The 57,671-nt window shown below is 60.1% G+C and carries 49 protein-coding genes, 2 tRNA genes, 5 pseudogenes and 2 CRISPR repeat arrays (1 of these 58 only partly in view); of the genes and pseudogenes, 21 read left to right on the top strand and 35 right to left on the bottom strand.

The genetic code is table 11. The annotated features are described in order from the left end of the window. The 5 genes and pseudogenes from Q4B98_RS10560 to Q4B98_RS05020 form a co-directional block, all read left to right on the top strand. Positions 1-134, top strand: a pseudogene (locus tag Q4B98_RS10560) (CopG family transcriptional regulator); its annotated part reaches 91 nt to the left of the window's first position; the annotation flags it as partial. Positions 135-352: 218 nt separating this feature from the next. Continuing rightward, positions 353-508: a CRISPR direct-repeat array (repeat unit 30 nt; unit sequence TGGGTTCACCCCCGCGTAGGCGGGGAAGAC). 102 nt (positions 509-610) lie between these two features. Continuing rightward, the gene (gene relB, locus Q4B98_RS05035) at positions 611-832 is read left to right on the top strand and encodes a type II toxin-antitoxin system RelB family antitoxin (protein WP_303196007.1); all 222 of its coding nucleotides are present in this window, start codon (positions 611-613) and stop codon (positions 830-832) included. After that, positions 829-1,095 carry a type II toxin-antitoxin system RelE/ParE family toxin gene (locus tag Q4B98_RS05030; RefSeq protein WP_303196006.1) on the top strand — a complete coding sequence of 89 codons (267 nt, stop codon included), beginning with the start codon at positions 829-831 and terminating at the stop codon, positions 1,093-1,095. The genes relB and Q4B98_RS05030 overlap by 4 nt, the downstream gene beginning before the upstream one ends. A 209-nt stretch (positions 1,096-1,304) precedes the next feature. After that, positions 1,305-1,514 (top strand): type II toxin-antitoxin system HicA family toxin, encoded by a 210-nt coding sequence (locus Q4B98_RS05025; RefSeq protein WP_303196005.1) that lies wholly within the window; start codon positions 1,305-1,307, stop codon positions 1,512-1,514. Continuing rightward, the gene (locus tag Q4B98_RS05020) at positions 1,514-1,927 is read left to right on the top strand and encodes an XRE family transcriptional regulator (RefSeq protein WP_303196004.1); all 414 of its coding nucleotides are present in this window, start codon (positions 1,514-1,516) and stop codon (positions 1,925-1,927) included. The genes Q4B98_RS05025 and Q4B98_RS05020 overlap by 1 nt, the downstream gene beginning before the upstream one ends. Positions 1,928-2,085: 158 nt before the next feature. After that, a CRISPR array of direct repeats spans positions 2,086-3,577; the repeat unit is 25 nt; unit sequence TCACCCCCGCGTAGGCGGGGAAGAC. 54 nt (positions 3,578-3,631) lie between these two features. Here the strand turns inward: Q4B98_RS05020 and cas2e are convergent. The 18 genes from cas2e to rpmB form a co-directional block, all read right to left on the bottom strand. Beyond that, positions 3,632-3,976: a type I-E CRISPR-associated endoribonuclease Cas2e gene (gene cas2e / locus Q4B98_RS05015; RefSeq protein ID WP_303196003.1), complete on the bottom strand. Its 345-nt coding sequence runs from the start codon at positions 3,974-3,976 to the stop codon at positions 3,632-3,634. 2 nt (positions 3,977-3,978) lie between these two features. Then, a complete protein-coding gene (gene cas1e, locus Q4B98_RS05010) occupies positions 3,979-4,836 on the bottom strand; it encodes a type I-E CRISPR-associated endonuclease Cas1e (RefSeq protein WP_303196130.1) in 858 nt (285 codons plus the stop codon). A gap of 84 nt (positions 4,837-4,920) precedes the next feature. Beyond that, positions 4,921-5,586, bottom strand: a complete 666-nt coding sequence (gene cas6e / locus Q4B98_RS05005; protein ID WP_303196002.1) for a type I-E CRISPR-associated protein Cas6/Cse3/CasE — start codon at positions 5,584-5,586, stop codon at positions 4,921-4,923. Then, complete coding sequence (cas5e, locus tag Q4B98_RS05000) at positions 5,586-6,293, bottom strand: type I-E CRISPR-associated protein Cas5/CasD (protein WP_303196001.1); 708 nt, start codon at positions 6,291-6,293, stop codon at positions 5,586-5,588. Before cas5e ends, cas6e begins: the two co-directional genes overlap by 1 nt. Continuing rightward, complete coding sequence (cas7e, locus tag Q4B98_RS04995; RefSeq protein ID WP_303196000.1) at positions 6,290-7,393, bottom strand: type I-E CRISPR-associated protein Cas7/Cse4/CasC; 1,104 nt, start codon at positions 7,391-7,393, stop codon at positions 6,290-6,292. The genes cas5e and cas7e overlap by 4 nt, the downstream gene beginning before the upstream one ends. Then, the gene (gene casB / locus Q4B98_RS04990; protein WP_303195999.1) at positions 7,390-8,016 is read right to left on the bottom strand and encodes a type I-E CRISPR-associated protein Cse2/CasB; all 627 of its coding nucleotides are present in this window, start codon (positions 8,014-8,016) and stop codon (positions 7,390-7,392) included. The genes cas7e and casB overlap by 4 nt, the downstream gene beginning before the upstream one ends. Next, on the bottom strand, positions 8,016-9,665 hold the full coding sequence (gene casA, locus Q4B98_RS04985; RefSeq protein WP_303195998.1) for a type I-E CRISPR-associated protein Cse1/CasA: 1,650 nt from the start codon (positions 9,663-9,665) through the stop codon (positions 8,016-8,018). Before casA ends, casB begins: the two co-directional genes overlap by 1 nt. Next, complete coding sequence (locus tag Q4B98_RS04980) at positions 9,662-10,114, bottom strand: hypothetical protein (RefSeq protein ID WP_303195997.1); 453 nt, start codon at positions 10,112-10,114, stop codon at positions 9,662-9,664. Before Q4B98_RS04980 ends, casA begins: the two co-directional genes overlap by 4 nt. A gap of 120 nt (positions 10,115-10,234) precedes the next feature. Continuing rightward, a complete protein-coding gene (cas3, locus tag Q4B98_RS04975; RefSeq protein WP_303195996.1) occupies positions 10,235-12,472 on the bottom strand; it encodes a CRISPR-associated helicase Cas3' in 2,238 nt (745 codons plus the stop codon). A 190-nt stretch (positions 12,473-12,662) separates the two neighbouring features. Beyond that, complete coding sequence (gene hutH / locus Q4B98_RS04970; RefSeq protein ID WP_303195995.1) at positions 12,663-14,198, bottom strand: histidine ammonia-lyase; 1,536 nt, start codon at positions 14,196-14,198, stop codon at positions 12,663-12,665. Between the two features lie 57 nt (positions 14,199-14,255). Continuing rightward, positions 14,256-15,446: an imidazolonepropionase gene (gene hutI, locus Q4B98_RS04965; RefSeq protein ID WP_303195994.1), complete on the bottom strand. Its 1,191-nt coding sequence runs from the start codon at positions 15,444-15,446 to the stop codon at positions 14,256-14,258. Further along, entirely contained in the window at positions 15,443-16,783 is a 1,341-nt protein-coding gene (locus Q4B98_RS04960; protein WP_303195993.1) for a formimidoylglutamate deiminase, read from the bottom strand. Before Q4B98_RS04960 ends, hutI begins: the two co-directional genes overlap by 4 nt. Beyond that, on the bottom strand, positions 16,780-17,982 hold the full coding sequence (locus tag Q4B98_RS04955) for an allantoate amidohydrolase (RefSeq protein WP_303195992.1): 1,203 nt from the start codon (positions 17,980-17,982) through the stop codon (positions 16,780-16,782). Before Q4B98_RS04955 ends, Q4B98_RS04960 begins: the two co-directional genes overlap by 4 nt. Further along, positions 17,982-19,988, bottom strand: coding sequence for a urocanate hydratase (locus tag Q4B98_RS04950; protein ID WP_303195991.1), 2,007 nt, complete (start codon positions 19,986-19,988; stop codon positions 17,982-17,984). The genes Q4B98_RS04955 and Q4B98_RS04950 overlap by 1 nt, the downstream gene beginning before the upstream one ends. Positions 19,989-20,380: 392 nt before the next feature. Beyond that, positions 20,381-20,746 carry an FKBP-type peptidyl-prolyl cis-trans isomerase gene (locus Q4B98_RS04945; protein WP_303195990.1) on the bottom strand — a complete coding sequence of 122 codons (366 nt, stop codon included), beginning with the start codon at positions 20,744-20,746 and terminating at the stop codon, positions 20,381-20,383. A gap of 143 nt (positions 20,747-20,889) precedes the next feature. After that, positions 20,890-21,060, bottom strand: a complete 171-nt coding sequence (gene rpmF / locus Q4B98_RS04940) for a 50S ribosomal protein L32 (protein ID WP_303195989.1) — start codon at positions 21,058-21,060, stop codon at positions 20,890-20,892. A gap of 4 nt (positions 21,061-21,064) precedes the next feature. Beyond that, positions 21,065-21,325, bottom strand: a complete 261-nt coding sequence (gene rpsN, locus Q4B98_RS04935) for a 30S ribosomal protein S14 (protein WP_303195988.1) — start codon at positions 21,323-21,325, stop codon at positions 21,065-21,067. 44 nt (positions 21,326-21,369) lie between these two features. After that, a complete protein-coding gene (gene rpmB, locus Q4B98_RS04930) occupies positions 21,370-21,606 on the bottom strand; it encodes a 50S ribosomal protein L28 (RefSeq protein ID WP_303195987.1) in 237 nt (78 codons plus the stop codon). A gap of 120 nt (positions 21,607-21,726) precedes the next feature. On the opposite strand from rpmB, the gene Q4B98_RS04925 reads away from it, so the two are divergent. From Q4B98_RS04925 to gshAB, 3 genes are all read left to right on the top strand, one after another. Next, the gene (locus Q4B98_RS04925; protein WP_303195986.1) at positions 21,727-21,972 is read left to right on the top strand and encodes a type B 50S ribosomal protein L31; all 246 of its coding nucleotides are present in this window, start codon (positions 21,727-21,729) and stop codon (positions 21,970-21,972) included. Positions 21,973-22,871: 899 nt separating this feature from the next. Continuing rightward, complete coding sequence (locus Q4B98_RS04920) at positions 22,872-23,537, top strand: gamma-glutamyl-gamma-aminobutyrate hydrolase family protein (protein ID WP_303195985.1); 666 nt, start codon at positions 22,872-22,874, stop codon at positions 23,535-23,537. 188 nt (positions 23,538-23,725) lie between these two features. Continuing rightward, entirely contained in the window at positions 23,726-25,981 is a 2,256-nt protein-coding gene (gene gshAB / locus Q4B98_RS04915) for a bifunctional glutamate--cysteine ligase GshA/glutathione synthetase GshB (RefSeq protein ID WP_303195984.1), read from the top strand. 15 nt (positions 25,982-25,996) lie between these two features. On the opposite strand, the pseudogene Q4B98_RS04910 reads toward gshAB, so the two are convergent. The 5 genes and pseudogenes from Q4B98_RS04910 to Q4B98_RS04890 all read right to left on the bottom strand — a co-directional run. Further along, a pseudogene (locus Q4B98_RS04910) lies at positions 25,997-26,675 on the bottom strand (oligopeptide/dipeptide ABC transporter ATP-binding protein); the annotation flags it as partial. Between the two features lie 206 nt (positions 26,676-26,881). Next, positions 26,882-27,421 (bottom strand): type 1 glutamine amidotransferase domain-containing protein, encoded by a 540-nt coding sequence (locus tag Q4B98_RS04905; RefSeq protein WP_303195983.1) that lies wholly within the window; start codon positions 27,419-27,421, stop codon positions 26,882-26,884. Between the two features lie 127 nt (positions 27,422-27,548). Further along, positions 27,549-27,625: transfer RNA gene (locus Q4B98_RS04900), tRNA-Pro, on the bottom strand. 80 nt (positions 27,626-27,705) lie between these two features. Then, complete coding sequence (locus tag Q4B98_RS04895; protein WP_303195982.1) at positions 27,706-28,608, bottom strand: metallophosphoesterase; 903 nt, start codon at positions 28,606-28,608, stop codon at positions 27,706-27,708. 1 nt (position 28,609) lies between these two features. After that, positions 28,610-31,090, bottom strand: a complete 2,481-nt coding sequence (locus Q4B98_RS04890; RefSeq protein WP_303195981.1) for a transglycosylase domain-containing protein — start codon at positions 31,088-31,090, stop codon at positions 28,610-28,612. A 177-nt stretch (positions 31,091-31,267) separates the two neighbouring features. On the opposite strand from Q4B98_RS04890, the gene Q4B98_RS04885 reads away from it, so the two are divergent. Together Q4B98_RS04885 and murJ are read left to right on the top strand one after the other, a co-directional pair. Beyond that, positions 31,268-32,542 (top strand): aspartate kinase, encoded by a 1,275-nt coding sequence (locus tag Q4B98_RS04885; RefSeq protein WP_303195980.1) that lies wholly within the window; start codon positions 31,268-31,270, stop codon positions 32,540-32,542. Positions 32,543-32,549: 7 nt separating this feature from the next. Next, positions 32,550-34,373, top strand: coding sequence for a murein biosynthesis integral membrane protein MurJ (gene murJ / locus Q4B98_RS04880; protein WP_303195979.1), 1,824 nt, complete (start codon positions 32,550-32,552; stop codon positions 34,371-34,373). Positions 34,374-34,436: 63 nt separating this feature from the next. Here murJ and Q4B98_RS04875 read toward each other — a convergent pair whose 3' ends face one another. The 4 genes and pseudogenes from Q4B98_RS04875 to Q4B98_RS04860 form a co-directional block, all read right to left on the bottom strand. Beyond that, on the bottom strand, positions 34,437-35,780 hold the full coding sequence (locus tag Q4B98_RS04875; RefSeq protein WP_368492309.1) for a polysaccharide deacetylase family protein: 1,344 nt from the start codon (positions 35,778-35,780) through the stop codon (positions 34,437-34,439). 327 nt (positions 35,781-36,107) lie between these two features. Continuing rightward, positions 36,108-36,329, bottom strand: a pseudogene (locus tag Q4B98_RS04870) (alpha/beta hydrolase); the annotation flags it as partial. Positions 36,330-36,505: 176 nt separating this feature from the next. Beyond that, positions 36,506-37,060, bottom strand: coding sequence for a hypothetical protein (locus Q4B98_RS04865; RefSeq protein WP_303195978.1), 555 nt, complete (start codon positions 37,058-37,060; stop codon positions 36,506-36,508). Between the two features lie 213 nt (positions 37,061-37,273). After that, positions 37,274-37,635: pseudogene (locus Q4B98_RS04860) on the bottom strand (hypothetical protein); the annotation flags it as partial. A 248-nt stretch (positions 37,636-37,883) separates the two neighbouring features. Here Q4B98_RS04860 and Q4B98_RS04855 point away from each other — a divergent pair. The 3 genes from Q4B98_RS04855 (at position 37,884) to Q4B98_RS04845 (ending at position 41,212) form a co-directional block, all read left to right on the top strand. Continuing rightward, entirely contained in the window at positions 37,884-38,105 is a 222-nt protein-coding gene (locus Q4B98_RS04855) for a hypothetical protein (protein ID WP_303196128.1), read from the top strand. Between the two features lie 129 nt (positions 38,106-38,234). Next, the gene (locus tag Q4B98_RS04850; RefSeq protein WP_303196127.1) at positions 38,235-38,792 is read left to right on the top strand and encodes an ABC transporter ATP-binding protein; all 558 of its coding nucleotides are present in this window, start codon (positions 38,235-38,237) and stop codon (positions 38,790-38,792) included. Between the two features lie 23 nt (positions 38,793-38,815). Then, positions 38,816-41,212, top strand: a complete 2,397-nt coding sequence (locus tag Q4B98_RS04845; protein ID WP_303195977.1) for a hypothetical protein — start codon at positions 38,816-38,818, stop codon at positions 41,210-41,212. A gap of 185 nt (positions 41,213-41,397) precedes the next feature. Here Q4B98_RS04845 and Q4B98_RS04840 read toward each other — a convergent pair. The 5 genes from Q4B98_RS04840 to Q4B98_RS04820 all read right to left on the bottom strand — a co-directional run bounded on the left by Q4B98_RS04840 (position 41,398) and on the right by Q4B98_RS04820 (position 46,863). Next, a tRNA-Leu gene (locus Q4B98_RS04840) sits at positions 41,398-41,480 on the bottom strand. 191 nt (positions 41,481-41,671) lie between these two features. Then, entirely contained in the window at positions 41,672-42,730 is a 1,059-nt protein-coding gene (locus Q4B98_RS04835; RefSeq protein ID WP_303196126.1) for a cutinase family protein, read from the bottom strand. 240 nt (positions 42,731-42,970) lie between these two features. Beyond that, a complete protein-coding gene (locus Q4B98_RS04830) occupies positions 42,971-43,432 on the bottom strand; it encodes a YbhB/YbcL family Raf kinase inhibitor-like protein (RefSeq protein ID WP_303195976.1) in 462 nt (153 codons plus the stop codon). A gap of 108 nt (positions 43,433-43,540) precedes the next feature. Further along, entirely contained in the window at positions 43,541-46,132 is a 2,592-nt protein-coding gene (locus Q4B98_RS04825) for an RNA helicase (RefSeq protein ID WP_303195975.1), read from the bottom strand. Between the two features lie 200 nt (positions 46,133-46,332). Further along, positions 46,333-46,863 (bottom strand): Dps family protein, encoded by a 531-nt coding sequence (locus Q4B98_RS04820; RefSeq protein WP_303195974.1) that lies wholly within the window; start codon positions 46,861-46,863, stop codon positions 46,333-46,335. Positions 46,864-47,031: 168 nt separating this feature from the next. Between Q4B98_RS04820 and Q4B98_RS04815 the strand changes: the two genes are divergently transcribed. After that, positions 47,032-47,709 carry a bifunctional 4-hydroxy-2-oxoglutarate aldolase/2-dehydro-3-deoxy-phosphogluconate aldolase gene (locus Q4B98_RS04815; RefSeq protein ID WP_303195973.1) on the top strand — a complete coding sequence of 226 codons (678 nt, stop codon included), beginning with the start codon at positions 47,032-47,034 and terminating at the stop codon, positions 47,707-47,709. A gap of 32 nt (positions 47,710-47,741) precedes the next feature. On the opposite strand, the gene Q4B98_RS04810 is transcribed toward Q4B98_RS04815, so the two are convergent. Next, on the bottom strand, positions 47,742-48,683 hold the full coding sequence (locus Q4B98_RS04810) for a hypothetical protein (RefSeq protein WP_303196125.1): 942 nt from the start codon (positions 48,681-48,683) through the stop codon (positions 47,742-47,744). Between the two features lie 255 nt (positions 48,684-48,938). Between Q4B98_RS04810 and pgi the strand changes: the two genes are divergently transcribed. The 3 genes from pgi (at position 48,939) to Q4B98_RS04795 (ending at position 51,630) form a co-directional block, all read left to right on the top strand. Continuing rightward, the gene (gene pgi / locus Q4B98_RS04805; RefSeq protein ID WP_303195972.1) at positions 48,939-50,621 is read left to right on the top strand and encodes a glucose-6-phosphate isomerase; all 1,683 of its coding nucleotides are present in this window, start codon (positions 48,939-48,941) and stop codon (positions 50,619-50,621) included. Between the two features lie 113 nt (positions 50,622-50,734). Beyond that, a complete protein-coding gene (locus Q4B98_RS04800) occupies positions 50,735-50,863 on the top strand; it encodes a hypothetical protein (RefSeq protein ID WP_303195971.1) in 129 nt (42 codons plus the stop codon). Between the two features lie 137 nt (positions 50,864-51,000). Beyond that, on the top strand, positions 51,001-51,630 hold the full coding sequence (locus Q4B98_RS04795) for a vancomycin high temperature exclusion protein (RefSeq protein WP_303196124.1): 630 nt from the start codon (positions 51,001-51,003) through the stop codon (positions 51,628-51,630). Between the two features lie 104 nt (positions 51,631-51,734). Here Q4B98_RS04795 and Q4B98_RS04790 read toward each other — a convergent pair whose 3' ends face one another. Next, positions 51,735-52,556, bottom strand: coding sequence for an aldo/keto reductase (locus Q4B98_RS04790; protein ID WP_303195970.1), 822 nt, complete (start codon positions 52,554-52,556; stop codon positions 51,735-51,737). Positions 52,557-52,826: 270 nt separating this feature from the next. Between Q4B98_RS04790 and argS the strand changes: the two genes are divergently transcribed. The 4 genes from argS to ykgO all read left to right on the top strand — a co-directional run bounded on the left by argS (position 52,827) and on the right by ykgO (position 56,702). After that, complete coding sequence (gene argS, locus Q4B98_RS04785) at positions 52,827-54,497, top strand: arginine--tRNA ligase (RefSeq protein ID WP_303195969.1); 1,671 nt, start codon at positions 52,827-52,829, stop codon at positions 54,495-54,497. 44 nt (positions 54,498-54,541) lie between these two features. Then, positions 54,542-55,546 carry an ornithine carbamoyltransferase gene (locus Q4B98_RS04780; protein WP_303195968.1) on the top strand — a complete coding sequence of 335 codons (1,005 nt, stop codon included), beginning with the start codon at positions 54,542-54,544 and terminating at the stop codon, positions 55,544-55,546. A gap of 18 nt (positions 55,547-55,564) precedes the next feature. Beyond that, positions 55,565-56,497, top strand: a complete 933-nt coding sequence (gene arcC, locus Q4B98_RS04775) for a carbamate kinase (protein WP_303195967.1) — start codon at positions 55,565-55,567, stop codon at positions 56,495-56,497. 82 nt (positions 56,498-56,579) lie between these two features. Further along, positions 56,580-56,702, top strand: coding sequence for a type B 50S ribosomal protein L36 (ykgO, locus tag Q4B98_RS04770; RefSeq protein ID WP_303196123.1), 123 nt, complete (start codon positions 56,580-56,582; stop codon positions 56,700-56,702). 80 nt (positions 56,703-56,782) lie between these two features. On the opposite strand, the pseudogene ppgK reads toward ykgO, so the two are convergent. Continuing rightward, positions 56,783-57,643, bottom strand: a pseudogene (gene ppgK / locus Q4B98_RS04765) (polyphosphate--glucose phosphotransferase); the annotation flags it as partial. Between the last annotated feature and the right edge of the window lie 28 nt (positions 57,644-57,671).

Here is a 57,671-nt window from a genome sequence, read left to right as displayed (position 1 = left end):
GACGCCCTCCAATGGGGAAGGGACCTTCTCGTACAGTCGCAGTACGACTGGATCCAGAACTAGACGCTGCGCTGACGGCTCGACAGCACGAGAGTGGGCAAACCACCTCGGAAATTATCCGGTCGGCTATCAGCGCGTATCTCGCTGCCCCCTGCCCTACCACCCGCCCCCTGAGCCCCCATCACCCGGCACCTGGGAAAAAGCACGCAGGAGCCCCCGGCAAGGCGCTGAGAGGGGTACACAGAGACGCAAGCAAGCCCGAGGGGCACACAGAGAGCCGGGGAGAGGCATTCGGGGGTAAGCCCCCTGGGGACGCGGCAGTGGGGGACGGATTTTCACCAGGGGTGGCCGGTGGGTTCACCCCCGCGTAGGCGGGGAAGACTCGATCCTGCCGCCCTCTCCCGCCGCGGTCATGGGTTCACCCCCGCGTAGGCGGGGAAGACACCCCGGTCACGATCAAGGCCCCATCATGAGCTGGGTTCACCCCCGCGTAGGCGGGGAAGACTCCATACCCCTGATACGTACTACGCGGGGTCGAGGAGCGGACTCCCCCACCCTCGTGTAGTACACTGTATTACAGACGTCTTAAGAATAATCCCGAGGTGACATCATGAGTTTTTCCATCCGTTTAACCGACCATGAGCGCCGCTTAGCTGATTCTTACGCCCACCTACACTCGCAGTCCCTGAGCGATGCGTTTAAACAAGCCCTCTTCGACCGCATCGCCGACGAGTTCGATCTGCAAGTAGCCCGTGAGGCACTCACCGACTACGCCAACGACAACTACCAGTCTCGTCCCATCAGTGAGCTATGGGACGAGTGTGACCTATGACTTGGCAGATCGAAACCACTAGCCGGTTCGATAAAGAATTCAAAAAGCTGGACCGCTACACCCAAAAACTCATCCACGGCTGGATCACGAAAAACATCGACAACACCGACGATCCCCGCCGCCACGGCAAGCCCCTCACCGGTGATCTTTCTGGACTGTGGCGCTACCGGATCGGTGATTATCGCCTCATATGCACACTCAACGATGACCGCCTCATCATCCTTACCCTGTCCATCGGTCACCGCCGCGACATCTACCGATAAGCCCCGATAGAAAGATACATAGATACTCATACATCTATCATCATGTACACCTATCTACATTGCTGGGTGTCGGTGCCCTTGTGGGCGACGTCCTCAAGCATCTAGCTCTCGTGCAAGGCACCACGGCATAAGTGGAGGACTCACAGAAGCCAACTAAAATTGTAAATAGGGGGTTGTCTTATATGTAAAGTGGGACTCTACTATAATAGATGAAGCCGCAGAAAACCAAGGACGTCTTCAAGCTGCTGCGTTCCCAGGGATGGGGCTATCTGCGTGACGCGAAAGGAATTCATGAAATCTGGGGGAGGTCTAACGAGGCCGGGCGCGTATCGATACCAACAGGTCACCGGCTCATGTCCGCTGGCGTCCTGGCGCAGCTGGAGCGAGCAGGCGTGACGATTCCGAAGGAGTGGAAGTAATGAGCATGACAGCAGAAGCTGAGACGGTCTATGACGTGATCGCCCATCGTGAGGTCTCACCTGAGGCGAATTTCTGGGTATTCGAGATTCCGGCCCTCGGGGCGGTTGGGCAAGCAGTGAAGTTGGGTCAGGTCGCAGACGAGGCCCGCGGAATCATTACCGCCTGGGATGAGGATGGACCCGATGAGAAGGCGTTTAAGGTCCACGTTCGCTTGGATGGTGAGGCCGACGCCCGCCGCATGTGGGAAGAAGGTGAGGAGGAAGAGCGCCAAGCCCGGAAGGTGCTTGATCACGCGGCCAAACGCAAGCGTGAGGCCGTTACCCTGCTGAGGGTCGAGAAGAAATACAGCGCCAACGACACCGCCCGCGTGCTTGGGGTGACCCGCCAAAGGGTTTACCAACTCACCCGCTGATACCTCTCTGCCTACTTACCAGCTGCTCGAAAACCACCGGAACTGAATCGCATGTGGACCCCCATCTGGCACCAGGCCCACACCTACCGATCGGCAACCAGCACGACTAACGCCGCTCCCAGCACAGGGGAAGGCGGCGCACCAGGTGCGCCGCCGGTTCACCCCCGCGTAGGCGGGGAAGACACAGCGTTCACTAACGATCCGGTGTTCGGTGACGGTTCACCCCCGCGTAGGCGGGGAAGACTCCGGGGGACGCGGGGGTGGGGGCCATCAGTTGGGTTCACCCCCGCGTAGGCGGGGAAGACATACAAGTTCCTCATGTCCCTAGACCATAGTAGGGCTCACCCCCGCGTAGGCGGGGAAGACGGAACGCTCTCGATGGCCTTCCTTTCCTTGGCGGGCTCACCCCCGCGTAGGCGGGGAAGACAACCCGGCTATGGGTATTCGTATTTCTGGCGATGGCTCACCCCCGCGTAGGCGGGGAAGACGGAGATGAGGTCATAGAGATCTTCTCTCTCATCGGCTCACCCCCGCGTAGGCGGGGAAGACTTGGTGACCACGAGATTGGATCAGTGAGCCGCAGGCTCACCCCCGCGTAGGCGGGGAAGACAGGGGGCGTCTCCCCGGGCGCAACGTAAATGACGGCTCACCCCCGCGTAGGCGGGGAAGACTGTCTTCGCGAGTTTTTGCGCCCTGCACGAGTGGGCTCACCCCCGCGTAGGCGGGGAAGACACGCGCGGTGTCGGGGTTCTTAATGGTGGGTAATGGCTCACCCCCGCGTAGGCGGGGAAGACGCCGCAGCAGTGACGTTTCCACATCGGCGGCTGGGCTCACCCCCGCGTAGGCGGGGAAGACATCCGCAATCACGGCAGATAGGGAGGTGGGTTCGGCTCACCCCCGCGTAGGCGGGGAAGACAGCCCGTACTTCGTCGATGGTGAGGAACCCGGCTGGCTCACCCCCGCGTAGGCGGGGAAGACGTAGGCCGTGAGTAGGTCGCGGGCGGCGTCGTCCGGCTCACCCCCGCGTAGGCGGGGAAGACCGCCGACTCAGCTGGCGGGATCCATTCCCCGAGGGCTCACCCCCGCGTAGGCGGGGAAGACCAGGGTGGTCCAGGCTCTCGCGGCAGGGGCTAGGGTTCACCCCCGCGTAGGCGGGGAAGACGGTCCGTAACTGTCCGGCCGTAATACCGAGTCGGGTTCACCCCCGCGTAGGCGGGGAAGACAGGCTTGAACGCCTAGAAGACCTTGTTCGGCAGGGTTCACCCCCGCGTAGGCGGGGAAGACCATTCCATGCACCGGTAACAATTTCCCGGAATGGGTTCACCCCCGCGTAGGCGGGGAAGACACCCCTGCTGTGACGTGTCAACTATCTAGGGGGGGTTCACCCCCGCGTAGGCGGGGAAGACTTTGGGCCGATGGCGGCAGCCGGGCTCACCCAGGGTTCACCCCCGCGTAGGCGGGGAAGACTTCCAGGTAAGATCACCGCTGCGCTGGGTAATCGGTTCACCCCCGCGTAGGCGGGGAAGACAAAAGCCGGCACACATCACCTTGTCTTGACACGGGTTCACCCCCGCGTAGGCGGGGAAGACGACCGACCCCCGATCGGACCGTCTCGAAGACCGGGTTCACCCCCGCGTAGGCGGGGAAGACACCAGCCGACTACGACTGATGCAGGAACCTCAACCAGATATAACTGTACTCGATTTAACGTCTTGCCGCTCTACGACGTCGCGCAGCTGAACTCCACCCTGGCCGCAGCGTTGAAGTATGCGTCTTATTGTTCGGTCTTCTAATGAGCTTCAGCCCATCGAAATCAACGACGTTCCAGTCATGACGGTGAACGCGGAAATCGAAGTGCTGTTCCCCATGAACTGTGTACACCAATATTGCTCGCCCGTCTCGGCACATTTCGACGGTGCGTTCCCACAGCGCATCCCTGACACGAGCCGGAACGTGCCCGACGAAGACACCTGGACTGATCTCCAATAACCATCGAGTGAGGTGGCCTCGTAGACCTGCTGGACATGCGGTGAGGACGAGCACGATCATGACTACCCCCAGGACTTTCCTCCGGCCACAGCGCCTTCCCGGTCGTCCCACAGCTCCACGATGTCCCAGCCGTACCCCTCATCAGGTTCGCCCGGGGCACCAAGAAACGCGTGGATGTCCTGCACACACCTGGTTAACAGTTTCGACTCGTGAAAAGCGTCACGCATGGCCCGGCGCGTAATACCGGCAAGATCTTCGATATCTCCGGTCGCTGCACATTCGAAGGCAACGGGTACCGCCAACGACGTCTTGTACAAGTCAGCCACGTCGTAGACGAAGGATCGGTCATGTCCGGTGTGGACGAAGCCGAGTCCGGCCGATAACCCAAGCGCCGCGATCACCGAATGAACAACTCCGTAAAGGCACGTCGTGGCTGCTGTGAGGGCCTGGTTCGCTGGGTCTGACGAGGCGAAGTCGTCCACCTTGTAGCTACGTTTATCCCAGTTGACGCCGAACTTGGTCGCAGCGTCCCGATACGCCTGCCGGACCCGAGCCCCCTCATGGCCTCGCAATTCCTGCAATGTTTGTCCCGTGGCCACATCATCGGGAAACCTCATCTCGTACATGCGCCGCGCAACTGCCAACCGCTTCTTGCGATCAGTGACGGCCTCGGCCTGGAGTTGGAGTAGCCGAGTGGTTCGCGCGAGGGGACGCCCGTGGGCGTAATAACGAACGCCTTGCTCACCGACCCACAGTGTCGTCGCGCCAGACTCGGCCAGCAGCATCATCGCCTGGTGCGTGACGTTCGTCCCCGGCCCCAGCAACAACGCGCCTATCATCGACGCCGGGATGTGCACCGTTCCCTGCTGATTTGACGCAGTAATCGCATTGGAATCTCGGTTGACGACGCAATGCTCCATATAAATAAAGCTCAACCGGTCTTGGACGCGCGCCAATTCTTGGACCTCGGCCGGCCGCGGCCCCGGAATTGGCTTGGCCATCGGTCACCTCGTCAGTGGTGCCAGAGTCATGAGTCCGCAGCCGTAGCTTTTCGCGGGCCCGATTCCTTGCACGAGTGCCAGTTGTGCGGCCTCAGCGTCCTCAATCTGGATAACGCCGTCAATCTGGGCCGTCGCCAGCGTCACCTTTGCCCCTTGTCGCCGGAACCGCAGCACGTCACGGCGGGTCACTTGGGCCGAAGGCGTGCTCTGGTCATCGACTGGCAGGGTGAAACCATGACGCTGAACCCGGTCGATGAACCAGGCCAGTTGCTGCTCACAGGTGACTTCGGCGACGCGCTTTCCCCGTGCGCCTGCCGATCTGCGGACAGCAGTTGTGGGATTGATCGTGCATCTGAAACGCCACGTCGAACCCGACCGCAGCCCCTGTAGGAAGGGGTCGTAATCGGCGGATCGGCCTGAAATACCGGTGGACCAGCCCGCCTGTTCGTTGAGCGCTGTCAGATCCGGTCGTAGCGGGCTGACGATCATGAGCCGCACATCGTGGCGAGCCGGCCCATGATCCAGACGCCACAAAGTGCGTGCATTGTCAGAGGTGGACTGGCCGGGAGGGAATGCGGTGAGCACGGCGGCATGGAGTCGTTCCGGAGACGCCAGTAGGCGCATGGCGTCGCGACGAGCGACGTTGATGTCAAACTGGGTGAGAAACATCAGGCTCCTTCCAGACCTGCGAACCAGTCGGGTTCGTCGGTGCCGTTGGGATTATCGACGACCTTTATGATCGTCGCGACGTCGCGCCAACCGTATTCGCGTCGTTCCGGGTTGAAGCTCAGCGGGATGTCACGGACAGTATCGATGTCACGGACAGTATTGCCGGGCTGTCCTGGAGCGGCGTCGTAGGCGATGGGAAGCCGGACAGATCGTCCCTGACGGCGACGGTGCCACGTCTTGGCGTGCCAAGGTTCATCCTTCAAAGCCTCGACCAGATCGCCGTCCCGAACTCCCAAGGACACCTGTCCTTCCGTGGGGCAGGACCTGCGGCCGAGGTACAACGGGAACTGCGGATCTTTGATCGCGTCATCCAAGCCATGAACCAAGGTTGGGTCGCCCTCGACCCCCGCCACAAAAACTGCGTCGGATAGGTAATAGCGGTTCGATAACGGCATGGGTTTGACCTTTGCCCAGTCTATTGCGCTATGGAAGTCTCGGATGACCGAGCCCGGCTGGTCGGTTCGCACGCCGAATCGAAGGGTGAGTAAGTCCTCGATACTGTCGGTGCGACGCCGTCCCTGCGCCGCCGCCAACAGACCGAGCACACCTGACTTCGTCGGTTCCCGTCGAGTGGCTCGGATCGTGAATCGGCTGGAATCCCCCCAGGACTGTAGGGGTCCAGCGAGACGCAGGAGCAGGACGGTCACGACTCGTCCTGGAGAAGTGAGGTGACCTGGTCGCGAACCGAAGCGATGAGGTCGTCTATGGACATTTCGGTGCCCATCGACCCGACCGCCTTGGTGCGGGTTCCGACACGGGTAACGAAGGACGCCACCGGCTCACCGAGAAACGCCTGCTCGCACTCGTGGGCGTAGTCGGCCAAGGCTCGGCAGGATGGCTCGACGTAACCTCCACCGTCGGGCTGGACGGCATCCTCGAATGCCCCGACGAAACTCGTCGATCGCCCTTTCCGGATCTGGACGACGACGGCGTCGGGGATCGTGTTGTTGCCGAAGGTGTTTTGCTTACCGGTTGGCATCGACAGGACGAACCCACGGACGAATGCAGACGCAGCTTGGGCGGTCAAGTCGACGTCGCCGAGATTGCGGTTCAGGGTAGAGATCGCAACGGTCGCGAACCGATACAGCGTCTCGGACGTGAATTCGATGGTACCTATCATCCCGGCACCGGCGTCGTCTTCATCGAGTTTGTAGTCATCGACCGCAGTGAAATAGTCGGACTCGATGTCGACGGCGTGGGTGCTCAGGGCGTGGGCAACCTGCACGGCTGAGTCGACGTTGAGATCCTTCGAATCGGCTAGCATGCGTCCGAACAGCGCCACTTCGATCCCATGATCAGAATCAGCCGCTTTCTTCACGTCGGCTGCTTTGATCTCGTCCTTAGCAGCGATCTGCGCCAGCCGGTCGAGCTGCTGGTTTGAGAAGAAGACGAGGTATTCCGTGTACTCGATTCCCTCGCCACCGGACTTGCGAGGTGCCTTGACCTTGAGCTTGAGTGCCTTGACGACCTTGAGAGCACGCTTGCGAGCGTCGTCCTCATCGAACTCATACGGAGCCGCCGTGAGCCGGTTCATGAGCAGCTCGACGACGCGCTGGGTTCGGGAAGCCAGCTGATCGGTGGGCAGATAGTCTTTGAAGGACGTCCGCACGGCTTTCTTCCACGCCTGAGAACTCACCCGTGCCCGTCGCACGCCGCCGTACAGCGCTGTTTTCGGAGCGCCGGTGTCGTCGCGGTTGACATTGGAAGGTGGGACGCTCTGGATGACGTGGATGTCGACGTAGTTCATCGGGTTTCTCCTTGGTCTGTCGGGGTGTCAAGATTCTGGTCGTCGGATGGAAGGTGGTGAAGTTGGCGTCCCCAGTCGAGCAAGACTCTGTCAGACGCCGAAGTTTGGATACGCCACAGATCTGCGGCGAGTCGTCCGTGGTCGAGGGGCACGTTCTCCGATCGCATAAGGGTGATAAGTCCACGGAGGCTTTCGACGCGGACACCCCATTGCTGGGCACGGCACAGGTGTTGGAATCGAGACAGCGTGCCCGGGTCCCACTCGGTCCCGCCGGAGCGTCGGGAGGACAGGCTGCGTACGGCCTGACCCAGCCCGACTCCAGGCACGTGCATGGGTTCGGAGCGTGACTGCTGGTGTATGGCATATAGGACGATTGAGGCATGGACAGCCCGCTCGGCAGCCGTGGCCGGGGCGGCTCCGTGCCCTAAGAGGTCGTCGGGAAGGCGTCCCAAAGTGACCTCCCACAGCTGGGGGTCGGTTCCTGGTGTCGCGGCGTCGGCACGGCGCAGCGCAGCCATGGTGCGCACTGACCATGCGTCACGGGGACTTGTTAGGTACCCCCGTTGCAGGCGACTGACAACGTTCAGCGTCGCACTTTTGACCTCATTCCACGGTTCTGGCATCACTGCCCCTTTCGGCTGGTATGACGTTGTGGGTCTTCTGGAAGCGGGGCCGAAGTGCGCACACGGGTCACGAAACGCTGCCAGGCGCGGGCGAGATCCATGAGATCTTCCCGGTTGGTCTTGGGATCGGTCACCATACGACCCGTGAGGGCCGCCGGCCCGGCGTCCCGGCATATCTGCTCGCCGACCGTGCGTATGACTTGGCGGGCACGTCGCCGCCAGGACAGTGTCGCAGCGTCGACGTCTGTGGAGCTGGACAGGCGGCTGAACCAGTCTCGGTATGCCAGGTCGAGGGCTGCGTAACCCATCTCTGCGGCGCGAGGACGTACACCTTCCGATTCACTTCCGGCCGCGACGTTCACATCAGTGGCAAGGTTCTGGAGTGCAAAGACGAGGGAATCCGCTGTCCGGGCACAGTCGACCGCCAGTCGCCCAAGCCGCTCATTAGCGATGACGGCAACTGAGGTCGGCATGGCGTCGTCGATCGTTGTAGCCACAACTGAGCTGTTCGTGCCGTACTCCATGCCGATCGTCCGTAACCGAGCCACATGGTCCTGCGATAGCACTCCTTCGCTGGAGCAGGCTGCGAGCTGCTCGAATATCTCGGGTCGTAACCATGGGTTGGGTTCTCCGGCTTTCTTTCTGCGGCGGTCCTCGGCGGTCGGCTCGTGGACGAGCAACGGCTCCAAACCGCGCCACATGGTCTTCGCGGAGTCGTGGCCTCGGGGCATATACACAGTTTCACCGGCGGTTTTCGTCTGCGGAGCGCTGAAGCGCCAGGCGGTGGCCGAGTCGTTATGGAGGAGGTACTTCCACTCGACCTTGTCGCCGTTGCACAGCAGGACGTCGACGACTCGATGGCCGTCGGTGATGAGGCGCACTCGTCGGCTCTGCCAGGTGAACAAGTCAGCGCATCCGGTGGGCACCGGGTGTTCTTCATCCGGTGCGGCAGTTTGCGGGGTTCGCTCCCAGACCGGGACGTCCTTGCGTGGGTCGGTTTCGAGAAAAAGATTGAGCAGGATGGTTTCAGCCAAGGATGTGCCCTCAATGATGACGATTCCCATCGCACCACTCATACCGGTACCAATTGGGAAGCCTTTACCGCTCTTGACTCGGGGATCTCCGATAGCGCCAGATTTGATGCCCGAAACGTCGAAAGCGTGGGCGTGGACCAGCCAGCGTGCTGCCTCGGCAAAGCTCAGCGACTCGATCCCAGCGCCGTCCCGCGTCGTGAAAAACTTGTCGCCGGCGGGGACTTCACTGATGATCTTTTCCAGTCCGGAGTATTCCCCCTTAGCGGTGCGAAGGTCGGCGACTTGCATGAATGGGACTTTGTCGTCAAAGAGGTTGAAACGGTCATGCCAGCGGTCCAAGTAAGGGTCGATGTCCTCGAGCGGCAGCCCGGAGTTCCACCATTCGCCCCAGTCGTCGATCTTGTCGTCATCATTACGGAATCGTGCCGTTGCCCGAATGACAATGGCCAAGAGCAGCCGCAAAACCGCAGCCTCCTGGGTAGGAATCTCGCCAGCGAGTCCACGGAACTCGGTTGCCCGATGAAAGGCGTCCCGGATCGAGACTTCTGTGACGTTGTTGTCTATGGTCCTGGCGGATATCCACGGCTCATCCACGAGGTTGAATGCGCTTGTCATGCGGGTACTCCATTCTGGAGGGGGGACTCAACCGTGAGTCCGTAATAAGAATCGTAGTGGATCTGACGGTTGCGAAGGGTCGTGTTGCCATCGGGGTCAAGGACAAGGACGAGTTGTCCACGCAGCCACGGTGACGACTGCCAGGGGCTTAGATCGATTGGTGGGTTTTCGAGCTCGGCGATCGTCTGGTCGATATCCCATGGGGTCGATAGGGATCTGGGCAGCGTGACTGTGCAAGAGGCGACCGCTCGGGCGAGATCGCCATCGGGGGCACCGTTGAGTGGCAGGTCAGCTCTGGAGAATTCCCCGATGTTGTTCAGGAGGCGATACTCGTCCGAATCAGTCTGCTGCACGACGATGACCTCGATGGAATCTTCCGAATCCCGCACGGAAGCGTGACCACGGGCATTCTCAGGGTCGACGGTTCCCATGTCGGTGATCCCCTTCATGAGACTCGAAGCGCTGAAAGGATCGGACAGTCGGTACGTCTCAGCCCGTTGTTTTGCTTTTTCGTGACGCGTTCGGGATTCGCGGGCAGCTTCATTGCCGCGTTGCGCCCATGCGCTCGGTCACGCGAAGTGCTCTTCGTAGGCTTTGCGGACCAGTCGCGGAATGTCCTGGGGAAGGGTGACGAGTCCACCAGGCAGGTCGTCGAGAATGGCGGCGGTGCGCAGCAGGCATTCCGGTTCGTACACCAGCTCAATACCTCGGCTGAATTGGGGGCCGTCCTCCTGCCAGGTATCGACGCCGGTGACTAAACAGGTGGCCTCGCGCATGGGTTCTGGGCGGTCCCGATCATGCCGATGGAGTCGACCGACGCGTTGCAGCAGAAGATCCATCGGAGCGATGTCGCTGACAAGCAAATCGAAGTCGACGTCGAGGGACTGCTCTAGAACCTGCGTTCCGACGACCACTATCCGGCTGGGACGGTCTTTTCCGGAGCGCCCCAGACGCCGGACTAAAGCGGCTTCACGACGTGCCCGCTGCGGGGCCACGAAACGGGAATGGACGAGCACAACCTCGCAGTCGAGGCGGGTATTGAGGACATCGAAAGTCTCCTGAGCCCGGGCAACAGTGTCGCGAATGAAGCCGACGCAGCCGCCATGGGACATTCGGTCGGTGATGAGGTCGATGAGCTCGTCAAGAGAGTCCCCGATGGGATCAATGACGATTTGTCGAGCCGGTGCCGAGGAGGTTCGCTGGGTAACGTCGCCAGACACCGAGGTAACGAGCGGATATCCGTCGGTCGACGGGAGAGTCACCTTTGAGTCTGGTGATCCGTGACGTCCCTTGTCATAGGCAGACGTGAGTTCCCTGCGTTGGGACGGTGGCAACGTTGCGGACATGAGAATGACGGGTGTGCGGTAGGCACCGAGCCATTCCAGGACAACCTTGAGGTACTCGCGCATGTAGACGTCGGCGGCGTGTACCTCGTCGATAATGACGACCTTGCTCGCCAGGCCAAGATGGCGCAGCACGACGTGTTTAGCCTTGAGGCCGGTGAAGAGTGCCTGGTCGATAGTCCCGACCACATGATCGGCGAGGATTGTGCGCTTACGGCCAAGGAACCACTCGTGGACGATTGCCGACGCTTGCTGTCGGTCGACGCCCTCGTCATAAACAGCCATGGTGTCGTTCCATGGCATGAGCGCTGCGTAGTCCTTGTTGAGCGCTGCTTTCGAGTGCGCCAAGGTGATACTTGACGGGTTGGCAGCCGGCACTGCGTCCAGCCACTCACGTACCCGATCGAACATGGGATTGGAGGTCGCCATCGTCGGCAGTCCGAAAAAGACCCCGCCAAGTCCGAATCTGTCGGCGAGCACATGGGCGCACATGAGTGCCGCTTCGGTTTTGCCTTGCCCCATGGGGGCCTCGAGGATGAGCAAGCCGGGTTCGATCATGGTGGACGCAGCCTCAACCGCAGCGCGTTGCATGGCATTGGGGGAGCCATGAGCCAAGGAAGGGAAACTGGTACAGAACAACTCGTCCACGCAGTCCGGGTGGGCGGCGGGCTGCCACGGGGGCGGTAGCCGGAGGGTGGCGACGGCCCTTCTCACTCGTTCGGCTGTCGGCGTGCTGAAATCGTAGCGGAATAAGGATTCTGAGCTGGCAATCCAGTCGGCGATGATGACCAGAGCCTCGGAGAGGACCTGTACCTGGATTGGAATCTCGGTGCCCATCCAGACGGGCAGGAACTTGTCGGCACCGGTATGCGCGGCCATGGTGTCCAAGACCTCATCACGGGTGGCTGCCCAGAGATGGTGTTCGCAATCCAGTGACCGCTCGTAGTCCTTTATGTCACCGTTCGTCGGATTCGTGCCGTGGTGACCGCCGATGATGGAAGCGATATTCCGGGCACATCGCAAAGCAATCTTACGAGCACATCGGGACTCGGCGTGGAGGTAGCGGTCGAGCAGCCAGTTCTTGACGTGAATCTGGCCCAGTGCGCCGTGCGGGACGGGATCCTCAGGGTTCTTGATGACAAACCCCCGCCGTTCCATCTGATCGCACAGGTAGCTTGTTGATGTACCGTTGGGGCGGGGAAACCGCGCCTTGTAAGCGAAGTCGGCGCTGATCTTGCCAACGTCATGGATTCCTGCCAGAAAGCATTCGAACGTGCGGGCGGCGTGTTCTCCGCCGAGGCTGTCGGCTAGGAGTGAGCGGATGGATTGCGGCTGGAGGTCCCACACCACCGCGTCCATGACGCCGGCAGCGTCTTCAAGGTGCTGAACGACCGGCAACCAGTCCCCTGACTCATTTGTCTTACCCCAGCAGGACCGTGCTGCGGCAGACCACGTGTTGAGCACCCGCGCCTCCTTGCGGTTGATGTTGACACCGACATACTACTGTGGTTTCCCCACAATAAGTTCAATGGCGTTTGGGGGTACATCCAGTGGCGCCGATGACAGCCCCGCAGAGGACGACCCCGGCAGGGTCAACCGAACAACGGCTGGTAGGACACCTCCGACGCTACCGGCACCAACGAGCGTGGAAGGGTCAGCGCACCCGCGCTTTCTGACGCGCCACTTCAAGGAGTTCACCAGAAGCGACCAAGCGGTGAGCTTCGTCGATTTCCGGGGCCAGGAAGCGGTCTGGTCCGGGGCCGGGGATCGTCTGACGCATTCGTTCGATGACGGCAGCCACTGGCGACGATGGCCTCAAACCGCGCATCTGAATGGCCTTCGCGGCGGTGAGAATCTCGATACCAATGACCGCTCCCATTCCATCAATCCCACGGCGCAGTTTGCGGGCAGCCGACCATCCCATCGAGACGTGGTCTTCCTGCATGGCCGACGTCGGAATGGAATCCACCGACGCAGGGACGGCGAGCCGTTTCATTTCCGACACAATGCCGGCCTGGGTGTATTGAGCAATCATGTGCCCCGAGTCGACGCCAGGATCGTCGGCGAGGAAGGGGTGTAAGTCGCGGTTGCGTGCCGGGTCGAGCATACGGTCGGTGCGACGCTCACTCATCGACGCCAGGTCCGCCGCTGCGATCGCCAGGAAGTCCAGCACATATGCCACGGGAGCACCGTGGAAGTTGCCGTTGGACTCAACCCGCATGTCGTCAGTAATGACGGGGTTGTCGACGGCTGAATCCAACTCGACCTTGGCCACCTGCAAGGCGTGGGCCATCGTGTCGCGGACCGCACCATGGACCTGCGGGGCACACCGCAGCGAATAGGCGTCCTGAACCCGCTTGGCAGCACCCTCGCGACCGGCCTGGATGAGGTCGGAACCCTCCAGCAGGGCGAAAATGTTGGCAGCCGAGACGGCTTGGCCAGGGTGAGGTCGCAGAGCCTGCAGATCGGGGGCGAAAACGCGGTCAATACCACAGAGAGCCTGCACCGTCATCGCAGCGGCCAGGTCGGCCGTAGGGACGAGCACGTCAAGGTCAGCCAGCGCCATTATGAGCTGGCCGAGCATACCGTCGGTGCCGTTGATGAGGGCCAAACCCTCCTTCTCGCGCAGGGAGATCGGCTTCAGCCCGGCCTGGTCCAAGCCGGTGGCAGCGTCAACTTCGTCTCCGTCGGGTGTTAGCACCGTCCCCTCGCCGGTGAGGGCCAGAGCGCAGTGGGCCAAAGGCGCGAGATCACCCGAGCAGCCCAGTGACCCGTACTCGCCGACGACCGGAACCAGACCCGAATTAAGCAGGTCGGCATAGGCGGTGACCACCTCCGGACGCACCCCGGTGTGCCCAGACGCCATGGTCTTGAGGCGCAGTGCCATCATGGCGCGGATGACCTCGGTCTCCACGTGAGGCCCGGTGGAGGCGGCGTGGGAACGAATGAGAGAGTGCTGCAGGGCGACGCGGTGGTCACGCGGCACTCGGGTGGAAGCCAAGGCACCGAATCCGGTGGAGATTCCGTAATGGGGATTGGGGTCATCCGCCAGGCTTGCCACCAAGTCAGAGGCCCGTTTGACCCGCCTCATTGCCTCCTCACCGACCGTCACCCGAGCACCAAGCCGGGCAATGGCGACGATGTCGCGGGGAGTGAGTGGTGCGCCGACGTCAACGGTGGTTGGATTCATAGTCGTCCTTCCTGATGGTTGTCGCGTTCTGATCGTTTGCGGCAGCGCTCGTGCTTGTCAGCCGTCGAGTCGCAGCCTCGGCTGGTCCCGCCTCAGCAATCGTCCGCCTCGGCAGACCTTGTCGATGAGGGGAACTCCTGGGCGATACATGAGATGTAGCCACGACGGGGCCGCCAAACTCACCAAATCTGCCCGGGCCCCCGGCTTGATGACCCCCACGTCGTCCCGGTGAAGGGCTGCTGCGCTTCCTGCCGTGGCCGACCATAGAGCCTGCTCCGGCGTCATACCCATCTCCCGTACTGCGATAGCAAGGCAGAACGGCATGGACGAGGTGAAAGCAGTTCCCGGATTGCAGTCAGTGGCGAGGGCCACCCTTACACCGGCGTCAATGAGACGCCTGGCGTCAGGATAGGGCTGCTTGGTGCTGAACTCGGCACCCGGCAACAGGGTGGCCACCGTGTTCGTGGCCTTCATGGCGTCAATGTCTTCGTCGGACAGGAAAGTGCAGTGGTCGATCGACGTCACACCCAGTTCGCACGCCTGCGGGATGACCTCGGAAGGCCCCAATTGGGCAGCATGGAGACGAAGCCCCAGCCCAGCCTCCTTACCTGCGTGCAGGATTTGCATGGTTTGGTCGGGGTCGAAGGCCCCGGTCTCGCAGAAGACGTCAATCCAGCGCACATAGGGGCGTACGGCCTGCAGCATGTCCCCACATACCAGCTCGACGTACTCGTCAGGTTGGTATTCGGGTCCGACGACGTGGGCACCCAGGAAGGTCACTTCGTCGGTGTGAGAGCTGGCGATCCGGGCCAACTTGACCTCGGTTTCGACGTCCAGACCATAACCCGTCTTGGCCTCCACCGTCGTGGTTCCACTGCGAGCCATCTCGTCGAGAATCCCGGTCATGACGGCGTCGAGTACCCCGACAGACGCCTCCCGGGTGCATCGAACTGTGCGCAGGATTCCGCCGGCCTGATATTTCTGCCCGTTCATCCGCGCGTCGAACTCATCGCTGCGGTCACCGGCGAAGACCGGGTGACTGTGGGAATCGACAAAGCCGGGAATGACGCAGGCTCCCGCCATGTCGGCCTGGTAATCAGCGGCAGGAGCCTCAACGCCGTGGCCGACCCAGGCAATTCGGTCTTTGTCAATGATGACGGCCGCGTCACGAATCTGCCCGAGATCGTCGTTGCCGAATGATGGATCATTGGTGACCAACAGGCCGATGTTGTTGATGATGACGCTCACGAGTCACGACCTCTCAGCTCGTCAAGTACATGGCGTAGATCCTCGGCGGTGGTGTCGCCGCGTCGGATCCACTCGCCGGCGATGATGGTGGCGGTGACGTCCTCGGCTGCTGCCACCAACGGCCAGCGAGTCGGGTCCACCCCGGCCAGACGCGGTGACGAGGGATCGACAACAACGATGTCAGCCGGGTCGCCCACAGCCAGCCCGGCACCGCCGCAAGCAGGTGTGGAAGTTTGGTACGAACGCGGCCCCGCTGCCGGATACAAGCTCTCCACCCCATTCCGAGAGCCGATTTTCCACAACACGTCGCAGTCGATGACTCCTCGCGTTCCGGATACCAGCCGCGCAGTGGACTCCACCATCCGCAACTCGGCGAAGGGGTCGGTGACAACATCCTCATCAGTGCCGATCGTCAGACGCACCCCGGCGTCGAGTAGGTCCTTGACCCGCGCGATACCGTCACCCAGATCAGCCTCAGTGGTCGGGCAGAGCGAGACGATGGTGTTGGACCGCGCGATCATGGCAATGTCGTCGTCACTCAGGTGGGTGGCATGGACGACCGTAGTTCGGTCGGACAGCACCCCGGCACGCTCCAGAACGGCGGTGGGCGTCAATCCGTAGGCGACCTGACACTCCTCGTTCTCGCGTGGTTGTTCGGAGACGTGGATGTGAATAGGCGCCCGCTCCGGTAATCCAGACACGGCCGTGGCCATCTCGTCAGGACTCACGGCCCGCACCGAATGCAAGGCCGCTCCCAGCCTCACCAAGGGGGACTCGGGCATGGCCTCCCTCAGGGCGTGCCAGCGCTCCAACCAGCCCGCGACGTCGCCGTCACTGAATCGTGCCTGCTCCTCGCCCAGCGGGACTCCCGGACCGGCGTGTAGGTAGCAGGTGTCGAGCAGGGTAATCCGGATACCTGCGTCCAAAGCAGCGTTGACAAGGGCCAGCTCCATGTCGTGATGTGGGTAAAGGGTGCCGTCGGGCTGGTGATGAACGTAGTGGAACTCGCCCACGCTGGTGTATCCAGCGGCCACCATTTCGGCGAAGGCTGCTCGTGCCAGCCGATAGTAGGAATCTGGGACGAGACGGTTGGCGAGCCGGTACATCTCCCTGCGCCACGACCAGAAATCCTCGCCCTCTCCTGCTCCCCGCAGCCCGCGGTGAAAGACGTGAGAGTGTGTGTTGGCGAATCCGGGAACCGCGACGCCGTTGAAGGTGTGGCGATCGGGTTGAGTATCGACTGTGATGTCGGTGATGACGTCGCCATCGCTGCGAACACGCACATTGTGCGCAATCCTCCCCGCGACGAGCACCCTGGGGAAGAACCATTCACTCATCTGACCAGCTCCTCCAACACTGCTCGCAACGCTTCCGCACCCGCCTCGCAATCCTCGTCGCTGGCTGATTCGTCCCGGCAGTGGGAGGCCCCGGTGGGATTGCGGACGAAGAGCATTGCGGTGGGTATCGCCGTGGCCAAGGTGGCGGCGTCGTGGCCAGCCCCCGTCGACAGCTGCGGGGTGTCCTCGCCGAGAACCTGGAGTATCCGGTTGCGCAGGCCATCGTCGAAGACGGTGCGATTTGTCCACGACTCACGGGTCCAGACGACTCGACATCCCTGCTTGTCAGCGGCCTCTTGCGAGGTTTTCTGGATGTCCTCGACGACTCTCGTGACGGTCTCAGGGTCCTCGGCTCGACAGTCCAGCCACATCGTCGCGGCGGAAGCAATGACGTTGGTGCCGCCCGGTTCGACACTGATCCGCCCGACGGTCGTCACGCAGCCCTCCCGCTCTGCGGCCCCGCGGGCTGCCAGGATGGTTTCGGCCACCGGGACGACGGGGTCGTGGCGATCGGGGATGAGGGTGGTTCCGGCGTGGTTTCCCTGCCCGGTGAATTCGGCGCGCCAGCGTCCGTGTGGCCGCACAGCCGTGGCAATCGCGACCGGATAGCCCAGATCAGCCAGCCCACGGCCCTGTTCGACGTGCAGCTCGACGAAGCAGAAGGCGTGGAGCAAAACGTCGTCGGGTGCGATGAGATCGGGGTCCAGGCCGGCCTCCCTCCAGGCGTCGGGAAGAGGTTGTCCGTCCCGGGCGATGAGCTTGTGGGCGTCAGCCTTGGTGAGTTTGCCCGAGGCCAGCCGCGATCCCAGGCAGGGCATTGCGAATCGGGCACCCTCCTCATCAGCCATTGCGACGACGGCAAAGGGTTTCGACGGCGTGACCCCGGCTTGTTTCATCTTTGCCACAGCCACCAGGGAGGAGACGACACCGAGGGGTCCGTCGTACGCCCCGCCGCCAGGAACCGAGTCCAGGTGGGAGCCGGTCAGGACAGCCATCGGGCCGGGGATTCCCCACCACGCCCAGATGTTGGCATTCATGTCCGTAACGATCGTTAACCCCAGCTCGGTGGCTTTTGCGACGAACCATTCCCGCAATGCCACTTCGTCAGGAAGAAGACAGAACCGTGAGTAGGACCCATCCGGGTTACGTCCGATCTCGGAGATGTCGTTCAGAAGGGTTGCCGCAGTCCAGGTCGTCATCACCGCACCAGTCCGTCGACGAGGGAGTCATCGACCAGATAAGGCACGGTGATTTGAGCGTCGTCGTGGTCGCGGTTGAACTCGATGGCTGTCTCAATGGAGTGGTCATTGCGGGCCCAGCCGCGTCGGGCCACACCGCACATGACGTCCCACAGCAGGGAGCTGCGGATAACCCCGTCGACACGTTCGGAACCGTCGAGAACCAGACCGAATCCGCCGTTGATGGCATTGCCGATACCCGTTCCGCCGCCATTGTGCAGGGTCACCAAGCTCATGCCACGAGCGGCGTTGCCGGCGAAGCACTGGGTAGCCATATCTGCCATGACGTTCGAGCCGTCCTTGATGTTGGCGGTCTCACGGAAGGGGGAGTCGGTGCCCGAAACGTCGTGGTGATCGCGTCCCAACATCACCGGTCCGATCTCGCCGTTGCGTACCATCTGGTTAAACCGTAACGCGATGTCCATACGACCCTTGGCGTCCTGGTAGAGAATGCGAGCCTGGGTGCCGACAACGAGGTTGTTCGACTCGGCGTCACGGATCCAGATGTAGTTGTCGCGATCCTGGCCGCGGCGATTCGGGTCGATACAGTCCATCGCGGCACGGTCAGTGGCAATGAGGTCTTCGTGCTTGCCGGATAGACACACCCAGCGGAAAGGTCCGTAACCGTAGTCGAAGAGCTCGGGTCCCATGATGTCCTCGACATAGGACGGCCAGATGAACCCGTTGCGGGAATCCCCGTCCTTGGCGATTTCGGTCACCCCAGATTCAAAGACGGTGGCCATGAAGGCGTTGCCGTAGTCGAAGAAGTAGGTGCCGCGTTCGGTAAGAGTGCGGATGAGCTCGAAGTGCTTGCGCAGGGTCTCGTTGACGCGACGGGCGTATTCGTCGCGGTCGCGGGCCAGCAGCTCGGTGCGCTCCTCGAAGGTCAACCCCTGTGGACAGTAACCGCCGTCGTAGGCGGCATGGCAGGAGGTCTGGTCGGACAACAGCGGGATGTCAATGTGGTTGTCGACGGCGTATTGCAACAGATCGACGATATTGCCGTGGTAGGCGATCGAGATCGGGGTGCGCTCGTCGATGTGCTTGTTGGCCAGGGTGAAAACCTCGTCGAGGTCGTCGGACACGTGGCCGACCCAGCCCTGGTCGAGCCGGGTTTGGATACGCGACATATCCACCTCGGCAATGACACCGACGGCGTGGGCGATCTCGGCCGCCTTGGGCTGGGCACCGGACATACCGCCCAAACCCGAGGACACGAAGAGCACACCGGACAGATCGCCGTCAGCGGGGATTCCGAGACGGATACGTCCGGCATTGAGAATGGTGTTGAAAGTGCCATGGACGATGCCCTGCGGGCCAATGTACATCCAGCCACCGGCGGTCATCTGACCGTAATTAGCGACTCCCATTTCCTCGCAGATTTCCCAGTCCTTCTGGTTGTCGAAATGGCCGACCATGAGGGAATTGGTGATGATGACGCGCGGGGACTCCGGGCGGGAGGGAAAGAGTCCCAGCGGGTGGCCGCTCATAACGACCAAAGTGGTGTCTTCGGTGAGCTGAGTGAGGTACTTCTTGATGAGTCGGTATTGCAGCCAGTTCTGGCAAACACTGCCAGTTTCGCCATAGGTGACGAGCTCGTAGGGATATAGGGCGACATCAAAGTCGAGATTGTTGTCAATCTGTACCTGGAAGGCTTTTCCTTCGATACAGCGGCCTTGGTATTGGTCGATCGGGCGGCCTGTGATGTGTCCAGCGGGACGCCACCGGTAGGCGTAAATACGACCGTAGGTGCGCAGTTCTTCGAGGAATTCCGGGGCGGCCTTCTCATGTAGTTCCGGGGGAAGGTAACGCAGGGCATTGCGCAGCGCGATCTTGGTCTGATCGGGGGTGAGGTGGAATCCGCGCGACGGGGCTCGCCGGATTCCGGGTTCGAAAACCGGGTCGGGTGGGAACTCGGCGTCGAGCTTGATCGTCATGGCTGCGGCAGTGCTGCTGTTGTCGTACATCGATGGCCCCCAGATGTGTACTCATGTGGTGTCGTCATGACGCGATGACAACGGTGAAACGGCACGCGCAACTGCCCTGTGTGAGGCGAATCGCGTCGGTGTGATCGCCGTGGGTCGTCTCGTCAATGAGACATATCTCGACGGTATCACCACAGGTGGTGCACAAGGGGAGATGTCGTTGTTAGTTCATTGTGACCACATCGTTGGCACGGGTCTTGGTCGGGCGGACACGGGTCTTGGCTGGGCGGATGAGTGCGGCCTTGCGTTCATCGTGGCGCGCGTCGATCGCAATTCCTCGTAGAGAGCGTGAGTGCCTGCTCCTGGTTGGCCTCACAGCCCGATTATGCGACGACGCCCGGACCCTGTGAGGGTCCGGGCGCGAGCGAGTGATCTCAGATGACGTTGACAAGGTCGCAAACGAAAACCAGCGTCTCGCCGCCAGCGATCACGCCGGGAATACCTTGCGGGCCATAGGCGAGATGAGCAGGGATGACAAGTTTGCGTCGTCCGCCGACCTTCATGCCCTGAACACCGTCATCCCATCCGGGGATCACCTGGCCAGCACCCAGCTGGAAAGTCAGTGGTTCGCCACGGTTCCACGAGGAATCAAACTCGCGGCCATTGCTGAGGGCTACTCCGACGTAATGGACCTCGACAAGGTTACCGGCGGAGGCTTCGGGGCCATCTCCGAGTGTGATGTCCTCGATGACGAGGTCGTCAGGGGCGGAATCGGGCAGGGTCACTTCTGGCTTGCTCATGACAACAACCCTACGGGGTCAGCGCCTTTGTGAGCATGAAGAAGGCGGCTGTGCGGGGGTGTGGTCGTGCGGACGTCGCCCGAGCGGACGCGCAGGACCGCCCGGGTTGCGAGGGATGCAAGGGATGCGAGGGGTGCGAGGACTCAGTCCTCGGGCTGGATCAGCCCAGAGTGGTAGGCCTTGACCAGATGTCGCGGGACCCGCAGGACCCTGCCCTCAGCGCGGATCTCAACCAGTTGTGTTGGCGTGGCCTTCCACTGGGCCCGCCTATGACGCGTGGTCGAACGGGACTTCTTGCGCTTCGGTACTGCCATGGTCTCACCAGCTTGATTTCGTGATTCCGGGGAGTTCGCCACGGTGGGCCATCTCACGGAAACGGATACGGGACACACCGGCCTTGCCGACATAGCCACGCGGACGTCCGTCGACCTGGTCACGGTTACGCAGCCGCACGGGGGAGGAATCGCGCGGCAGGGTCGACAGTTTACGCGATGCCTCCATGCGTTCGTCCAACGAGGACGCTGGAGACTTCACGATGGCCTTGAGCTCAGCGCGCCGCTCGGCGTACTGGGCGACCAACTATTCGCGTTTCTTCTGGGCGGCGATCTTGGATTTCTTGGCCATCAGATCTTCTCTCCTTGAGCGAGCATTTCAGCGACGACGACATCGATACCGCGATGGTCGATTTCTTTGATTGCTTTGGGCGTCACGGTGAGGGTGAGGCGTCTACCCAATGAAGGCGCCCAGTAGCGCTTCTTCTGGATGTTCGGGTTCCAGCGTCGCTTGGTGTGGCGTTGGGAGTGCGAGACGTTGTTTCCGAATCCCGGCTTGGTGCCGCGGACCTGACAGCGTCGTGGCATGGGTCTCTCCAATCATGTTTTGCAGGTGAGAATCATTATCATATACTGCAAAAGACGAGATACGAACTCGCTAGCAGGCACGCCCCCGAACGGGCACACCCCAAGGCCGGAAGGAGATCGATGAAACAAGGCATCCATCCCGACTATCACCCCGTGGTCTTCCGGGACATCTCGGCAGACGTGACCTTCTTAACGAGGTCCACTGCCACCAGCTCGAAAGAGATCGAGTGGGAGGACGGGAATACCTACCCGGTCATTGACGTCGATGTCACTTCGGCGAGTCACCCCTTCTATACGGGCAAGACCAAGATCGTTGACACCGCTGGACGGGTCGAGAAGTTCAATCGTCGCTACGGCAAGAAGTGAGACCTCGGAGCCGCACACAGTGCGTATCCCGGAATGGACGAAAAACTGGAACTGGGGGTGATTCATTGACTCGCTGATGACGCGGGTCGACCTGGACACGATCGGCAGTGAAGAGTGTGCCGTTGCTGATTGATATGCCGACTGATCCCTGGCATGGGTCCGGTCCCTGAATGCGGTGCCCGCCACCTTGGTGATCTTCGGGGTGGCGGGTGCTGTGTGTTATCAGCGGGTGGGCGTAGCTGACGTCACAGCGACTCGGGTGCTGCTCAGGCGGCGAAAAATGCCTTTCCCAGAAATAGCGAGACGAAGACCCCGGCGACCAGGGTCAGCGGCATGAACCTGGTAGCAAACTTGCTGCCGAAGGCCCCAACCTGCATAGCGAAAAGCTTGACATCGACACTGAGGCAGCGACCACACCGTGAAGTGTCATCTCAAAATGTGAGCACTCACGGCGCATTGCGGTAGGCTCAAGCCACACGACTAGACGGATGAGGAGGGAGTTCATGAAGTCACAGATGGCAGCTCCCTGTCCGCTGCGAATGTGTTGTCGGTGAGCTTAGTTATCTAATACGTGCTCTCGCTACCTGCGAACTGTCACTTTATCTTTCTAAGGACTCCCGTGCATTTCACTAAGACCGCTACTGCTACACCCACTGGTACCGGTGCCTCCTGGGCATCCGCATACGGTAGGGGAAAGTCAAACACAGCGGATGGCTTTTCTTTGGGAATATTCGTCAGTGATAAAAGTGCAGCAAGCACGCCTCAGGCTGAGATTAATAGTATTGGTTACGACGATCGCGTAGGTTTTCGAATGCGCCGGTGTAGCTGTTTCTGAAACATCTGAAATTCAGCGTACAGCAGCCGTTAAGCCAATCGAATCGACCTAGGATCAAGCAATTATGAAACGTATTGGGATTGTTGCCGGTGAGGGCGTCCTGTTTTCAAAGGAATACCACAAAGCGGTACGTGCCTGCGATGCGCAACCTGTAACACTGACCCCGACGAGTTACGAAGAGCTGTTGCCGACACTTGATGGTGTCGTGATTCCAGGCGGACCCGACATCAACCCGCTGCGGTATGGCCAAAAAAACGTAGCAGCCGAAGATGTGAATGACGCCAATGACTCCTACGAGTTGGAAGTCATCGATCAGGCACTCCATCAGAAGCTGCCGCTCTTTGGTATCTGCCGTGGTCTACAGTTACTCATCGTGTTCTTGGGTGGTTCTTTGCAACAGGATATTGACCGAGAAGTACACACCTGGACACCTCATGGTGATCGCATTCATGAGACTTCGGTCAAGGCGCATAGTTTTCTGTCGTCGATCTATACTCAAAGGGTGAGAGTCAACAGTGCTCATCATCAGGCCATTCGTGACCTTGGGGATGGCTGCGTTCCGGTGCAGTGGAGTGACGATAACGTGATTGAGGCGGTGCAACACAATAAACTTCCCATTATCGGAACGCAATGGCATCCCGAACGGATGAGAGGTCGGTATGCCCGTCCCGACATGGGTGATGGGACTCGCGTCTTCCAGTACTTCATTAAGGATCTGTGCTCGGCCTAAGTTCAGATTCCTATGCTTACTTTCATCTGCGCGTAAAGCCGAAAGGTATGGGAGTAGGTCGTATGGTGGGGTATTGTATCGAATGCAACTGTTCTCGAGGCAAGCGGATTCAGATCTGGCCTAGGTCTCTTGCGAGACGAGTGGAGTTGGCGATCATAAGAAGAATTCGGATACAATAGGGCTATAAAATGACACTCAGATCACTGCTGGTACAAGAAGATATACGTCCCTACGTGTTCGATGGACGTTATGGGGTTGAACGTGAGGCGCAGCGCGTCCGTTTGGACGGGCGCTTCGCTGGAACGGACCATCCCAAAGCTCTGGGTAATCGCAGCTTTCACCCATACATACAGACCGATTTTGCTGAAAATCAGTTGGAATTGATTACGCCAGTTGCCGATGGCGTGGAAGAGTTGTTTCGTTACCTGGCTGCGATCCATGATGTTACGTATCGGTCGATGACACCCGGCGAGATGCTGTGGCCATTAAGTATGCCGCCGACGTTACCCGAACAAGAAGATGATATCGCAATCGCAAAGCTGGATCGTGATGAAGACGTCCGATACCGTCAGTTCCTGGCAAAGACGTACGGGCGGCGCAAGCAAATGGTCAGCGGCATTCATTTCAATTTCGAATTTGGCGATGGGCTTTTACGAAGACTATTTGCTAAGTCGGATGAAGCAGATTACGTAAAGTTTAAAACAGAGCTGTATTTGAAGGTCACGCGCAACTACCTGCACTATCGTTGGTTTTTAACGTATTTCTTCGGGGCGACGCCGCAAACAGAAGCCAATTACTTTGTTGGGGATTCTGGGCCACAGGAGCCTGTGCGCAGTATTCGTAACAGTTCGTATGGATATACGAACCATGGGGATGTGAAGGTGTCGTATGCGTCTCTTCAGGCCTATTTGGGAGATATTGCGCGGTTGGTAGAGACTGGCAAGCTCTCTGAAGAAAAGGAGTTTTACTCACCAGTTCGTTTGCGGGGCGGCCAAAAAGTGGCTGACTTGGCGACTGCCGGAATTCGCTACATTGAATTGCGCAATGTTGATATAAATCCCTTCGCTGAGTATGGAATTTCTCAAGCTCAGGTGAAGTTTTTGCACCTGTTCCTATTATATCTAGCCACGAAAGAAGAAGGCGCTGATGCTGATGCGTGGGTCGAGGCGGGGGACCGCAAAAACGAGCACGTAGCGTTGGAGCACCCACTAGCTCAGACTGTCTATCTTGAAGAAGCGCGAGTGATCGCGGACGAACTCGGTACATTCGCCAAAGAGATTGGTGTGTCGACGGTTCCTTTGCTAGATCAGTTGCTGCCGATGTTGGCGGACCCGAGTAAAACCTTCGCTGGTCGGTTATATCAGGCAAGTCAAGAGTCCAGTCAGGCCCAGGTTGCAACTGAACTGGGGCTGTCCTACCACAAAGCTGCGTGGGAGAAGCCGTATCAGTTGGCGGGCTTCACCGATATGGAACTATCGACGCAGAGTTTGATGTTTGATTCGATTCAAAGAGGAATCAAGGTGGAGGTATTAGATGAATCGGACCAGTTTTTGAAGCTGTCCACCGATGGGCATGTTGAGTACGTCAAAAATGGCAACATGACGAGCAAGGATCAATATATTGTTCCTTTGATTATGGCCAATAAGACCGTCACCAAGAAGATTTTGTCCGAGAACGGATTTCGGGTCCCGTTAGGGGCAGAATTCAACTCCGTACAAAAGGCACTGGGAGCATATCCGCAATTTAGCGGAAAAGGATTTGTGGTTAAGCCCAAGACAACTAACTATGGTGTTGGTGTCTCGGTTTTTGAGGAAGGCGCCTCGTTAGAGGATTATCAAGACGCCGTTCGGCTGGCCTTTGCTGAAGACCAGTCGATTTTGGTCGAGGAATTTCTTGCTGGGACGGAGTATCGGTTTTTTGTGATTGATGGTCGGGTTGAAGCGATTTTGCTAAGGATACCCGCGAATGTCGTAGGAGATGGCCATCATACAATTAAAGAATTAGTGGCGGAGAAAAATGCAGATCCGTTGCGGGGAACCCACCATCGCTCGCCGTTGGAAAAGATACAACTAGGCGAGTTGGAACAGTTGATGTTGAGAAAACAAGGCTACGGCATAGACTCTGTGCCTGAAAAAGGGCAGGTTGTTTACTTGCGGGAGAATTCTAACATCAGCACGGGTGGTGACTCGATCGATGTTACCGATGAGTTTAATGATGAGTACAAGAAGGTCGCTACCGAAGCGGTGGCGGCATTGCACGCACGGATCAGTGGTATTGATTTGATTATTCCTGACAAAGAAAAACCTGCGGATGGCGCGGAAGCGTACGGAATAATCGAGGCGAACTTCAACCCCGCAATGCATATGCATATCTATCCTTACCAAGGGAAGAGTCGCCGGTTAACCATGTCGGTTCTCAAGTTGTTGTTCCCGGAACGATTTTGAGAATAGGGGGCTTTTTCACTCATGAGGTGGTGTCAAGCTGCTGGGTTCTGCGTCGTCTGAAGCCTTGTCAAAGATCTGGGCGAAATGACATCGGCAGGCATGCTCTCCCTGGCCATCTGGGTGCATGTCTAAGGAGGTTTCTTTTTCCGAGCACAGCGGCGGTGCTCACCAACACCGGGTGTGGAACCGGCATCCGGCGGGCGGATTGGCGGGGGAAGGCACGTCTCCAGTTAGCAAAACCTGGTGTTTTTCACCGCGTAAAGACGGGTCGCATACCAGCACCTTGGGCTGCAGAGCAATTCCGCGAGCGATACCAATGCGCTGCCGCTGACCACCAGAAAACTCGTGCGGATAACGGTTGATGTGTTCCGGGACCTACCAGGTCCAGGAGTTCCTTAACCCTCTCAGTCCGCTTGCTGCGGGAAACGGCCTCCGGGTGGGTGCGGAAAGGTTCGCTGACGATGTCGCCGACAGCCATACGCGGATCCAACGAGGTGTATGGGTCTTGAAAGACGATCTGGATATCACGACGCAGCTTGCGCATCTCAGAACCCTTGAAGTGGGTGACGTCACGTCCCTCGGAGGTAATCGTGCCGGCGGTCGGTTGTTCTAGTGCCACCAACAGCCTTCCCAAGGTGGACTTGCCGCAGCCGGATTCTCCAAAGATACCGAGAGTTTCCCCTGGGTAGAGGTCGTCCATAACGGGATGGTGGGTGGGTTTTCGGCCAACATCTTCTCGGCCTCTTAATAGAGCTTGTTGGCCTCTTCAGGGTTCGTAGCGGCAGCGGCTTCCTTGAGCTGGCATTTCAGACCGAGGTCGTTTTTCCACCCGAGTTGTCGTCGCTGCGCACGCAAATAGGACTCTCACCGGAGGGTGAGAGTCCTTGTCATGAGGTGAAGTCAGGCGACTTCGTCGACCAGTGCCTTGGTGAAGGCCGGAAGATCGTTGGGGTTGCGTGAGGTGATGAGCACCCAGTCGTTGCCAGGGCAGCGGACAAGCTCCTCGTCCACCCAGTTCGCCCCGGCGTTCTCAAGATCGGGGCGGATGGAGATATAGGAGGTCAGTTTCTTGCTCTTGGCTACGCCCGCGTCGATGAGGACCCACGGTCCGTGGCAGATGGCTCCGACTGGCTTACCAGCAGAGGAGAACTCTTTGACGAGACGGCGGCCGTCCTCGTCGACACGCAGGGCATCCGCGTTGACGGTGCCGCCGGGGATGACGAGCAGGTCGTAGTCGGCTGCTTTGGCGTCAGACAGCTTGGAGTCGGCGTCGACGGTGGAGGCCCAGTTCTTGTCGCCGGTAACGGTCTGGATGTTTTCGCCGCTGTTGGAGGCGACGGTCACCTCGATACCAGCCTTCTTGAGAGCGTTGAGGGGCTCAACGATCTCAGCCTCTTCAACGCCGAAGTCGGTGACGGCGATGAGTGCGCGTGCAGTCATGTATATGTCCTCCTTCAGTCGTGTTCAGTGACGACAACGACTCTGGAGACGGAAGTATTCCGGTACCGCGTGACGAGGTGAAAGAAGATACCTACTGACGATCACTGTCAGGGAACAGAAAACCGAATGGTCGGGGTGACAGGATTTGAACCTGCGACCTCTTCGTCCCGAACGAAGCGCGCTACCAAACTGCGCCACACCCCGTGACCACGGTCACCCTCCTCAGTGGGAAGACCATCGAATACTTTAACCTAGCTTGGGTGAAAGCGCCAAGCCGATCGTCATCACGACCGTGAAACAAGCGTCAAAAGTGTAACTTCCGGACGGCAGAACGTCCGATATGGAGCGAAGGGGGAACACCCCACTCCGGCCGAGACGTGTAACCATCCGGTGCGTCCATCGCTGCTGTGTTGTGACAATCCTTTGACCCGTCCGGTGTCCAGGTCGCAGTTGGTGATAATGGCTCCTTTGCCGGGAAGACACACCTGTCCTCCGTGGGTGTGCCCGGCGAACACGATGTCCATGCCGTCGCCGACCATGGCGTCAAGAATCTTGAGGTAAGGCGCATGGGTGACGCCGATGTTGAGGTCTGCGTCACCATCTGCGGGTCCCGCGACCTTCTCATAATGGTCTCGGTCGTGGTGGGCGTCGTCGGTACCGCGGAAAGCAAGCCGATGGCCGGCCACCTCCACCTCGCCTGCCTTGTCGTTGAGGTCTAGCCAGCCTGCGTCGGTGAACGCTTGCCGCAACTCCTCGTGAGGAAGCTCCGGTGCAGGTCTCTCTGACCCTTGTGAACGCCCATGCAACAGATACGACAATGGGTTCTTGAAGGCGGGCACCAGATAATCATTCGACCCAAAGACGAAGGCTCCGGGACACCCCAAAAGTCCTTTCATGTCATCAAGGAGGGGCTGTAGGGAGTCAGCCGAACAGAAGTTGTCGCCGGTGTCGATGACGAGGTCTGGTTCGAGGTCAGCCAACCCACGAATGAACTCCCGCTTGGCCTTTTGACGAGCCAGCATGTGGAAGTCCGAGATGTGTAGCACCCGGAGGGATGAACTACCAGGCGTGAGCACCGGAACCTCGACGTGACGTATCACGAATCGATGGGCCTCAATGACGCCATAGGTCGCACCAGCGACTCCGACTCCACCGACCCCGACAGCCACCTTCAGAAAAGGTCTCATGTCAGCGTGGTCTTGTCGAGGCAGGGGGCTGCTGGCCGCCGCGATTCCCCCCGCCGTTATTGCTGCGGGGCTGGTTCTGCTGGGCGGGAGGACTCTGCCTAGGTTGGGCGGTAGCCGAGTTCTTTGGCTGAGTTTGCCGCGTCGGGGGAGCGTACGTCGGCTCTGGTTCTGGCTCTGGACCCTTTGACACCTTGAGTGCGACGGTTTTCCCGGCATGGGCCTTACTCTCCGGATCCGAGCCGAGGTACGTTCCCGGTTCGGAGTCGTCCCAGACACGCCACCTCTCTGTTCGGAATCCGGCCTTTTCAATAGCAGCCTTGGCCTCGGAATACGTCATGTTGTCGGTGTTCGGGATCGTGATGAGCTTGCCATAGCTGATCTCATCGCTGGGAGAGACAAAGTCCGTCTTGGGTTTGCCTTTGAGGACACCTGCCATGGCAGCCCGGTAGATCTTGCCGGCATCACTGCCACCAGAACCATTCAGGTAGACCCCAGTTGATGTCTGAATTCCCTTGATGGATCGCGAATCGGAACCTCGGAAGTAAGAGTTGCCGCTGTCAGCGGCGATCATGGCTACACCAGCAGCCTGCGGCGTATAACCGTCAAACCAGGCAGCCTCGCCATCATCGGTCGTACCAGTCTTACCAGCCTGCGGGTAACCGCCCGGGATCGTGGCAGCTCTGCCGGTGGCGTCCATCACGCCGGAGAGCACCGAGTTGACGCCGTCTGCGACCTTCTGCGGCAGGATTCGTTTGCAGTTGCCGGTCGGCACTTTGAGAGCAGAGCCATCACGGTTCTTGACCGACTTCAGAATGATCGGATCACACGTGATACCGCGCGAGGCAAAAGTGGCGTAGGCCGAAGCCATCGACAGCGGTGACACGTATGCGGTACCAAGGGTAAATGACGGCACATTCTGGAAACTGCTGACGATGTCCTTGCCGTTGGAAAGCTGGACCCCAGTGTTTTGAGCCATCTTGGTGACGTCACACATGCCGACTTCTTGTTCCAGCTGGACGAAGTAGGTGTTCACCGACCACGCCGCAGCCTCACTCAAATCCATGACCCCTGAGCGGCTCGTGGAGTTTTTGACCGGGAAGGGACCCGACTTGAAGTTGCCCTTGCAATTAGTGAAGGTCTCTCCGGTGAAGTCCATTCGGTACTCGGCGTCATAGCGCTTGTTGATCGGTATCCCCTTTTTGAGGGCTGCTGCCGCCGTGAAAGCCTTAAAAGTTGAACCTGCCTGAAAACCAGTGGCTCCACCCATGGAGGCGGGAGCCATGTAGTTGTAATAGGTTTCTCCGGGCTTCTGGCCCATGACAGGACGCGACTGAGCCATCGCCATGATTAATCCGGTACCAGGCTGAACAATTGCCGTGCCAGCAATGACCGGGTCCTTGGGGCCAACGACCTCGGAGACGGCCTTCTGGGCGGCATCCTGAGCCTTGGGGTCGATATTCGTCTGAATCGTCAGACCACCACGTTTGACCATCTTGGCCCGCTCGGAAGGGTTCTTGCCCAAGCTGGGCATCGTCAGTAGGGAGCGGTAGGCATAGTCACAGACGAAGGGATACTTTGAGGAAATGCAGCCGTTCTTCGGATAGGCCACCTTCGATTTGTCGAAGACGACCGCCTCCGCCTCGCGAGCCTCGTCGGTGCTGATGAGTTTGAGTTGAGCCATGCGGCCTAACACGATGTTTCGGCGGTTCATGGCGGCCTCGGGGTGGTTCACCGGATTATAAGCGACCGGGTTTTGCACTATGCCAGCGAGCATGGCTGACTGCGCAAGGTCAAGATTGGCAGCCGTCGTCCCGAAATAATGGTGGGCCGCCGCCTCGACGCCATATGCGCCGTCACCGTAATAGGCAATGTTGAGGTAACGCTCCAAGATCTGCTTCTTGGAGAGTTTCTTTTCCAGCGCCACCGCGTAACGCAGTTCCTGCACTTTTCGGGTGATTGTGGGCTCTTGGGCGGCCTGGACGCCCGCCTCGTTGCCAGCCGCGACGGCTGCCTCAATGCGTATCTGCTTGACGTATTGCTGGGTCAAGGTCGACCCACCCTGACGGGCTGATCCGGCAAGATTCGTCACCAATGCGCGGGTGGTGCCTTTGAGGTCAATCGCACCATGAGAGAAGAAGCGGTTGTCCTCAATGGCGACCTGAGCGGTCTGCATCTGCGTGGAGATTTTTGACAGCGGAACGTACTCACGGTTCTCGTCGTAGAAGGTGGCCAGTACTGAACCGTCTGCCATCAGGATCTGGGACTTCTGGGCCTGCGAAGCACTCATCAATTCCGCAGGCAGATCTTCCATGCTGGTGGCCACCAGCTTCGTGGTGCTGCCAGCCACAGCGGCGACAGGCACGACGAACCCGGCTGCCAGCAATCCGGCCAGGATGCTGACGATTCCGAACATCGCCAAGGAATAAAGCTTGCCTTGCCTGTCTGAGCGCATGACCTTAAGAATACGTGAGAGTTCAGACACACCTGAATGCCACAGGCCGGTCGTTCGCAGGTTTACCTGTGTGTTCCTACTATCGTGGCAATCGCGCCTGACGGTTCCGGTCACGTCATGGTGGTTCAGCAACAGACCGGGGCGCTCCCGTTCTGACCACGGAGGGATCGCTGTCTGACGCCGGTTACAAACCTGGCAGGAGGGTAGATGACGCGAGTCGTCCAGAAGTTCGGCGGGTCCTCGGTGGCCGACGCCGCCTCGATCAAGCGCGTAGCGCGCCGGATTGCAGCAACCAAGCAGGCCGGAAATGATGTTGTCGTCGTCATCTCTGCCATGGGTGATACCACTGACGACCTGATGGACCTGGCCCTTGAGGTGTCACCTCAGCCAGCTCCGCGAGAACTCGATATGCTCCTGACAACCGGTGAGCGTCAGTCTGCCGCGCTGCTGGCGATGGCCTTGTCCGATCTGGGGATCCCGGCACGTTCCTACACTGGTTCACAAGCTGGTGTCATCACGACCGCCGCCCATGGCAATGCCCGCATTATTGACATCACCCCTGGACGCATAGTGACGTCCTTGGAAGCCGGGGATGTCGTCATCGTGGCGGGATTCCAAGGTGTTTCACAGACGACGAAGGATGTCACCACTTTGGGGCGCGGTGCATCGGACACCACTGCGGTGGCGCTCGCCAGCTCGCTGCACGCTGATTATTGCGAGATCTACTCCGACGTCGATGGGGTGTTTACCGCCGACCCACGTATCGTGACCGGTGCTCGCCGTATCCCCGAGATCTCCTACGAGGAAATGCTCGAGATGGCTGCCTGTGGCGCGAAAATTCTCCATCTGCGTTGCGTCGAGTACGCCCGCCGCGAGGATGTGCCGGTTCACGTGCGCTCCTCGTTCTCTGACAAACCCGGCACCTGGGTTAAGGACCTTGCCGATATCACGAAGGGATCTGACATGGAAGAGGCCATTATTTCAGGCGTGGCCCATGACCGCTCGGAGGCCAAAATCACCATCGCCGGTATTCCCGACGCGGTGGGTCGGGCCGCCCAGATCTTCGACATCATCGCGCGCGCTGACATCAACATCGACATGATCGTCCAGAATGCTTCCCGGGTGATGAATGGCCGTACCGATCTGTCGTTCACTTTGCCAATGAGCGATGGTCCGACCGCTGTCCGTGCTCTAAAAGCTGTCAAGGATGAGATCGGGTACGAGCAGATTCTCTACAACGACCAGATCGGCAAGGTGTCTGTGGTCGGCGTCGGCATGAGATCCCACCCCGGCGTCACCTCGACCTTTTTCCGCGCCTTGGCAGACGCTGGCATCAACTTGCAGATGATCTCGACCTCGGAGATTCGGATCTCGGTGGTCGTCGATGCCGATCAGGTCGACAAGGCCGTGCGTGTAGCCCACACTGCCTTCGGGCTGGACGCTGAGGGAGAAGCCGTCGTCTACGCCGGGACCGGCCGCTGAGGCGACGATGGCTGGACCTAGCGCCGACGATGTTTATGACCTCCTTCACCTCCCGGAGACGGCTCCACCAGTCGACGTCTACGACAGTCTTGACATCGACGCCACGACCTTCGGCGTCGATTATTCATCCCATGCGCTGACCCATCTGGACCCCGAGGACGACATCGATCGCACTCGGGTCATTCCACGGATTGACGCTGAGGTTCCGACAGCTGCCGCGAATGTCCCGGCAGAGGGGTCGCTGCTTCGGGCAAGCGCGGTGATGGCGGCTGGAACAATGGTCTCGCGAATCCTCGGATTCGTCCGGACCTACCTGCTGACCGTCATTGCCGCAGGTACCTCGTTGGCCCTCGACGCCTTCCAGGCCGCCAACACACTGCCGAATGTGGTGTTCATCCTGCTGAGCGCGGGAGTTTTGAACGCCATCCTCATTCCGCAGATCACTAAGGCGATGAAGCAGCCTGACGGCGGTCAAGAATTCGTCGACCGATTGCTGACGGTGTCCTTTTTATCGGTCCTCGTCGTGACGATCGTGGCGACTGCGGCGTCGCCGTGGCTGCTCGATCTCTACTTCTCTTCCAGCGGGGCGACACGTCACCTGACGGTGTTCTTCGGCCTTATCTGTATGCCGCAGATCTTTTTCTACGGCCTTTATGCGATCCTTGGGCAGGTCCTCAACGCGCGAAACCAGTTCGCCTCGTTCATGTGGAGTCCGGTGCTGGCAAACATCGTGCAGATCGCCGGTCTGGTGTGGTTCCTGGTGCAGTTTGGTGCCCATCCGGACCCGGCTTCCTGGACGCCGGAGATGGTGTGGGTCCTGGCCGGTACGACAACCCTGGGTATTGTCATTCAGGGGTTGTTCCTCATTATCCCGTTGCGCCGAGGCGGGTTCCGCTGGCGGCCTCGGTGGGGTATTCGTGGCTACGGGCTGGGAGCAGCGGCGCGTATCACGGCATGGACCTTCACGGCATTGGTCATCGCCCAACTCGCTGGCATCATTATGAAGAAGATGCTCTCTCATGTGCGTCTCATGCATCCCGAGGTGTCGTCATCAATCAGTGCCTACGACAACGCCTTTCTCATCTTCATGCTGCCGCAAAGCTTAATCACGACGTCAATCCTTACCGCTTTGTTCCCCCGGATGAGTCGAGCCAATGCTGACGGCAACGACACCGCTATGAAGAAACTGCTACGACAGGGACTGGAAATGCCCGCCTTGGCGATCATTCCGTGTTCCCTGGCTATGGTGGTGCTGGCTCGCCCGGGAGTCCAGACGGTCTTCTCCCTGGAACCCAGCCAGGTCGATGGGCTGGCCGGGGCAGTCGCGATTATGGGTATTGGCCTGTTGCCCTTTGGTATTACGACTCTGCAGCAGCGTTACTGCTTCGCTCGCGAGGACGGCAAACTGAACCTCATTATGCAGACGGTCGCTACCGGCACCCAACTCATCATTCTGGTGACGATGTTTCTTTTTCCCCCGCAGGCAGCCTTGCTCGTCGTGGCAGCGGCGCAGACCCTCGCCAGCCTGGTGGGAGCGGTCGCGTGGATCATTGTTGCTTCTCGCCAGCTTGGCGGGATTGGCATGGGGAGGGTCCACCGGCTGTGGCTCAAGCTGTTCCTGGCGTCGATCGTTGCTGCCGTTCCCACCTACGCCGTTGCCCACGGCCTTGACGCTGCCGGGCACGGTGCCTGGATTGGCCACGCTGGCGGAACACTCGTTGGCGGTGTGCTCTTCATCGGGATCGTCCTCGTTATGGCAAAGGTGCTGCACATTGATGAGGTTATGGACCTACTGAGGCCGTTCTTGCGCAAGGTTGCGCGCAAGGCCTGAGCTAGTCAGCGGTTCGGTAGCCAGAAGTACGTCGTCAGAGAGACGGGGGATGTGTGCGGGTGCTCAGGAAGACTCGCAGCCAAAGCCAGTTTGATTGACGGCAGTTCCCCGACAGTAGACCTTGCCGGCCTCCAAGCCTCCAGTGTTGACTGTCAGCTCAGAAACGGTGACGAGAGTCAGGTCTTCCTTGCGTAGGGCATTGATGAGGTCGCTGGTGGCGTCAGCCGTCGAGGGATAGGTGTCATGGAGCACGATGATCGGCTGGGTGTACGTAGTCGCGTATTCGGTCACGGTCTGGGTGATCTTGGCCGCGTCACGGTCTTTCCAGTCGTTGGAATCCGCCGTCCAGTTAATCATCGCGAGGTTTTGCTCGGCCATGGTCGCGTCGACCCGCTCGTTATGCGCGCCATAGGGGGGGCGGAAAAGCATAGTCGGACGACCGGTGAGCTTGCTGAGTGCATTCGCTGCGTCAGTGATTTCGGAGGTTCGCCCCTCAGAGCCGAGCTCCGTCAGAGTCTGGTTGCTCGCCGAGTGGCTGCCAACCTCAAAACCTGAACCGGCAAGCATTGTGGTGGTGTCCGGGTGGGCTTCGACGTTAGTTCCGACTTGGAAGAAGGTGGCCGTAGCCTGGGCCGACAACAAGCTTTGCGCGACCTTGTCCGTGGTGTCGGCTGGGCCGTCATCGTAGGTCAAGGCGACGCATTTCTCGACGATGCAGTCGACGCCAATCGCCGTCGAGGGATGAGAGGGCTTACCAGCCGACTTGGCAGGACGACCCCCCGGAACAGGTTTGGTATTGGGCGAATCCGCTGGCTTCGGGTCGGTCTTGAGCTTGGTGAACCAGGTCACATCCGTTGAGGGGGTGCCGGTGAACGGGGTCGGATGGAGGGACGCTCCCAATGCCTTCTGACCAAGTTCGCTGAGCATGGGGGAGATCGTGTCGGCGTCGATCATGATGGTGCGCTGCGCCTGGTCGATAGCCCCCGCAGGGAAGCGGACGAGCATATTTCCCTTGCTGTCGAAAGACAGGGCGGGGCCGGTTCCGTAGGGAGCCTGCTGCTGCTGAAGGGCAGCCTCGGCTTTTTTGCCGTCAAGGCCGTCGGCCTGGGCAACCTTGACGACCTGTTGGCTGAATTTCGGCCAGTCGGGCCAAGAGATGAGGGCGCTGGCGGACAAGGTCTGCTTCATCGTGGCGTCGTACCACAGGGTCGTCGTGGCTGTGGAGGTCTTCTTGTCCTTGACGACATCAGCGTGCAGCTCCACACCGAGCAGATCAGTCGTCGACGACGTGAAATGGCCTGTCATGGTCACCTTGGATGCTGACTGCCATGCGGCTCCACGCAGTGTGCGCTCCCGGACGACCTCGATGGCCTGGCTAAGATTGCGTGCCTTGGTGATGGTGGGCACCTTGACAGAAATCTCGGATGGCGTGTCCAAAGAAGTCGTCGTCATGGAGGCACCAGACACATTGCTGGCGGGGACCGATGTGGACTTCAAGGCAGCATGAATATCCGACGGTGAGGGCGTGGGTGAGCCGTCGTGGTGAGCGCACGCTCCAAGCGGGAGAAGGGCCACCAAGGCAATGGCCAGGGCTCGTATCGAGCGACGCGGGTAGACACTCACGCTTTTAGATTAGGGCCGACTTCATGCGGGGAAAAACGCAACGCCGGGGGCGGCTGACATTCTGGGTGAGTTCTTCGAATTCTCAGGTAGCGGCATTGCCAGGCGCAGGGCTCCGTGGCCGCGGTGGTCGAAGCGGTAAGTGGAGTAGCCGGCGTCATTAAGGCGCTTGACCAGGCAGTCATAACGGCCAGAGTGCTCAGCGGCACCGTGGACGATGACGACAGCTCCCTTGGCGTTCGGGACGATGTTTTTGCGGAAGAAGAGCTTGGTGCCCCAGTGGTCGGTGCTGGTGACGTACCCGGTGGTGAGTTTCGGTTGGGCAGAAACTGCGGCGACTGGTTCCGCAACTGCGGATGCTGGAGCGATGGTACGCGGTGGAGAAAAGACAGGTAGCGAGATGGGCACATAGCGAGGTGGGGCTGCAGATTACTCTGCAACCCCACCTGGCCAGGCGACATGAATCACATGCGGTTGTGCGCCGTCAGAATTCAGTTGTGCGCAGTAAGAATTCAGCGGACCTGCTCGGCGGGAAGCCAGCCAGCGCTCTGGAAGTCACCGAGGTTACCGACGTGCTCGGTCTTGTTCAGGCCGGGCAGATTGATGGTGAAGCAGACCTTGGCGGCCTTGAGGTTAGCGGCGATCTCCTGGGCCAGCGGCTTGAGCTCGCTGAGGCTGGAGGTGTCGCTGAAGGCCTCGCGGGCATTGTCAACAACGATCTGGATGACCTCCTTGACGAGGGCATCCTTGTTGGCCAGCAGAGCCGGGTTCTTCAGCACGGTGCTGACGATCTCCTTGGCAGAGTCGATGGCCACTGACTTGGCCTTAACGGCACCATCCTGAAGGAGGATCTTGGCGATCTTGGCCTCGATCTGGTGACGCTCCTGGGCGTTGTTCTTGAGGCAGTCGAAGTCGATCTGAATCGGGAGCTTGGAGGTGTCGATGCTCGAGGCCGTGGCAGCCGGGGCGGGAGTAGGAGCGGCAGCCTGGGCCGGGACGGCCATCAGTGCGGTGCCGGTTGCAAGGGCAGCAGTTGCTCCAGCGGCGACGAGACGGTTCTTCATCATGGGGTGTCCTCCCTGTTGTTGATGGGGTGCAGGCGCCGGTTAAGCCCGGCTGACACCGATAAATTACGAAGGCCCGTCGCAGCCGGTCCACCCCACAGCGCAGTTGCTGTACTTTCGTCTGACAGCCGGAAACAAAAGGGGTTGAGGCGGGTGGAGGACCTGGACAAGTGGTCGTCAGGAGATCCTCCGACCCTGAAACGAGAGCCGCGCGGCTGCCTGGTCCAGGTCCTGAGCCTTCATCAGAGTCCTGGTCAGGGTAAGGATTGACGTCTTGCTTCGAGGCGGGGGTTGAGACTGGTGTGACGCCGGATGATTTGGAAGATATGGAAATAGCAGCGTTGGACCCGGGTAGTTTTCCAGTGCTCACGCACGGCTGAGTGAAGGCCAGTGCCATCGAGCAGCCAATCCAGAAACCACGGGAGTTCGCCTTTGCGGGCGCTATCGGGGCGGCGGTGCGTCGTCGAAGGCCCGCAGGTGCGGCAACGCCATCGAGTTCGTCCCGGGCTGGTGGTCCCGTTCTTGACGAGGACCCGACCGCATACACCACAAACATGACGATTACGAGGAGAAGACACCAGGCATGCTTCCAGGGTATGTCAGACGCCACATTATGGCTGGTTAATCACTAGAGACTGACCGATATATATATAAAATTCTGACCTATAACCCCTAAGTCTGCTCTGCTTTGTACTTTCGGATATATCAAGTTTTCCCACTCCTCAGAGTGAGGGTGCTCTATATTAGATTTGCATAAGGGTGACGGCCCTTCTTGTCAACGGGGTTCCATAGAAGGAGAGACGCTGTGAAGGCTAACCTTGGGTTGATGGGCTACCGTCGTGCGGGGCTGGGAGTCATGAACATCAGTTCCGGGAATAATGACGCGATGTCGTCGTACGAGAACAAGTCGGGTACCAACGCGCGTTGGTATCACAATATCAACGGTCGTGGAAGATGTGTCAACATGCTGGCACACCGTTCGGACAATGACATCAACACCTGGGACGACAACAAGCTGTCGTCGTGGGCCACGAACGGTTCCTGCTGAACAGGTTTCGAAGGGACGAGAATGATCTCTGCGATTGGTGTGTCCAAATCCTTCGGTGTTGGTGCGGGTCGAGTTGAAGCGCTTCGAAGTATAGATATTGAGTTTTCGTCTTCTGGTCTACACGCTCTCATGGGGGAGAGCGGATCGGGGAAGAGCACTCTGATTAATCTGCTCGCCGGTCTGGACGTCCCCGATGCCGGGGTAATTGAGGTGAACCGTAAACGTGTCTCCGAATTGGATGAGGCGGCACGGGCTCGGTACCGGCTTGAACACGTCTCGGTCATTTTCCAAGACAACAATCTCATCGCGGAGATGACAAACATCGAAAATGTGGCTTTACCACTGTGGGCGCGTGGCCAAAACCGTGCCCAAGGTCGCAGGGCTGCTGAAGACGCCTTGGCCCGCCTCGGGATCGACCAATTGGGTGACCGTCGACCGGCAGAGGTGTCGGGGGGCCAGCGCCAGCGCGTGGGTGTCGCCCGTGCGTTGGCTGGCGGGCAACGAGTTCTGCTGGCCGACGAACCAACCGGAGCGCTGGACTCAGCTAACTCGGAGGAGCTTTTCAAGGTCTTCGCCGCTCTGGCGCACGAACAGTCAATGTGCGTGGTGGTTGCCACCCATGACCCGATCGTGAGCCGATTCTGCGACTCAATGACAGTGCTGCGTGATGGGCAGGTCATCAAGTGAGGCACAGTCTGAACATCGCACTGTTGAGGATTTGGAGTCGTAACCGCAGCCGCTTCACCGTAGCCGTACCGTTGCTGGTTGTGGTGGCAGCGTTCGTGGCGTTGTACATCGCTGTGTCGTCTTTCACGCTCAGTGGTGCTCAGGTTGCCGATCGCGAGCTTGGCCCAAGCAGCGCCTCCGTAGTCGTCAATCAACAACAGGCCACCCGCTACCCGGATCGCGCTGTCCTGGAGGCGATGACGGCAGCTGGAGCCAAGAATGTGCGCGTTGCCGTATCCGGATCAGATTTCCAGATCGATGGCTTTCGCTCCACAGGTCTGTCCAGCGGTCCGCAGGATCGTGTCGAATACACCGAGTGGCTGCAAGGGAGCAAGCCCTCCCGCTATGAGGTTGCGGTGGGACGGTGGCCTAGTCGATCCGGTGAAGTCATGCTGTCGGAGAGGCTCTCGGTGCGTCTTGGTAATCCCTCCACCATCAGAGCCTTCAGCAACTCGACTCGTCTCACCGTGGTCGGAACCTTTAGGGATGTCTATGCCACCAAGGGGCTGGTGGTTGTGGGCGCACCGGGGACTTGGCGGCAGATGTCGGCCGCTGCGTCAACGGGGTACCCCGACCTCACCTATTCGACCCAGTACCTGTGGGACGGGGTTGAGCTTGACGTCATGATTCCTGTGATTGCAAAAGCATCTGGTACGTCAGTTGATGACCTGCACGCGGGGGCTTTCAGCCGTGCGTTCCTGCAGGGCCTCGCCCAGCGGTCCTTGTTCGCGCGTAGTTCATACCTGACCGTGATCCCCTGCCTTCTCCTGTGCGGTGCCGTTCAGCTGACCACGATCACTCGACTGTCAAGGTCTCTCCAGGTAGAGCGCGCCGCAATGCTTCGCATGGGTATCCCCATGTCGGCGACCCTGATCTCCACTCTCGGTGTTGTTCTACTCGTCTGTCTCGGAGCATGCCTGGTTGGCGTCGGGATCGGCTGGATCGCCGGGCAAGTGATGCGGTCCGCAGTTTTGCCGCACTTTATGACCCAGCCACTCAGCCCTACAGCGCCGGTGGTTCTTCTGGGATTGGCGCTCTTGGGGCTCACCGTCATTCTTTCGCTGCTGAGTATCGCCATCTTCCAGAACGTATCGTGGCGTCCGAGACCGGGGTCCGCCCGATTTGCGTCGCTGTTGAGTTGGGGCCGACGGATTGGGGCAGCGGGGCTGCTGGTGACTGCCTTAATCATTGTCTATGGTGCACGTCAGCTCGATGGTGCCGTCAAAAGCGTTGTTTTCGGCGCCCTGGGTCTGGCTCTGGTCGTGCCCGACATCCTCACAGGACTCACCGCCGTGCTACATCTGCCATCCCTGTCCGGGCAGCTGGCGCTGACCAATATGCGCGCTGACCGGCCCAGGGTCCGGGCCCTGGGGTCAGCTCTGTGCATGTGCCTTGCGATCCCAGCGAGCGTCACTGCGATTATGGCGTCCTACCTGAGTTCTAGCGCCGCGCTCAGCATGGCGATCCCCGGACAGTTAGTTGTCCAGTCTCCCAGTGGCCAACCACTGCCAAAGAACCTGCCGCAGCGGATACAAGCCGGTGCGGGGCTTCCTGCCCCCATAGCGGTCCACATGCTGGGGGGCCAGATTTCCTCCACCGAAATTCCGGGGGCGTACGGAGTGATGGTAGTTTCCCAGCCATCAGAAGCTGAACGTGTTCTTGGCGTCACGTTGGACCAAGGGCAACGCGCCGCATTGCAAGACGGTGCGATGTTGGGGTTCGATGAGCTCCCCGAAACCGTGGAACTCTCCTTGGACAATGGGCGTCGCGTTGACGTGCCGACTCGGCATGTGACGGTTCCCCCGACATGGAGTTTCATATATGGTGGAGTCTTGCTGGAGGGTTCTGTCAAAGCACTGCATGCAGCATCCATGCCCGATCGATGGGTGTATGTCGATCTTGACGAGGCCCAGATCGCGAAAGCAATCGAGTTCGTTCACACTCAGAAGTTGGACCCGCGTGTCCTGACCTACTATGAAGCCCCGCCGAAGCCGGAACTTCCACCCGTTTTGTGGGCGGTATGCTTGGCGCTGCTTGTCATCGGAGTCACCATCACCATGGGTGTGTGTTCTTCCTTTGGCGAGACGGCGCGTGGTCAGAGTCGACAGCTCCTGGCCATCGGCCTGCCAGCGAAGTTCTGCCGTAAGGTTCCCATCATCCAGAGCCTGCTACTGGTGGTGACCTGCGGACTTCTTGCGAGCCTCGTAGCTGTTGGCCCCGTGGTCCTCGCGCACGGAATGTCCCACTCGCTTCACTTGTCGGTCCCACATGACTGGGTCCTGGGTTGGGTGGCTGTCCTCGGTCTGCTGGCATTGATCGGCCCGTTGATGGGGTTACGGGGTATCCGCGCTAAGGATCGCCTCGCCGATGACTTGGCATGATGTACGTGCGCAGGGGCCGGTCCCCTGGTGGGCAGCGACGTCCCCAAGTGAGCCTGTACTCCCAGATCAATGGCGGAGGTTTCGGTGAACAGATAACCCGCCTAGAAAGCAAAACTCCTGGTCAGATGACCTCTGACCGGGAGTTGCGTGAAGTAGTCGGACTCACTTGCGTGAAGTGCTCGTTGTGCGCGAGAGAGGAGTTGAACCTCCACGTCCCAAGGGACACTGGCACCTGAAGCCAGCGCGTCTGCCATTCCGCCACTCGCGCATCGGGTTCGTTCGAGGAACCCAACTCGGAGACGGTAGCACGGAATACGCGGTGAAGTGAAATTGGTCGGCTTATGCTGCACCACAATCGGAGCGGCAAGACCCCCATATGTACTAAAAACCACGTAGCAGTTGCCCTGCTCGGCGGCGCTATCAGTGCGCTGGCGGCTTTCGGGCTGGGATTCTTCAGTGTCAGCGGTGATGCCGCCTACGCCGTCGTCCAGCACGCCCAAGAAGCCATCCCAGTGCCAGACCAAGTACCCCAGAGCCAATGGCGACCCCGATCTGCAACGGACCCCATTCGCGAGTCGAGACGGTCACCGTTTGCCCGTGGGGGATCGGCGCTCCTTTCGCCTCGGCAGCCGCTACGGCATTCGCGCGCTGGGCGACTCGATCCAGGCTGGCCTCCAGCACAGTGCGGGTGTACCCCATGTGGACGGGGCGGCCTTGATTGAGCTCGTCCTGCCATGTCGATTGCAGGGTGAGAATGCGCGTCAGGGCCGGTGCAGTGTCACAAACCGGATCGCCCTTCATACACACCGAATAGGTTTCTGGGTACGCCTCGGGAGGAATTGCCGCGCCGACCCGGATCATGTCAGCCTCCAGAGCTTCCTGATCGATGGACTCCTGACTCAAGCCCAGGGTCGCTTTGATGATGGACCGCATTTGGGCATCGCGATTAGCCCCTGGAGTCGCGTTGGCTCGCTCGCGCAAATAATAGAGGATGGCCGCCATTCCGATGGCTGACTGACCGGCGTCGCCACTGAGTTCCTGGACGTTTTGGCCCGGGTAGTGATCGGGGTTTCCGGCCAAAATGGCACCAGCTAGACGCTGAGGGGTGTCAGTCTGGGCGAGGGCCTGCGTAATAGCTTGGGACCCTTGCGAGAATCCGGCGAGGATTACCCATTCCTTTGGACACTGCTTCTTCTCATCGTTGAGGAGGGCGGTGAGTTTCTTGGCTCCCAGGGCGGCCGAGTCGAAATACTGCGTCGCTGGCATGGTCGCGTCGAAGAGCAGGCTGCTCATCGACGCTCCTTGCAAGGTGTGAGGGTCAGCTGCGGGGTAATCCAAGTAGACCTGACGAACAGTTCCCCGGCCTTTCCACTTCTGGGCCAGGGCGTCGCGGATCGACGTGATCGTGTCGCCGTAGGGAGGGGTTTCTCCCGAGCCACGGACCCCGACGAACATCACGGAGGCGCACCGCATGTGGGACGCCTGCTCCGAGGACACGGGGTTCGCGTCCCAGCCCATTCCTGCCCCGGGGGTGATAGGGGCCACTGGGGCAGACGATGGTGCGGATTCGGTGGCGTAGCTGGTGCTGGTGGTCGTCGGGGTGGGCGTAGGCGGCTCGGCACGGGCAGGAAGAGGTGTCGAGACGAGGGCGACGGTGATGAGGAGTATGAGCAATGCCTGCCGTAGCTTCACGACGTCAGTCAAGCAGGCGCCGCCGACATAGTGTCGACGGTGCCTGTTCGGTTTCGGTGTCGTCGGTCAGGGCTGCTGGAAAGTCCCTGTGATCGACGCGGAATCCAGCTCAGTGGTGTGAATGGCGAAGCGCACCTGGACGTTTGCGGCGTCGTCGGGAATGTCTAGGTGTTCGCTGGGCATGGCATGGACAGTATGGATATAGCGGTGGGCTGGTCCAGGTGGCGGGCAGGCGCCGGAGTAGCCGTCCTCCTGGTAGTCGTTGGTCCACTCCCGCGCGCCGGCCGGAAGCGGGCCGCCTTCGTCGAGGGAGGTGACGTCGGCTGGGATGTCGGCGAGAATCCAGTGCCAGAAACCGGAGCCGGTGGGGGCGTCAGGATCGTAGATGGTGATCGCGTAGGACTTGGTGCCCTCCGGGCCGGGTGTCCAGCTCAACTGGGGACTGACGTTCTGGCCGCCTGCGTCGGCGTGGGCGTAGGTCAGGTCGATCGGTTGACCGTCACTGATGGACGTGCTGGTGATCTCCATGGATGTGTCCTTTCCCTGGGCGTGAGTCCATCATGCCAGTCAGCTGCGCGAACGGAAGGGCATGGGTGTGTGGCGCGCGGGGAAGCCCCGGGCAGAGCGACGAGTCTGTTAGTCGAGCCTGCTGAAAGCCCTCGTCCGCAGCACCAGGTCCTCGGCCTCGTCACATTCGTCGAGGTCGACGGTTGCGGTGATCGACCAGTCGTGATTTCCGGCTGGGTCGTCGATGATCTGACGAACGAGCCAGATACGGCTGTTGCGTCGTCCCGACTCCTTCTCGATCATGAACAGACTCGGGGAGCGGGCGTCAGGACCATCGTTGATCTCGTCGTGTTCGTCCCAGTAGTCGCCCAGGGTGTCCTCCCAGATCTTGGTTGTCATGGCAGAACCGTCAGGTTCAAGATGTCCTAGGGCCTCGAAGTCGTCGTCGGCAGCCAAGATAACCTTGCGGAACATGGCATTGCGCACCATGACGGTGAAGGCTCGCTGGTTGGAGGTGAAGGTGCGTACCGGGCGGACCTCATCAGGCTCCTCATCGACCGGATGGGTGAGTTCTTCCCACTCGTCAATGAGGGAGGAGTCGGTGGAGCGGACAACCTCGCCCAGCCAGGAGATGACGTCCGCAAGGTCCTCGGTGCGTTCGGACTCGGGGACTGTTTGACGCAGCGCCCGGTAAGCGTCGGTCAGATAGCGCAGCACCAGACCCTCGCTGCGCTGCACCTTGTAATGGGCGCAGAACTCGCCGAAAGTCATGGCACGTTCATACATGTCGCGCACTATTGACTTGGGCTGCAAGGCGTCGGCGGGAATCCAGGGGTGGCTCGGTGCGAAAACCTCGAACAAGGCATTGAGGGTTTCTTCGAGAGGCCGGGGCCACTCGATGTCCTCCACGGCGGCCATGCGGTCCTCGTAGTCGTAGCCGTCCTCCTTCATCTGCGCGATGGCTTCGCCCCGAGCCGCGTGCTGCTGGGCGATGAGAACGGTCATGGGATTGTCGAGGGTGGCTTCGATGACGCTCACGACGTCGAGGGCGTGGGTGGGGGACTCCGGGTCCAGGGTTGCGACGGCCTCGCTGGCGAAGGCTGACAGCGGTTGGTTGAGGGCGAAATCGTCCTGCAAGGCCTCGTTCATGGCGAACTTGCGGCCACCAGGGGTCGGCTTGTCGAGGCGGTGGACGACTTCGGAGCGCAGCAGTGATAGGCCGATCTGAACCGCGCGGCGGTAGAGACGACGACGTTCGGCCATGATTGGGGTGGCGGAGTCGACGAGATGTTGTACGGCCCGGGCGGTGTCTTCGTCGCGTTGTAGCAGGTTGAGCAGCATGGCCTCGGTGATCTTCATCCGGGCGTGCAGGGTCTCCGGGGTGGACTCGATGAGTTTGGTGAAGGTCTCCTCAGAGTAGTTGACGAACCCCTCCGGGGGTTTATGACGCTGTACCTTGCGCCTCTTCTTGGGATCGTCCCCTGCCTTGGCCAGGGCTTTTTCGTTGGCGATGACGTGCTCGGGTGCCTGGGCGACGACATAGCCAACGGTGTCGAATCCGGCGCGGCCAGCACGTCCCGCTATTTGGTGAAACTCACGAGACTTCAGAACTCGTGTCCGGCGGCCGTCGAATTTCGTCAGTGAGGTGAACATGACGGTACGGATCGGCACATTGATACCGACCCCGAGGGTGTCAGTGCCGCAGATGACCTTGAGCTTGCCCTGTTGCGCGAGAGTCTCGACGAGCCGCCGATATTTGGGGAGCATTCCGGCGTGATGGACGCCAATACCGGCGGTGATGAACTTCCGTACCGTGGAACCGAATCCTTTGGCAAAGCGGAAGTCCGCGATCTCGGCAGCGATGGCGTGACGCTCCTCGGTGCTGACGAGTTTCATCGACGTCATAGATTGGGCGCGTTCCAGCGCCTGTTTCTGAGAAGGGTGGACGATGTAAACCGGGGCTTTCTGTGCGGCTACCAGCTCCTCGATAGCCTCGTGGTCGGGTTTCATTGACCAGGAATATTGCAGCGGCACTGGCCTGACGACGCCGCTGATGACGCTGGTGGGGCGTCCGGTGGTATTCGTCAACCCCTCGGACAGATCGCTGACGTCACCAAGGGTGGCGCTCATGATGATCTGCTGGGCCTGCGGAAGCTCGGACAGCGGCACCTGCCATGCCCAGCCTCGGTCGGGGTCTCCAATGAAGTGGAACTCGTCCATGACGATCTGGTCGACGTTGGCGTGCCTCCCCTCGCGTAAGGCGATATTGGCGAGGATCTCGGCGGTGCAGCAGATGATGGGAGCGTTGGAATTGACGGACGCGTCGCCGGTGACCATGCCGACATTGGCTGCTCCGAAGGTCTCACAGAGGCTGAAGAACTTCTCGCTGACAAGAGCTTTGATAGGAGCGGTGTAGTAGGAACGTCCGCCTGCGGCCACACATGAAAAATGGGCTGCGGTAGCGATGAGGGATTTCCCAGACCCGGTCGGGGTGGTGACGATGACGTGATTGCCCGACAAGATCTCCAGTATCGCCTCCTCCTGGTGTTCATACATGGAGATGCCGTCATGAGCGACGGCTCGCTCGATGTGGTCCAAGGCCATGTCGGCATCGAGGGGACGGGCACCAGGGGAGTCCCAGCCCTGTCCGCGCTCCCCGCGGTCGGTGGTGACGGGGGCGCGGCCGTCGACCATGTCGTCAAGGGCTTCGGCCAGGCGCACGGTGTCTCCTCAGATTGGGGCGGGCAGAACGGGTTCCAATCTAGTGGTGGGTTCGGACGGGCGTCGTGCTTTCTGAGGGCCGGTGCCTGTGGGGCGGCGTGGTGCCCGGTCAGTTCGCCCTCCGGTGCCGTTTCCAATTGCACAGACCTGGCGCAGGTAGGGGCTAGGTATCGCAACAGACCAACCGGGCACCCTAGGAATCAACGCGCGGTCGGAGTACGGGTCTCGGCGCTGATGAACCAAGCCTGCTGTTCGAGCTGCTGAATGAAACCGTGCAGGATGTCGGCGGAGGTCGGGTCCTCCTCGTCAATCTGGTCGTGAACCTCACGCATCGTCCCGGTGACAGCCTCGATGGAGGCAGTGATGACCTTGATGGCGTCGTGGGTCAGGACTTCTCCTTGTGGGGATTCTGGCAGAGAAGTGGTGGCTGCGACGACGGCAGGACGACCGTCCGGGGAAGCGTGGAGGGCGCGCATACGCTCGGCAATCTCGTCAGCACCCGCGCGGGCCACGGCGACGACCTCGTCGAGATTCAGGTGGAGATCACGGAAGTTCGGGCCGACGATGTTCCAGTGAGCGTGCTTGCCGGCCAATTCCAGCGCGATGAAATCGACGAGAACTTTTTGAAGGTTCGCAGCGAGGGTCTCGGACGCCTTGAAACCAGACTCGGCGTTCTCAAGTTTGGTGGTGGTCTGTCCGGCGGGGGTCGGAACGTTCACAGTGTCAGCCATGTGAAATCTCCTTTGTTCGGGGTGGCCACGCGTCGGCCACCGGCGTACATACAGAGCAACACGAGGCAAAGTCGGACTATTCCATGTTTGCGAGGCAAAACGTCGACGTGTCACCTCCTCGGGGCGGGCCATCTGACTCCAACGCCTCGATGGGGCATGATGTGGTGCATGAGCGCAGAGGTTGACGAGTCTGGTTCCATCGACGCCCCCACCGATGGACGACTGGTTTTCCCCGACGAGGTGGTGTCATCCAAGATCATCGCTGTTCTTCCGGACGTCCCGTCGTCGGATCTCATGGCTCCAATCGAGACCATGATCCAGGAAAAGGTCCGCGTCTTCACCCTTCCTGCTGCCGACGTCGACCGGCGGCGCGAGGTGCTGAAGATCTACCGTCGGCGTGCTGTTATCGGCGTTCACGGGGTCATGACCGTCGACGACGTGGAAGGTCTTGTCGACGACAAGGTCGCCTTCGCCCTCCCGGTTGCCGCTACTCCTGATCTTCTTACAGCCCTACGGGAGGCCGGTATTCCTGCCGCCCCCGACGCACTGACGCCTGCCGAGGTCCGCGCTGCCTGGGGTGCCGGTGTCGACGCAGTACAGGTCGCTCCAGCTGACATGGGTTCAGCCAGTTATGGCGAAATCCTCACCCGGATGGCACCTGGAGCTGTCCTCATTCCACGCGGCGGCGTCGGTTCCTATGCGCTGCGTCGCTGGCTGGCAGCTGGTGCTCTGGCGGTTTGCCTGGACGACGTGCTCGTCGGGGATGCGTGCCAGGACGGAGTCATCTCGGCGCTGCGAGAGCGTTGCCGTTCAGTCCTGCAGGTCGTTGTCGACGCCGACGCCTGAGCTAGTTCCTGCGTCCTCAGGTGGCTGCATCCTCAGCTTTGGTCCGAGTGATCCCAGTCATCGAAGAGGGAACCAGCGTTGTCGTCGCCATCCGCGTGATGGTCGTCGCCCGGGTGACCTGCGTTCCGCTTGTCGTGGTGATGGGTCATTGGCCCGATGAGTACCCCGAGCACCAGAACGCCGACAACCACCACGAAGATCAGCAGCGGCGTGCTTCCGCCGAAGGACTCCAGCAGGCTGCGTTGCGGTACCGGTACCGGGGTGGTTGAGGTCTGCGGTATCCGACCGTCTCTGGACTCGTCATCCGTAGTGTCAGGAGTAGGTGTCGGTGTCGACGATGGGGTTGGGGTTGCAGACGTTGGTGTGGGGGTAGGAGTAGGGGTTGGGGTAGGAGTCGGCGTCGCTGACTTCACCTGCACCGTCACGGTTTTCTGAGACGTTGCGTATCGGGAATCGACGAGCTGGACCGTCACGGTGAAAGGGCCGTCGGGGGCGTCCGATGGCACCTGGACCGCGGCCTGGTAATTGCCTCGCGAGTCGATGGGAGCGGTGAGAGCAGCATGGCCGTCATTGCCAAGAAGAATCGTCACCTCGCTGTCAGTGACGGCTTGACGGTTTGAAAGGCTCACCGTCCCGGTGACGTTCAACAGAGTCCCCGGGGTTGCGGTTGCTGGTTTCGCGGTCGCCGTCACGACGGTGGTCTGCGGGGCGAGGCTGAAACTACCTCTCGATGAGGCAGCGCCAACCCCAGCAGCGCCATCAAATGTTGCTGACAGGTCATGGCTGCCGCCATGGATTGAGGCCGGTAACCGGAAGGTGCTGGTCCACGCGCCAGTGTTGTTCGTCGTTGCGACGGCAAGATGTGTGCCATCGACCGCCAGATTGATCCGAGCTCCCGAAACCGCTTGTCCGGTCTGGGTTTTCAAGGTTCCCCTGGCCTGTATGGTGCCCGCGCCGTCGACGGTTGCATTCATCGAAAGGCTGCCAGGAGGAGTCGCACCCGGAGGGGCGGCATAGGCCGTTGACGCCGACCAGGGCGTCTGGACTGAGCACAATGACGCGGTTAGCATCGACGCAGCAGAGACGACGAGAACCGACATCAGGGCCAGAGCCCGGCGATATTTCGCGGCCACGGGTCCTCCTTTTCGTCGATCGCGAACATGATAGGGGAAATTCCCTCATCATGGTGTCGGTGTCAACACGTTCACCCCATCTCCTAGGCTGGGAGTATGCAGATTCCCATTGATGCTACGAAGACCCCCGCGTGGGCAAAGCTCACTGATCTGAAGTCGGCTTTCGCTGACGGACCGCACAAGTTGCGCCGCTTGTTTGACGCGGACCCCAAGCGTGCCGACCGGTACACCCTCGACGTCGCTGACCTGCACGTCGACCTGTCCAAGAACCTCCTCACCGACGAGATCCGTGACGCCCTGCTGGAGCTTGCCGATGAGACCAAAGTCGCCGAACGCCGCGACGCCATGTATTCCGGTGAGCACATCAACGTCACTGAGGATCGTGCTGTTCTCCATACTGCGTTGCGCCGACCCGCGTCCGACTCTCTCACCGTTGACGGGCAGGACGCCGTCGCCGACGTCCACGAAGTGCTCAAGAAGGTGTATGCCTTTGCCGACAAGGTCCGCTCTGGAGAGTGGACGGGAGTCACAGGCAAGCCGATTCGCACCGTCATCAATGTGGGTATCGGTGGCTCCGACCTTGGCCCCGTGATGGCCTATGAAGCTCTCAAGCCTTACGTCAAGGAGGGCCTGGAGTGCCGGTTCATCTCCAACATCGACCCGACGGACGCTGCCGTCAAGACCGCTGATCTCGACCCCGAGACCACCCTGGTCATCATCGCCTCCAAGACGTTCACGACCCTGGAAACCCTCACCAACGCCCGGTGTGTGCGTGCCTGGCTGCTTGACGGCTTGGTCTCGGCTGGGGCTATCGAGGACACCGAGGAGGCTCGTCGCGCAGCCGTCGCAAAGCACTTTGTTGCCGTCTCGACCGCTCTGGACAAAGTTGAGGAATTTGGTATTGACCCGGTTAACGCCTTTGGATTCTGGAGCTGGGTTGGGGGTCGTTATTCGGTTGACTCGGCCGTCGGCACCTCACTGGCCGTAGCTATTGGCCCGAAAGGATTCGAGGAATTCCTGGCTGGTTTCCACGCCGTCGACGAGCATTTCGCCACAGCCGCTCCGGGCCAGAATGTCCCACTTCTTATGGGAATGCTGAATATCTGGTATGTCAACTTCTGGAAGGCTCACTCTCACGCGGTGCTGCCGTATGCCCAGTATCTACACCGTTTCCCGGCCTATCTGCAGCAGCTGACGATGGAGTCGAATGGCAAGTCGGTGCGCTGGGACGGTTCGGCTGTCACTACCGACACCGGTGAGATCTTCTGGGGTGAGCCGGGCACCAACGGCCAGCACGCGTTCTACCAGCTCATTCACCAGGGCACTCGCCTTATCCCCGCTGACTTCATCGCGGTGGCCAACCCGGCCCATCCGACTAAGGACGGTGAGACCGACGTTCATGAGCTGTTCTTGAGTAACTTCTTTGCCCAGACGGCTGCGCTGGCTTTTGGCAAGACTGAAGACGAGGTGCGGGCCGAGGGCACTGATGAGGCCATCGTCCCGGCCCGGGTGTTCCCCGGTGACAAGCCGACAACCTCGATCATGGCTTCCGAGCTGTCCCCGAAGGTTCTTGGCGAACTTATTGCCCTCTACGAACACATCACGTTTGTGCAGGGTGCTGTATGGGGTATCGATTCCTTCGACCAATGGGGCGTCGAGCTGGGTAAGAAACTCGCCCTGCAAATCGCCCCTGCGGTGAGCGGGGACGACAAAGCGCTGGAATCGCAGGATTCGTCGACCGCCTCACTGGTGACGTGGTATCGCGAGCACCGTCGATGACAATGAGGGTGGTGCTTGGTGGCAATGGTGCTGCCAAGCACCACCGCGCAAATCAGACATCTGTACTTTTGTACTGAGGAATTCATCCCAGCTTCGGAAATAAGATGAAATACATGGGTACGGTACTGATGTCGAGTGAGTCGTGGATTATCTCGATACTGATCGTCGCAGTCGTCATCCTCGTGGTGATTATCGGCATGGTAGTGGCAATTCTTCAGAAAGTGAATAAACACGGTCGCTGAGAATGGCCAGATCCGACGCCGGGACGCTGAGGTGATGAGGTGGTGTAGACATCACCGCAGTCATCGGTGACCGGGGGTGTAAAAGTGGCCTATAGAGTGGGGACGTGAGTTCGCGCCGTCGCCACCCAATTCGCACCATGATTGCGCTGTTATGTGGCGTTGTCCTGATCGTGCTGTTGGGGCCTTGGGCGTTGGCTGGAGCGCTGTCATACGGCAGGATTCACGACGTCGATTCTGCCCCAGATCGCGATGTCACGATCGTGCTCGGTGCGCAGGTGCTGCCCTCCGGCCAACCGTCGGCTTATCTGCGAGGACGTCTCGACGTCGCAGCGAACCTCTACCGCACGGGCAAAACGAAGGTCATCCTGGTGTCGGGAGACAACCGGGAAATCCATTACAACGAACCCAAAGCGATGAAGAGGTACCTCATCCGCAGGGGAGTTCCAGCCGGGAGAATCGTCGAGGACCCCGCCGGCCTTGACACCTACGACACCTGCGTTCGGGCTCGACGGATCTTCGGAGTCGACCAGGCCATCATGGTGACCCAGGACTACCACGAGATTCGTACCGTTGCGACGTGTCGAATGACTGGTCTGGACGCCACCGGTTCTCCGGACCGATCGCAACACCGCGACGAGGTGTGGTGGAAAGGTTGGATTCGTGAGTTCGGGGCACGGGGAAAGATGGTGATGGATGTGGTTTCCCAGCGCGACCCGATCTTGGGCAAGCCCGACGACGGCGTGACGAAAGCACTCAAGGGGTCCTGACGAAGAATCCCCACTCTGTGTAGACCATCAACGCGCAGACCATCACTGTAAAGACCATCAACGACGCGGGAGAGTGGATCATCCCCCGCGTCGTGGTATTGCGATCAGAAGTCGGCAGTAGCAGGGTCCCCGCCAATGCGGTTGCCGTGATCGAGACCGTCAATAGCGGCGATCTGCTCATCAGATAGCTCAAAGTCGAAGACGTCGAAGTTTTCGATAATGCGCGATGGGGTCACTGACTTCGGAAAGACGATGTTGCCGATTTGCAGGTGCCAGCGGATGACGACTTGGGCCGGGGTCTTCCCGGTTGCTGCAGCGATGTCGGCGAGTACTGGGTTGTCGAGGTCCTTCGACTGGCCCAGCGGACTCCAGGCCTCCGGATGGATGCCACGGTCGGCCAATACCTTGCGGAAGGTGGCCTGATTGAACGAGGGGTGCATCTCTATCTGGTCGACGCTCGGGGTGGCTCCCTCGATGGCGTCAAGGTGCTCGGTCTTGAAGTTGGAGACGCCGATGGAGCGGGTCAGCCCTTCAGACTTGAACTCCTGCAGGGCGTTCCAGGCCTCGATGTAGGCGTCACCGTACTTGACTTTTGCCGGCCAGTGGATGAGGTAGAGGTCCACGTGGTCGAGTCCCAGCTTCGACAGGCTGGTCTCGATGGCCTTGCGGGCGTCGTCGGCGTGGTGAGCGTCATTCCACAGTTTGGTAGTGACGAAGAGGTCCTTGCGGTCTATGCCAGAGGTCGCGAGCGCACGGCCCACACCTTCCTCGTTGCCGTAGATCGCAGCGGTGTCGATGTGACGGAACCCTGCCTCCAAAGCGGTGCTGACAGCTTTTTCGGCTTCGTCGGCGGGAACCTGCCAGGTGCCGAAGCCGAGCTGCGGGATGGTAACTGCGTCATTGAGAGTGATGGTGGGAACGCCCATGGGTCCTCCTAGCGAATCAGTGATCGCGGGTCGGTCAGTGGTAATAACGCGAGAACGGCCTCCTGTGTTCCCCATCGGTGACGGCAGCCCCGGTTTTGTACCCATCTGCCACGCCCGGGGCTTCACGATGACGGTGACCCATGACTGTGGGGAGGCATGGGTCGGCGGGGTTTCCGAGGATGTGGACGGCTGACCTATGAGTGTGAGGTTGCAAGGCAGGACTGTTGGGGTTGTTGTTGGGGTTGCGGAACATCGTGGGATAATGCCGCCATGTCGTCTCTTCCCTCTCAACTTGCTGCTCGGATCCAGGCCGTTACCGGCGTCGATCCCCAGTTGCGCCCAGCCACAAAGCCTCAGTTCGGGCATTTTCAGTCCAATGTCGCCTTGCGGTTGGCGAAGGAAGAAGGGCGTCCACCTCGCGACGTCGCTGCCGATATCGTCGCCAAGCTGGACGTGGAAGATCTGTGTGAGACCCCAGACATTGCCGGCCCGGGGTTCATCAATCTGCGGCTGCGTTCCGACGTGCTGGCCCGCGTTGCCTCCGATCTCATCACTGACCCCAACGTGGGCATTGCCCAGGTCGAGCAGCCACAGCGGGTCGTTATCGACTATTCGGCGCCTAACGTCGCCAAGCAAATGCACGTCGGTCACCTGCGTTCGACGATCATCGGCGATTGCTTCAACCGGGTGCTCAGCGCGCAGGGACACACCGTCATCCCGCAGAACCACCTCGGTGACTGGGGTACGCAGTTCGGGATGCTCGTCCAGTACATCGTCGAGAAGCGAATCGACATCTCCGAGTTCGACCTGCCTGAGGTTGAGCAGCTGTACAAGGACTCCAAGAAGACTTTCGACGCCGACCCCGAATTTGCCGACCGCGCACGCCGCCGCGTCGTCAAGCTACAGGGTGGTGACGAGGAGACCCTGCGCATTTGGCGTGCTCTTATTGACGTGTCTCTGGCAGGATTCAACGCCAACTACGCCCGTCTCTCGGTGTTGCTGACTGACGACGACCTTGCTGGGGAATCCACCTACAACGACGACCTGCCGAGGATTGTCGACGAGCTGGAAGCCGATGGCCTGGCCGTCGAGGATAACGGGGCCTTGTGCGTCTTCGTCGAGGGTCAGGACGCTCCGATGATCGTGCGGAAGAAAGACGGCGGTTTCGGCTACGACGCCACCGACCTCGCCGCCATCCGTCGACGGGTCGGCAAGCTCAAGGCTGATCGTATTATCTACGTCACCGACGTCCGTCAGAGCCACCACTTCGAGGTGCTCTTCCAGGTGGCCAGAATGGCGGGGTTCCTGCCTGACGATGTTGAGGCTCAACACGTCGGCTACGGCATGGTTCTTGGCCCTGACGGCCGTCCGTTCAAGACGCGCGAGGGTGGCACGGTCACTCTGGCAAGTCTCCTTGATGAGGCCGAGACTCACGCTGCGCCGAATATTGCCCTCGCTGCAATCAAGTACGCCGACTTGTCCAACGGCTTGCAGAAGGACTACGTCTTTGACGCTGAGCGGATGGTGCAGACCACCGGAGACACTGGTCCTTACTTGCAGTACGCCCACGCCCGGGTTTCCCAGATTCTGCGCAAGGCGGCCGCTGAGGCGAACCCGAACGTCGATCCCGAGGCCGATCTGGAAGCCATGGTGTGGGGCCGTATTAGCGTCCTCGATGAGCCGGCAGAGCAGCAACTGGCCCTGCTGTTGTCGCGGTTTGGGGAGGTCGTTGAGGTCGTCGCCCACGATCTGACTCCGCACAAGCTGTGTACCTACCTCTACGAGTTGGCCGGTGCTTACTCGGTCTTCTATGAGCAGTGCCCTGTGCTTCGTAGTACCGGCGAGGTGCGGGGGTCTCGCCTGGCCCTCTGCGCGGCCACCCGACGTGTGCTTGGTCGCGGTCTGGACTTGTTGGGTATTGATGCTCCCGACCGGATGTGATAATTGCACTCCATGACAATGACCTGTGGGAAGGATGGATGGTTGTGGCATTCAATCTGAAGAACCGTCATCTGTTGTCGCTGGCACATCACAGCACCGAAGAGATCGAATTTCTCGTCCGACTTGCGGCACAACTCAAGCAGGCGAAATACTCCGGGACCGAGCAGCACATGCTGACGGGAAAGAACATCGCCCTCATCTTCGAAAAAGCGTCGACCCGTACTCGGTGCTCCTTCGAAGTGGCGGCTCACGACCAGGGCGCTCACGTGACGTACCTGGGCCCGAGCGGCTCCCACATTGGCCACAAGGAGTCCATGAAGGACACCGCTCGAGTGCTGGGGCGAATGTTTGACGGTATCGAATACCGTGGATTTCACCAGAGCGTCGTGGAGGAATTGGCGGAATACGCCGGGGTTCCGGTCTTTAATGGCCTGACCGACGAGTTCCACCCCACTCAAATGCTTGCGGACGCCCTGACCATGCAGGAGCATTCCCACAAGCCGTTCCACCACATCAGCTTCGCCTACGTCGGTGACGGTCGAAACAATATGGGCCGTTCTCTTCTGCTGCTGGGTGCCAAGCTCGGCATGGACGTCAGAATTGGAGCCCCGGAGGGCCTGCAGCCGGACGCCGACCTCGTTGAGCAGTGTCAGAAGTGGGCCGAGGAGTCTGGCGGTCAGGTGTTCGTCACCGCATCTGCTGAGGAAGCCGTCCGCGATGTCGACTTCATCCACACCGATGTGTGGGTGTCGATGGGTGAGCCGGTGGATAGCTGGGCAGAGCGGGTCGACACTTTGGTACCGTTCCAGATCAACGACGACCTCGTGAGGGCCACCAACAACCCGCGCGTCAAGATCATGCACTGCCTGCCGGCCTTCCACAACAGTGAGACGACGGTCGGCGCACAGATTGCCAAGACCTACCCACAGTTGGCCAATGGCGTTGAGATCACCGAGTCGGTGTTTGAGTCCCCGGCATGTATCGCCTTCGACCAGGCCGAAAACCGTATGCACACCATCAAGGCGGTTTTGGTCTCATCGCTGGCTTGACGGTGGCTGGAGGAAGCGATGAGGATTCTGGTGGCATTGGGCGGTAACGCGTTGCTGCGACGCGGTCAACCAATGACGGCGGAGAACCAGCGCGCCAATGTCAGGATCGCGGCTGAGCGAATTAGGGAAGTCGCCGTCAATCATGAAGTCGTTGTGGCCCACGGCAATGGCCCCCAGGTGGGGCTGCTGGCGTTGCAGTCGACGGCCTATGAGGAAGTCGGCGTGTATCCGCTGGACGTGCTGGGTGCTGAGTCTCAGGCCATGATCGGTTACATGCTCGAGCAGGAACTGGGCAACGTCATGCCCAAGGATCAGCAGATCGTCACCATGATAACGATGACGGTGGTTGACGCTAATGACCCTGCTTTCGACAACCCCACTAAGCCGATCGGTCCGGTCTACGACAAAGAGACCGCAGAACGGCTGGCTGCCCAGAAAGGGTGGTCCGTCGCTCCCGACGGTGAGCACTATCGCCGGGTGGTGGCGTCCCCGCAGCCGCGCGACATCGTTGAACAAAAGGCCATTCGTCAGTTGATCGACTCCGGGGTGCTCGTGGTGTGCGCTGGCGGGGGTGGTATCCCGTGTGTCTTTGACAAGGAAGGCAACCTTCACGGTGTCGAGGCGGTTATTGACAAGGATCTGGCAGCGGCTGAGCTTGCGGTGCGAGCTGGAGCCGATCTCCTGGTGATCGCTACGGATGTGGATGGCGTCTACGAGAACTGGGGAACGCCTCGCCAGAGGGTCATCACGACGTTGCGTGCCGAGGATGTTCCCTACCTGAAGTTCGCAGCAGGGTCTATGGGGCCGAAGGTCCGGGCAGCCTGCAACTTCGCCTTAGCTACCGGGAAACGTGCCGTCATCGGGTCCTTGGAGGATATTCGTGGTCTCGTTGACGGCACTCGTGGCACCGCAATCGTTGCTGATTCGCCAGCAAGCACCGCGCGCGACTGATGGTATCGGGAGGAGTGCTGTGGGACGGGCGCGCTTCGAATGTTAAGAGAATAATAACCGTTATCACTAATGAAGGGCGATCCTGAAGATCAGGAACTCCTTGCGTTCTCTCAAGAACCAGCCCGGTTCCCAGGTAGTGCGTCGCCGGGGTCGCGTCTATGTCATCAACAAAAAGAACCCACGGTTTAAGGCTCATCAGGGCTGAGTTGGCGCTGATCTCGGCGGCGGTTGACAACAAGCGATCGCCCGTCCACAGGGGCGGGCGATCGCTCAGTCTCAGATGGGTCAGTCGTCTTTCTTGGCCTCTTCGGCCGCCGCGATCACTTGCTGCTCGGTGACGTCAGGGTGCTCTAGACGCCACTGAGCCTGCCAGGCCGCGCCAATGATTCCGGCGCGATTGCGCAGCTGTGCTGGGACGATCGGGGTCTCCAGATCGAGGTACTTGAAGAACTTGTCGTGATCCTTGGAGACACCGCCTCCAACAACGAAGAGGTCAGGGGAGAACAGCATTTCGAGTGTCGCGTAGTAAGGCTGCAGGCGCTTGGTCGCCCAGTCCTTGTAAGACATCTTTTTGCGGTCCTTGACCGAAGAGGCAGCGCGACTTTCGGCGTCGTGACCATCGATTTCGATATGGCCGAGTTCGGTGTTCGGCAGCAGTACGCCGTTGTTGATAACAGCTGATCCAATACCAGTTCCCAGCGTGGTGAGGATGACGAGGCCCGGAACTCCCTTGGCGGCACCGTAGTGGACCTCGCCCAAACCAGCGGCGTCGGCGTCGTTGAGGACGGTCACCGGGCGGCCAAGTGCGTCACTGATGTAATTCTCGGCGTGCAGCCCGGCCCATTCTTGGTCAAGGTTGGCGATGAAGGGGATGACGCCGTGGCGTGCCGGGGCGGGGAAGGAGATACCGACTGGCCCGTCGCCAATGGTGGGGGCGAAATTGTCGACGATCTCGCGCAGTACCGCGACGACGTTCTTGGGTGAGGACTTTTCAGGGGTGGTGATGCGAAGCCTTGGTTCGGCGAAGTCTCCGACTTCGAGGTCAACCGGGGCACCCTTGATCCCGGAGCCTCCGACGTCAATTCCCAGCACGTTGCTCATGGTGGATAAGTGTAATGGGTGGTGGCGGGAGCGGGGGTACGAGGGGAGAGGCGGTTACTGATGGTGAGCGGGT

The organism is Cutibacterium sp. (assembly GCF_030525615.1).
Lineage (GTDB): Bacteria > Actinomycetota > Actinomycetes > Propionibacteriales > Propionibacteriaceae > Cutibacterium.
This window is presented reverse-complemented; position numbering and strand designations above follow the sequence as displayed.

Bases quoted from the DNA above. Each gene is read 5' to 3' on its own strand.
- relB (WP_303196007.1), top strand. From the start codon at position 611: ATGAGTTTTTCCATCCGTTTAACCGACCATGAGCGCCGCTTAGCTGAT.
- Q4B98_RS05030 (WP_303196006.1), top strand. From the start codon at position 829: ATGACTTGGCAGATCGAAACCACTAGCCGGTTCGATAAAGAATTCAAA.
- Q4B98_RS05025 (WP_303196005.1), top strand. From the start codon at position 1,305: ATGAAGCCGCAGAAAACCAAGGACGTCTTCAAGCTGCTGCGTTCCCAG.
- Q4B98_RS05020 (WP_303196004.1), top strand. From the start codon at position 1,514: ATGAGCATGACAGCAGAAGCTGAGACGGTCTATGACGTGATCGCCCAT.
- cas2e (WP_303196003.1), bottom strand. From the start codon at position 3,976: ATGATCGTGCTCGTCCTCACCGCATGTCCAGCAGGTCTACGAGGCCAC.
- cas1e (WP_303196130.1), bottom strand. From the start codon at position 4,836: ATGGAGCATTGCGTCGTCAACCGAGATTCCAATGCGATTACTGCGTCA.
- cas6e (WP_303196002.1), bottom strand. From the start codon at position 5,586: ATGTTTCTCACCCAGTTTGACATCAACGTCGCTCGTCGCGACGCCATG.
- cas7e (WP_303196000.1), bottom strand. From the start codon at position 7,393: ATGAACTACGTCGACATCCACGTCATCCAGAGCGTCCCACCTTCCAAT.
- casB (WP_303195999.1), bottom strand. From the start codon at position 8,016: ATGCCAGAACCGTGGAATGAGGTCAAAAGTGCGACGCTGAACGTTGTC.
- casA (WP_303195998.1), bottom strand. From the start codon at position 9,665: ATGACAAGCGCATTCAACCTCGTGGATGAGCCGTGGATATCCGCCAGG.
- Q4B98_RS04980 (WP_303195997.1), bottom strand. From the start codon at position 10,114: ATGAAGGGGATCACCGACATGGGAACCGTCGACCCTGAGAATGCCCGT.
- hutH (WP_303195995.1), bottom strand. From the start codon at position 14,198: ATGAATCCAACCACCGTTGACGTCGGCGCACCACTCACTCCCCGCGAC.
- Q4B98_RS04960 (WP_303195993.1), bottom strand. From the start codon at position 16,783: ATGAGTGAATGGTTCTTCCCCAGGGTGCTCGTCGCGGGGAGGATTGCG.
- Q4B98_RS04955 (WP_303195992.1), bottom strand. From the start codon at position 17,982: ATGACGACCTGGACTGCGGCAACCCTTCTGAACGACATCTCCGAGATC.
- Q4B98_RS04950 (WP_303195991.1), bottom strand. From the start codon at position 19,988: ATGTACGACAACAGCAGCACTGCCGCAGCCATGACGATCAAGCTCGAC.
- Q4B98_RS04945 (WP_303195990.1), bottom strand. From the start codon at position 20,746: ATGAGCAAGCCAGAAGTGACCCTGCCCGATTCCGCCCCTGACGACCTC.
- rpmF (WP_303195989.1), bottom strand. From the start codon at position 21,060: ATGGCAGTACCGAAGCGCAAGAAGTCCCGTTCGACCACGCGTCATAGG.
- rpmB (WP_303195987.1), bottom strand. From the start codon at position 21,606: ATGCCACGACGCTGTCAGGTCCGCGGCACCAAGCCGGGATTCGGAAAC.
- Q4B98_RS04925 (WP_303195986.1), top strand. From the start codon at position 21,727: ATGAAACAAGGCATCCATCCCGACTATCACCCCGTGGTCTTCCGGGAC.
- Q4B98_RS04920 (WP_303195985.1), top strand. From the start codon at position 22,872: ATGAAACGTATTGGGATTGTTGCCGGTGAGGGCGTCCTGTTTTCAAAG.
- gshAB (WP_303195984.1), top strand. From the start codon at position 23,726: ATGACACTCAGATCACTGCTGGTACAAGAAGATATACGTCCCTACGTG.
- Q4B98_RS04905 (WP_303195983.1), bottom strand. From the start codon at position 27,421: ATGACTGCACGCGCACTCATCGCCGTCACCGACTTCGGCGTTGAAGAG.
- Q4B98_RS04895 (WP_303195982.1), bottom strand. From the start codon at position 28,608: ATGAGACCTTTTCTGAAGGTGGCTGTCGGGGTCGGTGGAGTCGGAGTC.
- Q4B98_RS04885 (WP_303195980.1), top strand. From the start codon at position 31,268: ATGACGCGAGTCGTCCAGAAGTTCGGCGGGTCCTCGGTGGCCGACGCC.
- murJ (WP_303195979.1), top strand. From the start codon at position 32,550: ATGGCTGGACCTAGCGCCGACGATGTTTATGACCTCCTTCACCTCCCG.
- Q4B98_RS04865 (WP_303195978.1), bottom strand. From the start codon at position 37,060: ATGATGAAGAACCGTCTCGTCGCCGCTGGAGCAACTGCTGCCCTTGCA.
- Q4B98_RS04855 (WP_303196128.1), top strand. From the start codon at position 37,884: ATGGGCTACCGTCGTGCGGGGCTGGGAGTCATGAACATCAGTTCCGGG.
- Q4B98_RS04850 (WP_303196127.1), top strand. From the start codon at position 38,235: ATGGGGGAGAGCGGATCGGGGAAGAGCACTCTGATTAATCTGCTCGCC.
- Q4B98_RS04835 (WP_303196126.1), bottom strand. From the start codon at position 42,730: ATGGGCTGGGACGCGAACCCCGTGTCCTCGGAGCAGGCGTCCCACATG.
- Q4B98_RS04830 (WP_303195976.1), bottom strand. From the start codon at position 43,432: ATGGAGATCACCAGCACGTCCATCAGTGACGGTCAACCGATCGACCTG.
- Q4B98_RS04820 (WP_303195974.1), bottom strand. From the start codon at position 46,863: ATGGCTGACACTGTGAACGTTCCGACCCCCGCCGGACAGACCACCACC.
- Q4B98_RS04815 (WP_303195973.1), top strand. From the start codon at position 47,032: ATGAGCGCAGAGGTTGACGAGTCTGGTTCCATCGACGCCCCCACCGAT.
- Q4B98_RS04810 (WP_303196125.1), bottom strand. From the start codon at position 48,683: ATGAATGCAACCGTCGACGGCGCGGGCACCATACAGGCCAGGGGAACC.
- pgi (WP_303195972.1), top strand. From the start codon at position 48,939: ATGCAGATTCCCATTGATGCTACGAAGACCCCCGCGTGGGCAAAGCTC.
- Q4B98_RS04800 (WP_303195971.1), top strand. From the start codon at position 50,735: ATGGGTACGGTACTGATGTCGAGTGAGTCGTGGATTATCTCGATACTG.
- Q4B98_RS04795 (WP_303196124.1), top strand. From the start codon at position 51,001: ATGATTGCGCTGTTATGTGGCGTTGTCCTGATCGTGCTGTTGGGGCCT.
- Q4B98_RS04790 (WP_303195970.1), bottom strand. From the start codon at position 52,556: ATGGGCGTTCCCACCATCACTCTCAATGACGCAGTTACCATCCCGCAG.
- argS (WP_303195969.1), top strand. From the start codon at position 52,827: ATGTCGTCTCTTCCCTCTCAACTTGCTGCTCGGATCCAGGCCGTTACC.
- arcC (WP_303195967.1), top strand. From the start codon at position 55,565: ATGAGGATTCTGGTGGCATTGGGCGGTAACGCGTTGCTGCGACGCGGT.